This is a genomic window from Kitasatospora sp. NPDC088783 (assembly GCF_044750705.1).
Lineage (GTDB): Bacteria > Actinomycetota > Actinomycetes > Streptomycetales > Streptomycetaceae > Kitasatospora > Kitasatospora fiedleri.
This window is the reverse complement of sequence record NZ_JBIVKJ010000003.1, coordinates 639050-694805: the sequence shown is the minus strand read 5'-3', so window position 1 is coordinate 694805 and position 55756 is coordinate 639050. Positions and strand designations below refer to the sequence as shown.

Sequence of the window (55756 nt, the reverse complement as noted above, 5' to 3'; positions counted from 1 at the left end):
TGTAGGAAGGGTGGTTCGCACGTGGCGCCCCCCGTGTCGGAGCGCCGTCGGCGGTACGGTCGGGCATGCCCGTGCGGGCGGTGCCGCCGTCCGGTCGTGCGAAGCCCGGCAGGGTGAGCGGGACAGTATGCACCGAGCCGTCCCCCGAACGCTGGAATATGCCCGAAGCTCTTGCTGCGACCCGGTCGCGGAATCATTCTGGGGCGTATTCGTGTCGATGCCATGGGCAGTCCTGGTCGGTGACCTCCGCTCCGAGCGGCCGACCGGAGCGGCGGGATCAAGCGGGCCGAATACCTAGTGCGGGTGGTGGAACGGTGCAGGTACTCCAGGTACAGCTGGCGGTCCAGGCGGACCCGGCGGAGGTGTCGCGGGCCCGGCGGTGGGTCCGCGACCGGCTGCGGGCGGGCGGGATCGACCAGGACTCCCCGGTGGCCGAGACCCTGGTGCTGGTGGTCTCCGAGCTGGTCACCAACGCGGTGGTGCACACCGGCCGCCCGGCGGTGCTCAGGCTGCTGCTGCCGGCCGGCCCGGCCGCCGGGCCGGCCACCGTCCGGGTGGAGGTCGCCGACGCCAGCCGCACCGCCCCCGCGCCGCGGCACGCCGGGCCCGACCAGGAGGCCACCAACGGGCGCGGCCTGGAGCTGGTCGAACTGCTCTGCGAGCGCTGGGGCTGGTACCCGGACGGCTCCGGGAAGCGGGTGTGGTGCGAGATCGGCGGCCCGGACGCGGCGGGCTGCCCGCTGGCCGTCCAGCCGGCCGCCCCGGTGGCCTCGGCGCGCTGAACCGGGCGGCGGGGCGGGGCGATCGGGCAGGGCGGTCAGACGGTGCGCGGTGCCGTGGCGCGCGGTGCCGCAGTGCGCCGGGCGCCCGCCGGGACGGCCCCCGCGCGCCGGTCGCGCGCGGCCCGCGCCCCGGACGATCCCGTCTGAATTTCGGACAACCCATTGACGTGACGTATCCGACTGATCACTCTTGGGTGCGGCGCCCGTTGCGAGGGGACGCCGAGGGAGACCGGGCGGTGCCGACACTCAGGGGGTCGTTGGCCGTCCCCGTCCGGAACCTCGGCGAGATCGGGCCGCCCGGGCGTCACGGCTTCAGGGCCCGGACGCCGACCGGACGGCGGACCGCCGTGCCGTGCTCGGGGTGCGCACGGCGGGCCGTCGTACGGTCACGCGGCGCGCAGACGCCGCATCGTGACCGGAAATCGCTGGAAACCGGCAGTGGTCTACACCAAAACTGTGGGATGTGACCGCACCCGAACTGCACACCGCTCCCACCCCGCAGGTCAGCGCAGCGAGACCGCCCGCCATCTGGTCGGGCAACTTCCGCCTCTACTTCACCGCCCGCTCGGCCGGACTGCTCAGCGACGCGATGCTCCCGGTCGCCGTCTCGGCCGGCCTGATCGCCGCCCACCACTCGACCTCCACGGTCGGCTTCGCGATGGCCTTCCTGCTCGGCCCGTTCGCCGGACTGGTGCTGTTCGGCGGGGTGCTCGCCGACCGGTTCACCGCCCGGCGGCTGATGATCTTCGCCGACCTGCTCAACCTCACCACCCGGATCCTGCTCGCGGTGCTCTTCTTCCGCGGCTTCGACCAGCTCTGGCAGCTCTACCTGCTGCTCGCGCTGGCCGGCACCGCCGCCGCGATGTTCCAGCCCGGCGCCGCCTCCACCGTCCCGCTGGTCTCCACCGACGTGCAGGGCGCCAACGGCGTGCTGCGGATCTCCGAGGCGCTCACCACCCTGGTCGGCCCGCCGCTGGCCGGCCTGCTGGCCGCCGCCTCCACCGGCTGGGTGATGGTGATCGCCGCCGTGATGTACGCGGTCAGCGCCTCCTGCCTGCTCGCCCTGCGGCTGGGCCCCGTCCCGGCCCCGCCGCCCGGCGACAGCCTGTGGCGCAACCTGGTGGGCGGCTGGCACGAGTTCTGGTCCCGCAGCTGGATGTGGGGCGTCATCCTGATCTGGATGGTCTTCACCGTGCTCTCCTGGGGCCCGCTCGGCCCGGTGGTGGCCGGCCAGATCATCGAGCGCGAGGGCGGCACCGTCTACGGCCTGATCAACGGCATGTTCGGCGCGGGCACCGTGATCGGCGGCCTGCTGGCGATCCGGGTCAAGCCGGTCCGCCCGCTCGCGGCCGGCGCGGTCGCCCTGTTCGCCTTCGCCGCCCAGCAGTTCGCGTTCGCGGCCGGCCTGCCCTGGCCGCTGCTCGGCACCGCCCAGCTGGTCTCCGGCATCGGCATCAGCTTCTGGGGCGTCATGTGGGCCACCAGCGTGCAGACCCAGGTCCCCGGAGAGGTGCTCAACCGGATCCACGCGTACGAGGTGGCGGGCTCCGTCTGCATGTTCCCGCTCGGCTCCGCGCTGGCCGGCCCGGCCGTCAACGCCCTCGGCGCGACCCGGGTGTACCTGATCGGCGGCGTCGTCACCCTGGCCGTCGCCTCGACGCTGCTGCTCAGCCCGCCGATCCGCAACCTGCGCCGGGTCCCCGACGGCGGGGCGGTGGCCGGCGGGCACTGAACCGCCCCCGGCTGTCAGGAATTCGGGCATTCGTGGCAGCCGGACCCGTCGTCGCGGCGGGGCCGGACCGGGAGACTCGGACGGGTGAAGGAACTGGAACTCAGCACCGACCCGGCCCCCGAACCGGACGCAGGCCCCGCCCCCGCCGCGGGCCCCGAACCGGACGCGGGCCCCGCCCCCGCCGCGGGCCCCGAACCGTCCCGCCGCACCCCCCGCGTCCACTACGGCTGGATCGTGGTCGCCGTCTCGCTGGTCGTGCTGATCGGCTCGGCCGGGTTCCGCTCCACGCCCAGCCTGATGATGGACGCCCTGCACGACGAGTTCGGCTGGTCCCGCGCCACCATCTCCAGCGCGGTCTCCGTCAACCTCGCCCTCTACGGCCTCACCGCGCCGTTCGCCGCCGCCCTGATGGACCGCTTCGGCGTCCGCCTGGTGGTGGTCTGCGCGCTGCTCACCATCGCCACCGGCGCCGGACTCACCATGCTGATGACCCACCCCTGGCAGCTGGTCCTGTGCTGGGGCGTGCTGGTCGGGCTCGGCAGCGGCTCGATGGCCGGGGCCTTCGCCACCACCATCTCCGGACGCTGGTTCGAGGCCCGGCAGGGCCTGGTCACCGGCGTCCTCACCGCCGCCGGCGCGGCCGGGAACCTGGTCTTCATGCCGCTGCTCGCCGCGCTCGTCGAGCACCAGGGCTGGCGCACCGCGGTCGTGGTGGTCTCGCTGTGCGCCACCGCGGTGGCCGTCCCCGTGCTGCTGCTGATGCGCGAACGGCCCTCGGACGTCGGCCAGTTGCCCTACGGCGCGACGACCGCCCCGCCGCCCCCGGCCGTCGACGGCTCGGCGGTCGCCCGCTCGCTGCGGGTGCTGCGGCTGGCCGCCCGCGCCCGGGCGTTCTGGCTGCTCGCCGGGTCGTTCGCGATCTGCGGCGCCACCACCGTCGGCCTGGTCGGCACCCACTTCATCCCGGCCGCCCACGACCACGGCATGCCCGTCACCACCGGCGCCTCGCTGCTCGCCCTGATCGGCGTCTTCGACATCGCCGGGACGGTCGCCAGCGGCTGGTTCACCGACCGCTTCGACTCCACCCGGCTGCTGATCACCTACTACGCGCTGCGCGGGCTCTCGCTGGCCTTCCTGCCCGCCCTGTTCGGGCAGAGCCTGCGCCCGCCGATCCTGGCCTTCGTGGTCTTCTACGGCCTCGACTGGGTCGCCACCGTCCCGCCCACCGTCGCCCTCTGCCGCCGCCACTTCGGCGCGGACGCCCCGATCGTCTTCGGCTGGGTGCTGGCCGCCCACCAGGTCGGCGCCGCGGTCGTCGCGGGCCTGGCCGGACTGGCCCGGGACAGCTTCGGCGACTACGACGTCACCTGGTACGCGGCGGGCGGCCTGTGCGCGGTGGCGGTCGGCTGCTGCCTCGCGCTGCGGGGCCCCGGCCGGGCCGCCGCCGCGGGTGCCTAGGCTGGCCGCATGAGCCTGCGATTCGTGCTGGACCCCGAACCGACGCCCGCGCTGCGGGAGGAGATCACCGCGCTGTGGACGGAGGTCTCCAACGCCGGCGGCGCGGTGGGCTTCGTGCCCCCGGTCGAGGCCGCGCAGGTCCGCCCGGTCGCGGAGCGGCAGTTCGGGGCGCTGGACGCGGACCGGCTGCTGGTCGGGTACGAGCCGGGCGGCCGGGTCGCGGCGGTGCTGTTCTTCGCGGACATGCGCTTCGACCTGATGGACCACTGGCGGATGCTGAAGCGGGTCATGGTGCACCCGGAGTTCCAGGGGCGCGGCTACGGCGCGCAGCTGCTGGCGGAGGCGGAGCGGGTGGCCCGGGCGTGGGGCCTGGCCGGGCTGCGGCTGACCCTGCGCGGCGGGCACGGGCTGGAGGAGTTCTACGGGCGCGGCGGGTACGTCGAGGTGGGCCGGGTGCCGGGGGCGATCCGGGTCGCCCCCGGCGACGACCGGGACGACGTGACGATGTGGCTCGACCTGCGCACCTGAGCGGTGTGAGGTCGTGCTTCACTGGGAGGGCCATGACTCCCGCGCGCTCGGCGGCGCGACCCGGCAGCGAAGGACGAACCCGGTGAGCAGCAAGAACCACGCCACGCTCCGCTACACCTCCCTGCGGGCGAGCATCTTCCTGGCCTGCCTGCTGGTCGCGCTGATCCTGGGCCACTTCAAGGTGATCCCGGTGGTCGGGGCGATGGGCGTGCTGCTGCTGTTCGTGCTGGCCGCGGTCGCCTCCTCGGCGATCAGCTACGTGGTGCTGAGCAAGCAGCGCGACGAGATGTCCGCGCAGATCGCGGAGCGGATCGAGGCGCGCAAGTCCCGGGCGGCGGTGCGGGACTCCGCGGAGGACGCGGCGGACGACGCGGCCCGGGCGGCCGCGTCCGGGCAGGCGCAGGCCGGCTGACCGCGTTGGCGGGCGGCCCGGGCGGCGAGGGCTCGCGGCGGCGCCCGACCGGCCGGGACGTGGCCCGGCTGGCGGGGGTCTCGCAGGCGACCGTCTCGCTGGTGTTCTCCGGCAGCGCCGGGCAGCGGGTCTCGGCGGCGACCAGCGCGCGCATCCACGCCGCGGCCCGGGAGCTGGGCTACCGCCCGCAGGCCGCCGGCCGCCAACTGCGGCTGGGGCGCAGCGGGATGGTGCTGCTGGCGGTGCCGAACCTGCTGGGGCCGTTCTTCGGCCGGGTGCTGACCGGCGTGCACGAGGAGGCGGCCCGGCACGGCCTGGCGGTGGTGGTCTCCAGCGGCTGGGACGCGGCGACGCTGGCCGAGGCGGCCGCGGCCGGGCGGTTCGACGGGCTGCTGGTGTGCTCGCCGGACGACGGGCAGCTGGGCCCGCTGCCCGCGGACACCGCGGCGGTCTTCCTGGACGCCGACCCGGCCGCCCACCCGGGCCGGCCGACGCTGGAGCTGGACCTGGCGGCGGGCATGCGGGCGGCGGTCGACCACCTGGCGGGGCTGGGCCACCGGCGGATCGGCTACCTGCGCTCGGTGCACTCGGCGTACACCTTCCGGGTCCGGCAGGCGGCGTTCGCGGCGGCCTCGGCGCACCTGGAGGTGCGGGAGCTGGCGGTGAGCCTGAACGAGGGCAGCCGGGAGGCGGCCCGGGCGGCCCGGGAGCTGCTGGACGGGCCGGGGCGGCCGCGCGCGGTGGTCTGCGACGACGACGTGGTGGCGTCCGGGCTGTACCGGGCGGCGGCGGAGCTGGGGCTGCGCGTCCCGGACGACCTGTCGGTGGTCGGCATGGACAACATCCCGGTGGCGGAGCTGCTCAGCCCGCCGCTGACCACGGTCGACCTGCCGGGCGAGCAACTGGGCCGGGCCGGGCTGGCCGCCCTGACGGCCCTGCTGGACGGCGAACTGCCGCCGCCCGTGCAGCCGTTGGCGACCACGCTGGTGGTGCGCGGCTCCACCGCGGCGGCCTGAGCGAGCGGCCCGGCGGCCTGAGCGAGGGGGCGGGAGGACGGCCGGGCCGGGCGGCTACTGCTCGCCGAGGATCATCCACTTCTCCGGCACCGACACCGGCGCGAAGCCGACCTTGGCGTACACCTCGTGCGCGTCCCGGGTGGCGAGCATCAGGCGGCGCAGGCCGCGGTCGGCGAGCTCGTCGCGGACGGCGGCGGCCAGCGCGGTGCCCAGGCCCCTGCCGCGGGCCCGCGGGTCGATGTACACGTCGCACAGCCAGGCGAAGGTGGCGTGGTCGGTGACCACCCGGGCGTAGCCGACCTGGGTGCCCGAAGCGTCCTCGTAGAGGCCGAAGTTGAGCGAGTTCTCGATGGCCCGCTCCTGCTTCTCGCGGGGGCGGCCGAGCGCCCAGTAGGCGTCCTCGGAGAGCCAGCGGTGCACGGCCTCCCGGTCGAGGCGGGCGGGGTCGGTGGAGAGGCTGTGGCCGGCGGGCAGGTCGAAACTCGTCATGGGGCGCATCCAAGCAGGGCCGGGGCGGCGCGGGCGAGCGGTTTGCGGCGGCCCGGCCGGGGCGGGCGGAGCGGCTGGGGGCGGGTCGGGGGCGGGGTCGGCCCGGGTCAGGTCAGGGCGGGGACGGGGGCCGGAGCGGCGGGGCGCAGCCGGGTGCGGGCGGCGAGCAGCAGCAGGCCGCCGAGGGTGATGCCGCCCGCGGAGCACAGGGCGACGGCGTGCAGGGAGGTGTCGACCAGGGCGCCGGAGACCGCGTAGCCGGCCGCGTTGCCGGTGGCGAACAGGGTGACCAGCCAGGCGAACGCCTCGGTGACGGTGCCGGTGGGGGCGAGTTCGGCGACCAGCACGAAGGCGGCGGCCAGCAGCGGGGCCAGGCCCAGGCCGGAGACGAAGGCCAGCGCGGCCATCGGCCACGGGCCGGGCAGGAGCAGCAGCGGCAGGTAGCAGGCGGCCATGCCGAGGGCGAGCACCCAGGTGCGGGTCGCGGTGTCGGCCTTCCAGCGGGCGCCGCCGTAGGCCAGCGCGCCGAGCAGCCCGGCCAGGGCGGCCAGCGCGAGCAGGGTGCCCGCGCCGCCGGGCAGGCCGCCGGGGTGCTGTTCGGCGTACGCGATGAACAGCACGTTCTGCGCGCCGACCGCCCAGCCGGCGCCGGCCAGGCCGAGCAGCAGCAGGACCAGGCCGGGGGAGCGCAGCGGCCCGAGCAGCCCGGCGGAGGCTTCGCGCGGCGGGGCCTGCCAGGCCCGGGCGGGGGCGGAGCCGGCCACCACCAGGGCGCCGAGCAGGCCGAGCACGGCGGCGGTCCAGAGCGCGGCGGTGGGGGAGAGGGCGCCGGCGATCCCGGCCACGGCGAGCGGCCCGGCGACGTACAGCACCTGCTGGGAGGCGGAGTCGAAGGCGTAGGCGGTGTCGAGCTGTTCGGGGGCGACGACGTCCGGCCAGAGCGAGCGCAGGCAGGGTTCGAGCGGGGGCATGCAGAGCCCGGCGACCGCCGCGCCGAGCGGGGCGGCGAGGGCGGAGCCGGGGGCGAGGGCGAGCAGCGCGTAGCCGGTGCCGGCCAGGACGGCGGAGACGAGCAGGACGCGGGGCTGCCCGGTGAGGTCGACGATCCGACCGAGGACGGGCCCGCCGACGGCGGCGGCGATCGCGTACGCGGCGGTGGCCAGGCCGATCCGGCTGTACGGGGTGCCGGCCTCGCGCAGGGCGAGCGCGATGACCAGGGCGGTCATGCCGGCGGGGAGCCGGCCGAGCAGGGTGCCGAGCAGCAGCCGGGTGACGTGCGGGGCGCGGAGCAGAGCGGCGTAGCCCATGGGTGTCCTTCCGGCGGCGGGGCGTCGCCTCAAGTTATACGTATAACCGGAAGAGCGTCAAAGCTGCCGGCCGGGCTGACGGCCTGTCAGGTAAGGGTGGTTCGAGAACGACCTCAAACAAGTACTTTGAACATCTCAAAGGTTTGTTGCTAATGTGCCGGTCATGACCACCGCAGACGCCGCGCACCAGGCCGGGACGAGCACCCCGCTCGTGCCGCGCTGCCCGCGTCTGCCCGGTGCCGTGGACGGCCCGCGCCGCTGTCGCTGCGGCGGCTGTATGCGGGCGGCACGCCGCTCCTGACGCGCCCGACAGCTCAGCTGTCGGCCACCGGGTCTCCCCGCCCGGCCCCCGCGTCCGCCGTGCCGCCGCCTCCGCCCCCCACCCCGCCCCACTTCCCCCCGGAGTCGCAGACCCATGTCCACCGCGCCCGCGCCCGAGCCCACCCTGCTGGGACGCCTCCGCCGCACCCCCTTCTGGGTCCAGATCGTCAGCGGCCTCGTCCTCGGCCTGCTGCTCGGCTGGATCGCCCGCGCCGGCGACGTCAGCTGGCTGACCACCACCCTGGACACCATCGGCAAGACCTTCGTCCAGCTGCTCAAGCTGGCCGTCCCGCCGCTGGTCTTCACCGCGATCATCGTCTCGGTCGCCAACCTGCGGAACGTCACCAACGCGGCCCGCCTCGCCGCCCGCACCCTGTTCTGGTTCCTCGCCACCTCGCTGATCGCGGTCGCCGTCGGCCTCGGCCTCGGCCTGCTCACCGACCCCGGCAAGGGCGCGAACCTCTCCACCCAGGGCCTCAAGGGCGTGGAGAAGGGCGGCACCTGGATCGACTTCCTGACCGGCATCATCCCGACCAACATCGCCGACGCCTTCCTGAAGGTGAACGTCCTCCAGATCGTCTTCCTCGGCGTGGTCGTCGGCGCGGCCGTCCTCAAGCTCGGCGACAAGGCCGAGCCGGTCCGCAAGATCTCCGAGTCCGTCCTCGAACTCGTCCAGACCGCCCTGTGGTGGGTCATCCGGCTCGCTCCGCTCGGCACCCTCGGCCTGATCGGCAAGTCCGTCGCCGTCTACGGCTGGGACCTGCTCAAGCCCTTCTCCACCCTCACCATCGACGTCTACGTCGGCTGCGCGATCGTCCTGTTCGGCGTCTACTCGCTGCTGCTGCGCTTCGTCGGCGGCCTCAACCCGCTGAACTTCTTCAAGGGCGCCTGGCCCGCGATCCAGCTGGCCTTCGTCTCCCGCTCCTCGGTCGGCACCCTGCCGGTCACCCGCCGGGTCACCGAGCGCCTCGGCGTCCCGTCCGAGTACGCCTCCTTCGCGGTGCCGTTCGGCGCCACCACCAAGATGGACGGCTGCGCCGCGATCTACCCGTCGCTCGCCGCGATCTTCGTCGCCCAGGTGTACGGCATCGACCTCGGCATCAAGGACTACCTGCTGATCGCCTTCGTCTCGGTGATCGGCTCCGCGGCCACCGCCGGCCTCACCGGCGCGATCGTGATGCTCACCCTGACCCTCTCCACCCTGGGCCTCCCGCTGGAGGGCGTCGGCCTGCTGCTGGCGATCGACCCGATCCTCGACATGATGCGCACCGCCACCAACGTGGCCGGTCAGGTCGTCGTCCCGATCCTGGTCTCCGCCCGCGAGAAGACGCTCGACCTCGCCGCCTACAACACCCCCACCGGCGACCTGCTCGCCGCCGACCGCCCGGCCACCGTCCCGGCCCGGACCGTCGACGAGCCCGTCGCCGCCTGACCCGCGAACGCCCCGCGCACACGGAAGGCCCGCACCCCCTCGGGGTGCGGGCCTTCGCCCATTGGAGTGAGACCGCTTTGGGCGGGTCGGGGCGGTCGGTAGCGCGGGGGCGACGAAGGAGGGGCGATGAGCGCTCCGCCCAGCGAGCGGTCGCACGACGTCGCCGATCCGGAACGGGCCTTGAAGTACGCGATCCAGCACCACGCGGGCGACCTCGACCTGCCAGGGTCCAGCAACTGGTACATCCCCGATGTCGCGGTCGTTCCGCGCGCGCTGGCCAAGGGCGGCGGCGCGCTGCTGCCCGATCGGACGCTGCTCGTGGTCGAGGTGACGTCGGACTCGCACGGCGACACCGACCGGGTGGTGAAGCGGCGCCGGTACGCCGAGTACGGGGCGCCGCTCCACCTGCTGATCGACCGTCGGGACCGGGCGTGCACGCTGTTCTCGGAGCCGGGCGCGCTCGGGTACACCCGGGCGGTGGGGCCGCTGCCGTTCGGGGAGCCGGTCGAACTGCCGGAGCCGTTCGGGCTGCGGGTGGACACGTCCGGCTCCTGAGTGCCCACGCCGTCAGCGGCGGGCGTGGCGGATCTTGAGGCGGCCGAAGCCCGGGGTGCCGGTGATGCGCACGGTGGGGCCGGGGGTGGCGGCGGGGGTGCGCGGGGGGCGGTAGCGGACGGTCTTCCAGGCGTGCTGGAGGCCGTCGAGGTCGACGGTGGCGTCGTGCGGGACGGTGATGGTGGCGCGGCCGAAGCCGAGGCCGAGCCTGATGTCGACGACCGGGTGCTCGATCACCGCGGCGCTCAGGTCGAGGTGGACCTTGGCGAAGGCGGAGGTCACGGTCAGGGTGCGGGGCACCCGCCAGGGGCCGCGGCGGACGAGGCGGCCGTTCATGGCGCTCAGCGTGACGGCGGTGCCGGGAGCCTCGGCGGGCAGGTCGTGCAGGACGGCGTCGAGGTCGGCGCGGACGGTGGCGGTGAGGGCCGCGTGGATCCGCTGGTCGAGCTCCTCCTGGGTGATCCGCTCCTCGGCGTAGGCGAGTTGGAGGCGGTCGACGGCGGCCTCGCGGTCGGCGGCGGCGACCCGGGTCTGCGGCTGGTCCGGGAGGGAGGAGGTCACCCGGGCAGCGTAGTGGGAGTGCGGTGGGGACGGCTGGTTCCTGGACGAGTGTCCGGATATCCTGGACACCTGTCCAGGAGAGGGGAGTGGCCATGGAGGTCGCGGCGGCGGTGCTGGTGGGGGCGGTGGCCCTGTTGCACGGGTACATCCTGGTGCTGGAGATGTTCCTGTGGGAGCGGGCGCCGGGGCGGTCGCTGTCCGGGTTCGACCCGGAACTGGCCCGGCGGACGGCCCCGTTGGCGGCCAACCAGGGCCTGTACAACGGGTTCCTGGCGGCCGGCCTGGTCTGGGGCCTGCTGGCGGACGACCCGACCGGCTTCCGGGTGCGGGTCTTCTTCCTGGTCTGCGTGGTGGTGGCGGGCGGGTACGGCGGCCTGACGGCCAACCGGCGGATCCTGCTGGCCCAGGCCCTGCCGGGCGCGGTGGCGCTGGCCGCGGTGCTGGTGGCGGGGTGAGCGCGCAGGGCGACCCGCGGGCGGAACGGACCAGGGCGAAGCTGCGGGCCGCGCTGCTGGCGGAGTGCGCGGACCGCCCGCTGGCGGAGCTGGCGGTGGCGGCGGTGGCCCGCCGGGCGGGGGTCGGCCGGGCGACGTTCTACCTGCACTACCCCGACCTGTCGGCGCTGGCCGTGGACGCCTGCGCGGGAGTGGTCCGGGACGCGGTGGACGCGCTGCACGCCTGGCGGGGCGTCGCGGACCCGGCGGCCCCGCCGTCCGCGCTGGTGGAGTTCTTCGACCGGGCGGACACCCACCGCGGCCTCTACCGGGAACTGCTGGCCCCGGGCGGCGGCGGCCCGCTCGGCCCGGTGCTCCACCACGAACTGCGGGAACGCAGCCGGACGGAACGGGAGTTGGCCGGCGCACCGGACGCCCCACTGGTCGCCGCCGCGGTGGCGGGCACCTTCACCGGCGTGCTGGCGGACTGGCTGCACGGCCTGGTCGCCGAACCCCCGGCCACCGTCGCGGGGCGGGTGTGGCGGCTGCTGATCGGCCTGCACCGCACACCGCTGGGGTGACGGCGGCGTCGTCGTGCGGCGGGTGGGGACGGAGTAGGCGAGGAGGCGGGTGGGAGGCGGCGGTCGGCGGGATGGGGGAGCCCGGCGGGCCGGGCGGGTCCTGGGGCTCGGCGGGGACGGCGAGCGGGTGCCGGTGGCGGCGTCCGATGCCGCTGCCGGTCCGGCTCGTGGCGGCGTCGTGCGGCTGGCCGGGCGGGGACGGCGAAGGGGTGCCGATTCCGCTGCCGGCCCGGCGCGCGGCAGCGTCGCAGGGCGGGCAGGGCAGGGACGGCGGGCTGGTGCCGGTGGCGGCGTCCGATGCCGTCGTCGGCCTGGCTCGTGCCGTCGGCTCGGCTCTCGTTGTCGGCCCGGCCCGGCCCGTGGCGGCGTCGCACGGCGGGCCGGGCGGCGTCAGGTCTGGCGGGACCAGCGTTGGGCGAGCACGGTGCAGACCATGAGCTGGAGCTGGTGGAAGAGCATCAGCGGGAGCACGGTCAGCCCGACCGCGGAGGCCGGGAACAGGATGGTGGCCAGAGGGAGGCCGTTGGCCAGGGACTTCTTGGAGCCGCAGAACTGGATGGTGATGCCGTCCGGGCGGGAGAAGCCGAGGCGGCGGGAGGCCAGGCGGGTGAAGGCGAGGACGGTGAGGAGGAGGGCCAGGGAGATCGCGGCCAGCCAGAGCAGCTGTCCGGCGGTGACCCGGCTCCAGATGCCCTCGCGGACGCCCTCGCTGAAGGCGCTGTAGACGATCAGCAGGATCGAGCCGCGGTCCACCACCGTGGTGACCAGCCGGTGCCGGGCGATCCACGGGCCGACCCGGCGGCGCAGCAGTTGGCCGAGGGCGAACGGGACGAGCAGTTGCAGGACGATGTCGAGCACCTGGCCGCCGTCCACGGTGACGCCGGAGCCGCCGGTGAGCAGCCAGGTGGCCAGCAGCGGGGTGAGCACGATGCCGAGCAGGCTGGAGAAGGTGGCGGCGCAGATCGCGGCCGCGACGTTGCCGCCGGCGACCGAGGTGAACGCGATCGAGGACTGCACGGTGGACGGCAGCAGGGTGAGGAAGAGCACGCCGGTGAACAGCTGCGGCGGCAGCACCGCGTCCGGCAGCAGCCGGGTGGCCTCGCCGAGCAGCGGGAACAGCACGAAGGTGCAGCCGAGGATCAGCAGGTGCAGCCGCCAGTGCCGGGCTCCGGCCAGGGCCTCCTGCGGGGAGAGCCGGGCGCCGTACAGGAAGAACAGCAGGGCGACGGCGAGCGAGACCCCGTGGGTGACGGCGGTGGCGGCGGCGCCGCGGGCGGGCAGCAGGGTGGCCAGCAGGACGGTGCCGAGCAGCAGCAGGAGGTAGGTGTCGATGCCGATCCGGCCGAGTGAGCGGTCGAGGGCGCGGCGGGCGGATCGGAGGCGGTGCATGCACCGATGATCCCCCGGCGGCGGTCGGCGGCTCCGGGCGGGTCCGCTCCGGGCGGGGGCCGAAACGGGCGGGGCCGGGTCCGGGCGGGGGGCCGAAACGGGCGGGGCCGGGTCCGGGCGGGGGGCCGAAACGGGCACGGGGGAGAAATTCGGGCGGAATGGGGAAATGCGGGGGAAGGGGGAAAAGGCAGGAGGCCCGCCGGCAGCGGGCCTCCTTGGGAACTACTACTCGTACGGACCCGAGGGGCCGTGAGCGATCAATTGGGAGATCCCGTCTCAGACGGGGGTGACGTTCTCCGCCTGCGGGCCCTTGGGGCCCTGGGTGACGTCGAAGTTGACCGCCTGGTTCTCCTCCAGCGAGCGGAAACCGCTCGCGTTGATGGCGGAGTAGTGGACGAAGACGTCGGGGCCGCCGCCCTCCTGGGCGATGAAGCCGAAGCCCTTCTCGGCGTTGAACCACTTGACGGTTCCGGTCGCCATACCGTTCTCCTTGCGAGGGACGTTGTGGACACCACACCTTGTGGCGCCCGGGTCCGCTGCGCTGATCGCCCTGCCTCCGGACGAGTCCGGAGTTTTTCGCACAGTGCTTCAATCAAACTCAATTGATGCCTGATACTGCTGAAAAATTACAAAAAGCCTGCGGTTACATGCTCCGCAGGCTCCAAGTACTGCAAGGGGAATCAAACTGCAACTGAGGGGAACGGTAGCACGCGGTGGCTGCCCCGACCAGGGGTGAACAGCGGTGTCGGACGGTGTGTCGGACACCGGGTGCGAACCGTCCCAATCAGCGGGCATACCCTGCCGGGAGGGCACCAACCGCAAGGGAGCACACGGTGAGCAGTAGGGATGCCGAACGGCCGGAGACCGCGGTCAGGCCGCGGGTCGGGCATATCCAGTTCCTCAACTGTCTTCCCCTCTACTGGGGTCTCGCGCGCACGGGCAACCTGCTCGATCTCGACCTGAGCAAGGACACCCCGGAGAAGCTGAGCGACCGGCTGGTGGCCGGCGCCCTCGACATCGGCCCGATCACCTGCGTGGAGTACCTGCGCAACGCCGACCGGCTGGTGGTGCTGCCGGACATCGCGGTGGGCAGCGACGGCCCGGTGATGTCCTGCGTGATCGTCAGCAAGGTCCCGCTGGCCGAGCTGGACGGCCGCCGGGTCGCGCTCGGCTCCACCAGCCGCACCTCGGTGCGGCTGGCCCGGCTGCTGCTGGAGGAGCGCGAGGGGGTGCGCCCCGAGTACTTCTCCTGCCCGCCCGACCTGGACGCGATGCTGGCCGACGCCGACGCCGCCGTCCTGATCGGCGACCCCGCGCTGCGCGCCTCGCTGGAGCAGGCCCCCCGGCAGGGGCTGGCCGTGCACGACCTCGGCGCGATGTGGAAGGAGTGGACCGGCCTGCCGTTCGTCTTCGCGGTCTGGGCCGCCCGCCGCGAGTACGCCGAGCGGCACCCCGCGCTGACCGCCGCCGTCCACCGGGCCTTCCTGGAGTCCCGCGACCTCTCACTGGCCGAGGCCGGCAAGGTCGCCGAGCAGGCCGCCCGCTGGGAGGAGTTCGACGCCCCGCTGCTGGAGACCTACTTCTCCGAGGCGCTCGACTTCTCGCTCGGCGAGCGCCAGCTGGCCGGCATCGCCGAGTTCGCCCGCCGGGTCGCCGCCGACAGCGGCTTCGCCCCCGACGTGCCGATCCGGCTGCTGGAGGCCGCGCCCGCGGTGGCCTGAGCCGCGCCCGGGCGGTCCGGCGTCCGCGGCCCGAGCCGCGGCCGGGCGGTTCGGCGTTCCCGGCCGGCGGCCGTCCTGGGATGATCGGACGGCCGGGCCGGGCGCCGCCCCGGCGGCGTGAGGGGGACGGGCATGGAACTGCTGACGGCGGACGACCCGACGGCGATCGGCGACTACCGGCTGCTGCGCCGGCTCGGCGCCGGCGGCATGGGCCGGGTCTACCTGGGCCGGACCGCGGGCGGGCGGACCGTCGCGGTCAAGGTGGTGCGCCCCGAACTGGCCGACGACCCCGAGTTCCGGGCCAGGTTCCGCCAGGAGGTCTCCGCCGCCCGCCGGGTCGGCGGGCGCTGGACCGCCCCGGTGCTGGACGCCGACACCGAGGGCCCCCGCCCCTGGCTCGCCACCGGCTACGTGGCCGGCCCCGCGCTCGGCGAGGCCGTCCGCACGGCCGGCCCGCTCCCCGTCCCCTCGGTGCACGCGCTCGGCGTCCGGCTCGCCGAGGCCCTGGAGCAGGTGCACGCCCTCGGCCTGGTGCACCGGGACGTCAAGCCGTCCAACGTGCTGCTCACCCTGGACGGGCCCCGGCTGATCGACTTCGGGGTGACCCGCGCGCTGGACGCCGCCTCCGCCGTCACCCACAGCGGCTACGTGGTCGGCTCGCCCGGCTTCATGTCGCCCGAACAGGCCGCCGGCGCAATCACCGGACCGCCCGCCGACGTCTTCTCGCTCGGCGCCCTGCTGGCCTTCGCCGCCACCGGCACCGCCCCGTTCGGCGAGGGCGTCAGCGCCGCCGTCCTGCTCTACCGGGTGCTCCACGAGGAGCCGGAACTCGGCGGCCTGGGCGGCGAGTTGCGCGCGGTCGTGACCGCCTGCCTGGCCAAGGACCCGGCGCTGCGCCCCACCCCCGCCGCGCTGCGGGCCCGGCTCGCCCCCGCCGCCGCGGACGGCCCCGAGGGCTGGCTGCCCGGCCCGCTGGCCGCCGCGGTCGGCCGGGCCGCGGTCGAACTCCTCGACCTGGAGGGCGACAGCGGCCCGACCGGCGCGGTGGCCGTCGACCGGATGCCCACCGTGCTCGACGGCGGACGGCGCCCGACCGGACCGGCCCCGGAACCCGGGCGGGACCGGACGCGGGACCGGGGCCCGGCGGAGGAACGTACGCGGCGCCGGGCGCGGTGGGCGGTGCCGGTGGCGGTCGCGGTGCTGGCCGCCGCGGCCTACGGCGGGCTGGCCGCCGGCGGCCACCTGCCCTGGTCGTCGGCCGACCCCGGCGGCAGCCCCTCGCCGGGGCAGGACGCCGCCACCGGGACGGCGGGTGGCGGCGGCACTCCCGGCACGGGCGGCGGCGGGACGCCCCGGGCCGGCACGGGCCCGAGCGGCAGCGGCACGGCGGGCCCGAGCACCGCCGCGAGCACGAGCACGAGCACGAGCACGAGCGCGGACGCGAGCGCGAGCGGGACGGGGTCGCCGGCCCCGGGCGGCGGCGCGGCGCTGCCCGGCGCGTTCCTCGGCACCTTCAAGGGCACCATCACCACCAAGATCGTCCCGCTGCCGTCCACCTTCACCGTGACCTTCACCGCGGGTCGGGTCGGCGAGGACGTCGGGCGCACCGGCAACGCCTCCGCGTTCGACAGCACCGTCTGCCGGGGCGTGCTCACCCTGCTCTCCGCCACCGACCGCGAGGTGCTGCTCCAGGAGCGCCCGGACGGCAACGACAGCGCCTGCACCGGCGTGCCCGAGAAGCAGCGCTACACCCTGCTCGACGGCGGCGGGCTGCACCTGGCGGTCAGCGGGGCGCAGCTCGGCACCGATCCGGAGGGCGACCTGGCCAAGCAGTGACGGGCCCGCGGCGGCGCGGGAAGAGGGCTGCGGCGGCGGCGAAATGCGCTGGCGTAGGCTGGGCGGGTCCGCCCCTCAGACGCAGAAAGCAGGCCCGCCAGGTGTCCGAGCAGAACCTTTCCGCCACCCAGTTGCAGGCCGTGCTGGACCGAGCGGCCGAGGGCGGCCGGATCACCGCCGAGGAGGCGCTGGAGCTGTACCGCTCGGCCCCGCTGCACGCGCTCGGCACGGCGGCCGACGCGGTGCGCCGGCGGCGGTACGCGGGCGTCGAGCACATCGCCACGTACATCATCGAGCGGAACATCAACTACACCAACGTCTGCGTGACGGCGTGCAAGTTCTGCGCGTTCTACGTGCCGCCGAAGAGCGACAAGGGCTGGTCGCGGGACCTGGACGAGATCCTGCGCCGCTGCGCGGAGACGGTCGAGCTCGGCGGCACCCAGATCATGTTCCAGGGCGGGCACCACCCCGACTACGGCGTCGAGTACTACGAGCGGAACTTCGCCGCGATCAAGGCGGCCTTCCCGCAGCTGGTGATCCACTCGCTGGGCGCCTCCGAGGTCGAGCACATGGCGAAGCTCTCCGGCGTCACGGTCGAGGAGGCGATCACCCGGATCCACGCCGCGGGCCTGGACTCGTTCGCGGGCGCCGGCGCCGAACTGCTGCCCGAGCGGCCGCGCAAGGCGATCGCGCCGCTCAAGGAGTCCGGCGAGCGCTGGCTGGAGATCATGGAGACCGCGCACCGCCTGGGCGTCGAGTCCACCTCCACCATGCTGATGGGCACCGGCGAGACCAACGCCGAGCGGATCGAGCACCTGAGGATGATCCGCGACGTGCAGGACCGCACCGGCGGCTTCCGGGCGTTCATCCCCTACACCTACCAGCCGCAGAACAACCACCTGAAGGGCTCGACCCAGGCCACGGTCTTCGAGTACCTGCGGATGATCGCCGTCGCGCGGCTCTTCCTCGACAACGTCGCCCACATCCAGGGCTCCTGGCTCACCACCGGCAAGGAGGCCGGCCAGCTGTCGCTGCACTACGGCGCGGACGACCTCGGCTCGGTCATGCTGGAGGAGAACGTGGTCTCCGCGGCCGGCGCCAAGCACCGCTCCAACCTGCACGAGCTGATCCACCTGATCCGCACCGCCGGCCGGGTGCCCGCCCAGCGCTCCACCACCTACGAGCACCTGCGGGTCCTGGACGACCCGGCCAACGACCCGGTCGACCCGCGGGTCGCCTCGCACATCGCCTCCACCGCGATCGAGGGCGGCACCGCGCACCCCGAACTGACCATCCTGGCGACGAACTGACGCCCCCGGTCCGATGCTGACGCTGCACCGGGCGGAGCTGCTGTGCCCGGGTGACGGGGCGTCCGCCGCCGGATCGCCCGCCGCCGGATCGCCCACCGGATCGCCCGCCACCGGTGCGGTGCTGGTCGACGGTGCGGTGCTGGTCGACGGTGCGGCCGTCGCCGCGATCGGCCCGTTCGCGGAGCTGGCGGCCGGGAGCCCGGCCCGGGTCCGGGAGTGGCCCGGGGTGCTGGTGCCCGGGCTGCTCAACCGGCACGGGGCGTGGCTGCTGGAGGGCGTCTACCACCCCGACCCCCGGGAGGGGATCGGCGAGCAGCCGCTGCCGCCCGCCGACGGCCTGACGGACGGCCAGTGGGGCGGCAGCGCCCGGCGCGGGCTGCAACGGCTGCTCGGCCACGGCGTGACGGCGCTGACCGGACCGTTCGCCCGGGCCGCGGTCCGCACGGCGGTCGGCCGCTCCGGCCTGCGCACCGCCCCGGGCACCCCCGGCACCGCCACCGCCCCGGGGCCGCTCGACCCGCTCGCCGCCGGCCCGTTGGCCGCCGCCCTGCACCGGCCCCTGACGGTCGGCGGGGCGGCGGACTTCGCCGTGTTCGCGGCCCGGACGGTCGAGGAGCTGGACGGCGGCGGGGCGGTCTGCCTGGCCACCGTCCTGGACGGCCGGCTGCTCCACCGGCGGCGGTGACGCAGGCGGCAGCGACGGCGGCGGCGGCCGGACCCCGGGCGGGGCCCGGCCGGTTCGTTTCCGAAGCACCCGGGCTTTTCTGACTGGCCGTGACCTGGACGGGCCTTTGCGGTTACCATCCCGGTCAGACCTCCACCCGAGCCAGGAACAGGACGTATGCGCGCCGCGACCCCCGAACGTCTTCGGACCAGACCGGCTCGGGGCTGGTACGTCGGGGCCGTGCTGAGCGCCGTGGTCGCGCTCGCGATGTGCCTGCTGGGCTGGCGGCAGGCCGACCAGGCGGACCGGATCGACGCGCACCCGGTGCGGGTCGAGGGGACGGTCACCCAACTGCCGGGCGGCAGCGGGACGTACAGCCAGGTCGCCTACCCGGTGGACGGGCGGCGGCTGACCGCCGCGGACCTGTGGCTGCCGGCCGACGCCAAGGTCGGCGCACCGATCTGCCTGGAGCGGGCGGCGGACGACGCCTCCGCGGTGCGGGTGTGCGGGAAGACCTACCCGCAGCCGGTGGGCGTCGGGCTGGCCCAGACCAGCGTGCCGGCGGCGGTGCTGCTGTGCGCGCTGTGCCTGTGGCGGATCTGGCGCTTCCGCCGCCACCAGGCGGGCGAGGAACGGGCCAGGGCCGCCTTCACGGTGGCGTTCGCCGCCGAGGGGATGCCCGCGCTGACGCAGGGCAAGCGCTCCCGGCGCCGCCGCAAGGGGGGCCGCCGCGCCCTGCGGTGAGCCCTGGTGGCGGTCCGCGCCGCGGCAAGGTGAACAATGGGCGTGTGACCCGAGCCCATCTGGACAAGCAGCCGCAGGACGTCGCCGCCATGTTCGACGACGTCGCGGCCAAGTACGACCGCACCAACGACGTGCTCTCGCTGGGCCAGGCCCGGCTCTGGCGCCGGGCGGTGGCCGATGCGGTGGGCGCCGTCGCGGGCCAGCGCATCCTGGACCTCGGTGCGGGCACCGGCACGTCCTCGCTGCCGTTCCTGGAGGCGGGCGCCGACGTGGTGCCGTGCGACTTCTCGATCGGCATGCTGAGCGAGGGCAAGAGCCGCCACCCCGAACTCGCGCTGACCGCCGGGGACGCGACCCGGCTGCCGTTCGCCGACGAGTCCTTCGACGCGGTGACGATCTCCTTCGCGCTGCGCAACGTGCAGGACCACGAGGCGGCGGTGCGCGAGATGCTGCGGGTGACCAAGCCCGGCGGGAAGCTGGTGATCTGCGAGTTCTCCACGCCGACCTGGACGCCGCTGCGCACCGTCTACACCGAGTACCTGATGCGGGCGCTGCCGCCGGTGGCCACCAGGGTGTCCTCCAACCCGGAAGCGTACGTGTACCTCGCGGAGTCGATCCGGGCCTGGCCGGACCAGCCCGCGCTCTCCGCCGAGCTCCAGCGGGCGGGCTGGACGAAGGTGGCGTGGCGCAACCTGACCGGCGGCATCGTCGCCCTCCACCGCGGCTTCAAGGCCCCGTAGACTGCGAGGGTTCGGCACCCCGTCCGCCGGAAAGGCGCTGACGGGGCGTCGGCCCCGACTCCGTGCCCCCGACGCGCTCAGGAGAGAGCCCCGTATGACCGAGACCGCCGTCGAGTCCACCGCCGACGTCATCGTGGTCGGCGCCGGTCCGGCCGGCTCCAGCACCGCCTACTGGCTGGCCCAGGCGGGTCTGGACGTGCTGCTGCTGGAGAAGACCGAGTTCCCGCGCGAGAAGGTGTGCGGGGACGGCCTGACCCCGCGGGCCGTCAAGCAGCTGGTCGACATGGGCATCGACGTGTCCACCGAGAACGGCTGGCTCCAGAACAAGGGCCTGCGGATCATCGGCGGCGGCGTCCGGCTGGAGCTGGACTGGCCGGAGCTGGCCTCCTTCCCCGACTACGGGCTGGTGCGCAAGCGCGCCGACTTCGACGAACTGCTGGCCCGGCAGGCGCAGAAGGCCGGCGCCCGGCTGTACGAGAGCTGCAACGTCAGCGGCCCGGTCCAGGACCGCACCGGGCGGATCACCGGCGTCACCGCCAAGCTCGGGCCGGACAAGCGCGAGGTCGAGTTCCACGCGCCGCTGGTGGTGGCCGCGGACGGCAACTCGACCCGGCTGTCGCTGGCCATGGGCCTGCACCGGCTCGAGTCCCGGCCGATGGGCGTCGCCTACCGGACGTACTTCACCTCGCCCCGGCACGACGACGACTACCTGGAGTCCTGGCTGGAGCTGTGGGACACCCGCGGCGGCCAGAAGAAGCTGCTGCCCGGCTACGGCTGGATCTTCGGCATGGGCGACGGCACCTCCAACGTCGGCCTGGGCATCCTCAACTCCTCGCCCGCCTTCGGCGACCTGAACTGGCGCGAGGTGCTCAAGAGCTGGTGCGCCGGCATGCCCGAGGAGTGGGGCTACACCCCGGAGAACATGACCGAGCCGATCCGCGGCGCGGCCCTGCCGATGGCCTTCAACCGGCAGCCGCACTACACCCGCGGCCTGCTGCTGGTCGGCGACGCGGGCGGCCTGGTCAACCCGTTCAACGGCGAGGGCATCGCCTATGCGATGGAATCCGGCCAACTCGCGGCGGGCGTCATCGTCCAGGCCATGGCCCGGATCACCCCCGAGGGCCGGGAACGCGCCCTGGCCCGCTACCCCCAGCTGCTCAAGGACACCTACGGCGGCTACTACACGCTCGGCCGCGCCTTCGTGAAGCTGATCGGCAACGACCGGGTGATGCGGATCGCCGCCGAACGCGGCCTCACCCACCCCGTCCTGATGAAGTTCGTCCTCAAGCTCCTCGCCAACCTCACCGACCCGAGCGGCGGCGACGCCGCGGACCGGATCATCAACGGCCTGACCAAGGTGGCCCCGCGCGCCTGAGCAGCGGTACAGCGGTACGGCCGGAGGCGGCGGGCGGGCGTGGAAGCGCTTGCCCGCCGCCTTTCGCGTGCGGTGGTGTTCAGCCCCGGGCGTCCCGCTCGCGGAGGTCGGGCACGACGGACGCGACGGTGGTGAAGTCGTTGTCGACGTGCAGCACCGTGAGGTCGTGGTGGGCGGCGGTGGCACAGACCAGCAGGTCGATCGCCCCGGCCGAGCGGTGCAGGCCCCGTTGCGTCAGCCGGTACTGGGCGGAATCCACCCACCGCCAGGCTGACTTGGGCACTGCGGCGGTGCCGCACAGGGTGTCCAGTTCGTCGGCCAGTTCGTCGCGGTGCGCCGGACTCGTGGCGGAGTACAGGAACTCGGCGCGGGTGGGCTCGCAGACGCGCAGCGCCCCGGCGGCGATGTGCCCCTCCCAGGCGCGCAGCGCCCCCGGGGTGCGGAACAGGTGCCACAGGGCCGAGGCGTCGACCAGGTAGCCGATCAACCGAGGCCCTCCCGGCGGGCCTGCTTGGCGGCGGCGTGCATGGCCGCAGCTTGGTCGAACTCGCCCCGGGCGCCTCTGGCGGCGAGCCGCTCCGCCGCCTCCAGCCGCTTCATGCGCGCGGTGTACTCGCGGAGGGCGGTGTTGACGGTGTCCTTCTTGGTGGTGGTGCCCATCAGCTTCATCGCGGCTGCGAGGGCCTCGTCGTCGATGTCGATCTGGGTGATGCTCACTCCGCGCCTCCGGGGCTGTGGGCAATGTTGATACCCAGCATACGTCACCAACATCGGACTGGGCTGGCGCGGAGTACAGCCCCCGGGCGGGTGCAATCGGTCCGTTCCCACTCCGGGGCGACTACTTCCAGCCGCACGCTGGCGGCGGCAGCAGGCTGATCGGGAAAGGGATCTGACGCATGGTGCACCCGAAGCCACTGGACCCCTACGAGTCGCCCAGGTCGTTCTATGGTTCGGAGCTGCGCCGACTGCGCGAGGCCCGGGGGCTCTCGCAGGAGCGGCTGGGCGAGTTGGTCTTCTGCTCCGCCACGTACATCAGCCAGATCGAGAAGGCGGACCGCCGGCCGCAGGAGGACCTGTCCGAGCGCTTCGACAGCGTGCTCGAAACGGGCGGCCACTTCGCCCGGCTGTACCCGCTGGTCACCCGGACGCGCTTCGCCGAGTACTTCACGGCTGCCGCCGAGCTCCAGGCCGTGGCGCGGACGATCAACGAGTACGCCCCAGCCCTCGTGCCGGGGCTGCTCCAGACGCCGGAGTACGCGCGGGCCCTCTTTCGGTCTGCCCAGCCCTTGCGCTCAGCTGCGGAGACCGACGATCTGGTCGGCCTGCGGATGGACCGCGCACGGCTCCTGGACGGTCCGACGAGTCCGATGCTCTGGGTGGTCCTGGACGAGAGCGCGATCCGCCGGCCGATCGGCGGCGCGGCGGTGATGGCCGGGCAACTCTCCCACCTCGCGGTACTGGTGCGGGGAAGCCGGATCATCGTTCAGGTGCTCCCGTACGCCGCCGGTGCCCATGCTCTGTTGGAGGGTGCGTTGTCCCTCCTGACCTTTGCTGACGCCCCACCAGTGGCGTATCTCGAAGGCCCTCACGCCGGTCAACTGATCGACGATCCGTCCACCGTCGCCAAGTGCCTGCTGTCCTATGATTTCGTGCGGGCCGCCGCGCTGTCGCCGGAGGCGTCCCTGCCCCTGATCGAATCGGCGGCGGAGGAACACGCACATGGGCAAGAGTGACCACCCTGACTGGCCTGAGCAGTGGCGCAAGAGCAGCTACAGCGGCGGCAACAACGGAAACTGCGTCGAGGTGAACGACGCCCGCCCCGGCACCGTCCGGGACTCCAAGGACCCGGACGGCCCCCGGCTGTGCTTCGCTCCGCACGCGTGGTCGGCCTTCGTCGCGGGCGTCAGGCGTGGCGCGTTCGGCGAGGTGTGACCCGCCGGGCGGCCGGGCCGGTGGGTTCAGACGTGGACGATCTTCACCACGGGTGAGCCCGGGAGCTCCTCGGCGGCCTTGCACAGCGCCGGGATGTGCGACCGGTCGGAGGTGACGAGCAGGACCGGCGGCGCGCAGAGGGCCGCGGTGGCGACCACGAGGGCGTCGACCAGGCACTCGTGTCCGTCGAGGCCCGAGGTGTCGAGCAGGTGGGCGGCGGCGTCCATCACCGCGTCGGTGACGGGTTTCACGTCGAAGCGGGAGAGCAGGAACCGGAGCCGGTCGGCGGCGGGGCCGCTCCGGCGGACCTCCAGTGGTGTCAGGGCGGAGAGCGCGACCCGGCGGCCGGTGCGTTCGGCCACCTCGATGCGCGCCCGCATGCCCTCGTCGCCGTCGACGTGCAGCGAGAGCCCCTGGGCGTCCAGGACCAGGGTGCCCTCGTTCCTGGCCTTGACCTTGAGGCGCTTGCTCACCACTCCCGTTCCGCCTGCTCCAGCGCCTCGGCGGACACGGGGCCGAACTCCTCGCGATCGGCGGCGACCACCTCGCGGAGCTTCTGGGCGGCCAGCCACTCTTCCAGGGCTTCGGACACGACGGAGGAGAAGCCGGTCCGGCCGGTGCGCTCCTCGACTTCGTTGATCAGCGACTGGGCCAGCGACACCGACCGCTTGCTGGCGCGCTCGTGGCTCTTGCGGGCGGGGACAGTCATACCCAAACGGTAGCACCGCCGGTAGGAAAAAGTACCGCCCGAGGCTTTGCGGGATGGTCGGGACGGGCGCGAAAGCGGTTGCCCGTCGCCTTCCGGGTGCGGGAGAGTGGCGCCCTCCGAACCGTCCCGTCCGATGCCGCACGGGCCCCCGTCGACCCTTCCGGGAGCCGTGCCGTGGCCGTGGTGTCGCTCGATGTCCGTCCGCGGTTCGCGCGGGACCTGCCGCTGCTGGCGGTGGCGGTGGTGTGGGGGTCCAGCTTCCTGGTGGTGAAGCGGGTGGCCGGGCCGGAGACGGTGGTGGCGGTGCTGGTGCTGCGGTTCGGGCTGGTGCTGCCGGTGCTGGGGGCGGTGGCGTGGCGGCGGCTGCGCGGGCTGTCGGCGGCGCAGTGGGCCGGCGGGGCGCTGCTGGGGGTGGTGCTGGGGGCGGTGTTCCTGCTGGAGACGTACGGGGCGGTGCACACCTCGGCGACCAACGCGGGGTTGGTGATCAGTCTGACGATGGTGTTCACGCCGCTGGCGGAGGCGGCGCTGCGGCGCAGCGCGCCGTCGGGGGCGTTCCTGGCGGCGGCGGCCCTGTCGGTGCTGGGGGTGGCGCTGCTGACCGGGGACGGCGGGCTGCGGGCGCCGTCGGCGGGCGACCTGCTGGTGCTGGGGGCGGCGGGGGCGCGGACGGTGAACGTGCTGGCGACGGCCCGGCTGCGGGCGGTGCGCGGGGTGGACGCGCTGGCCCTGACCTGGGTCCAACTGGCCTTCGCCACGGCGGTGTTCGTGCTGGCGTCGCCGTTCGCCGGCCCGTCGCCGTTGAGCGTGGCGGGGTCCCTGGACGCGGCCCGCTGGGGCCTGCTGTTGTACCTGTCGCTGCTGTGCACGCTGTTCGCGTTCTTCGTGCAGCTGTGGGCGGTGCGGGCGACCTCGCCGTCCCGGGTGAGCCTGCTGCTGGGCACCGAGCCGCTGTGGGCGGCGCTGTGCGGGGTGCTGCTGGCGGGGGACCGGCCGGGGCCGCTCGCGCTGCTGGGGGCGGTGGCGGTGCTGGCGGGCACCGAGTGGGGGCGGCGGCGGGCGCCGGGCGTCCTTGAGAGCTTGTGAACGAAGGGTCAAGCGGCTGCCGCGCCGGGTCCACCGCCAGGGTGAGATCCACTATCACGTCCACCGGATCACTCCGAAATTTGCCTCGGCCGCCGCAGAATTGATATAGGGCGTGGCCGAACGGCGGTCGTTTCCCACCGGATCGCGACTGTATGTGGCCAATCGCCCACATCGGGTGGAGCGGTGGTGATCGATCCGCCTTCGTGGGCCTTCGTCGGGTGGCGAAGATCACAAAGATCATCGGGAACTGCGTGTCGCAGATCACAAGCGGACAGGCATAGGATGCGCTCCAACCTGGCTTTGTGAACTGCCTCACATGGAGCCGGATCCCACGAAGTGGATCATCATTTCACCGTCGGTGACCTGGTGGTTCCGATCTGCAGTCAAGGACGACTGGACGGAGGGAGCGGGGGCTATGAATGCCTACGCGCCGATCCTCGTACTCGGTGCCATCGCGGCGGCGTTCGCGGTCGGCTCCGTCGTGATGGCCTCGCTCACCGGCCCGAAGCGCTACAACCGGGCCAAGTTGGAGGCGTACGAGTGCGGTATCGAACCGACCCCGCAGCCGGTGGGCGGCGGGCGGTTCCCGATCAAGTACTACCTGACGGCGATGCTCTTCATCGTCTTCGACATCGAGATCGTCTTCCTCTACCCGTGGGCGGTCAGCTTCGACGCCCTGGGGATCTTCGGGCTGGTCGAGATGCTCCTGTTCATCGCCACCGTGTTCGTCGCCTACGCCTACGTCTGGCGCCGCGGCGGCCTGGAGTGGGACTGACCACCGGCCGCCGTTTGTGAACGGGCGGACAAGCCAACGGACTCGAAGGCATGGAGAGGGAACTGATGGGTATCGAGGAGAAGCTGCCGAGCGGCTTCCTGCTCACCAGCGTGGAGGCTGCCGCGGGCTGGGTGCGGAAGGCTTCGGTCTTCCCGGCGACCTTCGGTCTGGCCTGCTGCGCGATCGAGATGATGACCACCGGCGCGGGCCGCTACGACCTGGCCCGGTTCGGCATGGAGGTCTTCCGGGGCTCGCCCCGGCAGGCCGACCTGATGATCGTGGCGGGCCGGGTGAGCCAGAAGATGGCGCCGGTGCTGCGGCAGGTCTACGACCAGATGCCGAACCCGAAGTGGGTCATCTCGATGGGCGTGTGCGCCTCCTCGGGCGGCATGTTCAACAACTACGCGATCGTCCAGGGCGTCGACCACATCGTCCCGGTGGACATCTACCTGCCGGGCTGCCCGCCCCGCCCGGAAATGCTGCTGGACGCGATCGTCAAGCTGCACGAGAAGATCCAGCACGAGAAGCTCGGCGTGAACCGCCGCCGGGCCGAGGAGGAGGCCGAGCGCCTCGCGCTGCAGGCCGTCCCGACCAGCGAGATGCGGGGGCTGCTGCGATGAGCGACTCCGACAAGCCGGAGCAGGCGCCCGAGGTGCCGGCGACCCGGCGGGAGATCCCGGTCGAGGTGGTCGGCCGCCGGCAGGGCATGTTCGGCGCCCGCGGCACCGGCGACACCTCCGGCTTCGGCGGCCTGGACGCCCCGATCGTGCTGCCCGGCGCCAGCGAGCGCCCCTACGGCGGCTGGTTCGACGAGGTGGCCGACGAGTTCGAGGGCGCGCTGGAGGAGCAGGGCCTCGACGTCGCCGACGTGATCGGCAAGACCGTCGTCGACCGCGGCGAACTGACCTTCCACATCGAGCGCGAGCACCTGCTGAAGTCGGTGCGCATCCTGCGCGACGACCCGGCGCTCCGCTTCGAGCTGTGCCTGGGCGTCAGCGGCGTGCACTACCCGCAGGACAGGGGCCGGGAGCTGCACGCCGTCTACCACCTGCGCTCGATCACCCACACCCGGCTGATCCGGCTGGAGGTCACCGCGCCCGACGCGGACCCGCGCGTCCCGTCCGTGGTGAGCGTCTACCCGACCAACGACTGGCACGAGCGGGAGACCTACGACTTCTTCGGCCTGGTCTTCGAGGGCCACCCGGCGCTCACCCGGATCATGATGCCGGACGACTGGCTCGGCCACCCGCAGCGCAAGGACTACCCGCTCGGCGGCATCCCCGTCGAGTACAAGGGCGCCCAGATCCCGGCTCCCGACCAGCGGAGGTCGTACAGCTGATGAGCAGCACCCACTACGAAGCAGGCGCCCGGGAGACCACCGAGGGACGGGTGTTCACCGTCACCGGCGGCGACTGGGGCGAGGTCGCCGAGGCGGTGGCCGGCGCCGACGACGAGCGGATCATCGTCAACATGGGCCCGCAGCACCCGTCCACCCACGGCGTGCTGCGGCTGATCCTGGAGATCGACGGCGAGACGGTCACCGAGGCCCGCTGCGGCATCGGCTACCTGCACACCGGCATCGAGAAGAACATGGAGTTCCGCAACTGGGTGCAGGGCACCACGTTCGTGACGCGGATGGACTACCTCACCCCGCTGTACAACGAGACCGCCTACTGCCTGGCCGTGGAGAAGCTGCTCGGGATCACCGCCGACGTGCCCGAGCGGGCCACCGTGATCCGGGTGCTGATGATGGAGCTCAACCGGATCTCCTCGCACCTGGTGGCACTGGCCACCGGCGGCATGGAGATCGGCTCCACCACCCTGATGATCTACGGCTTCCGGGACCGCGAGGTCGTCCTGGACATCTTCGAGCTGGTCACCGGCCTGCGGATGAACCACGCCTACGTCCGCCCCGGCGGCCTGGCCCAGGACCTGCCGCCCGGCGCGGTCGACAAGATCCGCGAGGGCGTCAACCTGCTGCGCTCGCGGATGCACGAGTACGACAAACTGGCCACCGACAACCCGGTGTTCAAGGCCCGGCTGGTCGACGTCGGCTTCCTCGACCTGCCCGGCTGCCTGGCGCTCGGCGCCACCGGCCCGATCCTGCGGGCCACCGGGCTGCCGCACGACCTGCGCAAGTCCGACCCGTACTGCGGCTACGAGACCTACGACTTCGACGTCGCGGTGGCCGACACCGCGGACTCCTACGGGCGGTTCCTGATCCGGCTGGAGGAGATGCGGCAGTCGCTGCGGATCGTCGAGCAGTGCCTGGAGCGGCTGGCCCCCGGGCCGGTCATGGTGGCCGACAAGAAGATCGCCTGGCCGTCCCAGCTGGCCGTCGGCCCCGACGGCATGGGCAACTCGCTGGACCACATCCGGAAGATCATGGGCACCTCGATGGAGGCCCTGATCCACCACTTCAAGCTGGTCACCGAGGGCTTCAAGGTCCCGGTCGGCCAGGCCTACGCCGCGGTGGAGTCGCCCAAGGGCGAACTCGGCGTGCACGTGGTCAGCGACGGCGGCACCCGGCCCTACCGGGTGCACTTCCGCGACCCGTCGTTCACCAACCTGCAGACGATGGCCGCGATGTGCGAGGGCGGCCCGCTGGCCGACGTGATCGTGGCGGTGGCCGGGATCGACCCGGTGATGGGAGGCGTGGACCGGTGAGCAGCACAGAACTCGGCCTGCCGGCGCTGCCGGCCAAGCCCTACCCGCCGGAGGTTGAGCAGCGACTCGCCGCCGACGCCCGGGAGTTGATCGCCCGCTACCCGCAGTCCCGCTCGGCGCTGCTGCCGCTGCTGCACCTGGTGCAGGCCGAGGACGGCTGCGTCACGCCGACCGGCATCCGGTTCTGCGCCGAGCAGTTGGACCTGACCACCGCCGAGGTCACCGCGGTCGCCACCTTCTACACCATGTACCGGCGGCGCCCGGCCGGCGAGTACCACGTCGGCGTGTGCACCAACACGCTGTGCGCGGTGCTCGGCGGCGACCAGATCTTCGACGAGCTCTCCGAGCACCTCGGGATCGCCAACAACCGCACCACCGAGGACGGTTCGGTCTCGATCGAGCGGATCGAGTGCAACGCGGCCTGCGACTACGCCCCCGTGGTGATGGTCAACTGGGAGTTCTTCGACAACCAGACGCCGGAGAGCGCCAAGCAGCTGGTCGACCAGCTGCGCGCCGGGCAGGAGGTGGCGCCCACCCGCGGCGCCAAGCTCTGCTCGTTCAAGCAGACCTCCCGCATCCTGGCCGGCTTCGCCGACGAGCGCCCCGGCGCGGTCGACGAGTCCGGGGCCGGCGGCGCGCCCTCGCTGGCCGGCCTACGGCTGGCCCGGGGCGAGGCGCTGCCCGGCACCCCGGGCGCCAAGGTGGTCTCCCCGCGGCACGAAGGGACGGAAGCGTGATGACCTCCGCCGAGCCGGCCGAGAAGCTCCTCTCCCCGGTCCTCTCCGCGTCCTGGGACGACCAGCGCCCCTGGACCCTGGAGACCTACCGCCGCCACGGCGGCTACGACGGCCTGGCCGCCGCCCTCGCGATGCCCCCGGACGACGTGATCGCCCTGGTCAAGGACGCCGGCCTGCGCGGCCGCGGCGGCGCCGGCTTCCCCACCGGCATGAAGTGGCAGTTCATCCCGCAGAACGACGGCAAGCCGCACTACCTGGTGGTCAACGCCGACGAGTCCGAGCCGGGCACCTGCAAGGACATCCCGCTGCTGTTCGCCAACCCGCACGCGCTGATCGAGGGCATGGTCATCGCCTCGTACGCGATCCGCTGCGAGCACGCCTTCGTCTACCTGCGCGGCGAGGTCGTCCCGGTGCTGCGCCGCCTCCAGGCGGCCGTCGCCGAGGCGTACGAGGCCGGGTACCTCGGCAAGGACATCCAGGGCTCCGGCATCGACCTGGACATCACCGTGCACGCCGGCGCGGGCGCGTACATCTGCGGCGAGGAGACCGCGCTGCTCGACTCGCTGGAGGGCCGCCGCGGCCAGCCCCGGCTGCGCCCGCCGTTCCCGGCGATCGCCGGCCTGTACGCCTGCCCGACGGTGGTGAACAACGTCGAGTCGATCGCCTCGGTGCCGCCGATCCTGGCCCGCGGCAAGGACTGGTTCACGTCGCTGGGCACCGAGAAGTCGCCCGGCTTCACGCTGTACTCGCTCTCCGGGCACGTCACCAACCCCGGCCAGTACGAGGCGCCGCTCGGCATCACGCTGCGCCAGCTGCTGGACGTCTCCGGCGGCGTCCGGGCCGGGCACCGGATCAAGTTCTGGACCCCGGGCGGCTCCTCGACCCCCATGTTCACCGAGGAGCACCTGGACGTCCCGCTGGACTACGAGGGCGTCGGCGCGGCCGGCTCGATGCTCGGCACCAAGGCGCTCCAGGTCTTCGACGAGACCACCTGCGTGGTGCGGGCCGTCACCCGGTGGACCGAGTTCTACGCCCACGAGTCCTGCGGCAAGTGCACCCCGTGCCGCGAGGGCACCTACTGGCTGGTCCAGCTGCTCAAGCGGATCGAGGCCGGGCAGGGCGCGGCCGGCGACCTGGAGAAGCTGCTGGACATCGCCGACAACATCAACGGCAAGTCCTTCTGCGCGCTGGGCGACGGCGCGGCCAGCCCGATCGTCTCCTCGCTCCAGCACTTCCGCGCCGAGTACCAGCAGCACATCGACGAACACCGCTGCCCGTTCGACCCGGCGGCCTCCACCGTCTGGGCCGGCCGGGCCTCCGCCCACGAGTCCGCCACCGAGAGGGAGGTGCACGCGTGACGGTCACGGAGCCTTCCACCCAGACCGAGCTGGTCACGCTCACCATCGACGGCACCGAGGTCAGCGTCCCCAAGGGCACGCTGGTGATCCGCGCCGCCGAGCAGATCGGCACCCAGGTCCCGCGCTTCTGCGACCACCCGCTGCTCGACCCCGCCGGGGCGTGCCGCCAGTGCATCGTGGAGGTCGAGGGGCAGCGCAAGCCGGTCGCCTCCTGCACCATCCCGGTCGCCGAGGGCATGGTGGTGCGCACCCAGCTGTCCTCGCCGGTCGCCGAGAAGGCGCAGCGCGGCGTGATGGAACTGCTGCTGATCAACCACCCGCTGGACTGCCCGGTCTGCGACAAGGGCGGCGAGTGCCCGCTGCAGAACCAGGCGATGTCCACCGGCGACCCCGACTCCCGGTTCGAGGGCGTCAAGCGGACGTACGAGAAGCCGGTCCCGCTCTCCACCCAGGTGCTGCTGGACCGCGAGCGCTGCGTGCTGTGCGCCCGCTGCACCCGCTTCTCGCAGCAGATCGCCGGCGACCCGTTCATCGACCTGGTGGAGCGCGGCGCGCTCCAGCAGGTCGGCACCGGCGCGGACCAGCCGCTGGACTCCTACTTCTCCGGCAACACCATCCAGATCTGCCCGGTCGGCGCGCTCACCTCCGCCGCCTACCGGTTCCGCTCCCGCCCGTTCGACCTGGTCTCCTCCCCGTCGGTGTGCGAGCACTGCTCGGCGGGCTGCGGGCAGCGCACCGACCACCGGCGCGGCAAGGTGCTGCGGCGCCTGGCCGGCAACGAGCCGGAGGTCAACGAGGAGTGGAACTGCGACAAGGGCCGGTTCGCGTTCCGCTACGCCCAGCAGCGCGACCGCCTCACCACCCCGCTGGTCCGCCGCGACGGCGAACTCGTCGCCGCGTCCTGGCCGGAGGCGCTGGCCCGGGCCGCCGAGGGGCTGCGCGGGGCGCGCGCCGCGGTGCTCGCGGGCGGCCGGGTGACGGTCGAGGACGCGTACGGCTACGGCAAGTTCGCCCGCGTCGCGCTCGGCACCAACGACGTCGACTTCCGGGCCCGGCCGCACAGCGCCGAGGAGGCCGACTTCCTGGCGGCGGCGGTCGCGGGGACGGGCGTGGACCTGGACGGCGGCGGGGTGACCTACCGGCAGCTGGAGGCCGCCCCGGCGGTGCTGCTGGTCGGGCTGGAGGCCGAGGAGGAGGCGCCGATCGTCTTCCTGCGGCTGCGCAAGGCCAACCGGGCGTCCGGGCTGCGGGTGTTCTCGATCGCCTCGCACGCCTCCCGCGGCCTGGCCAAGCTGCACGGCGCGCTGCTGCCGGCCGCCCCCGGCACCGAGGTCGAGTGGCTGGCGGCGCTGGCCGGCGACGAGGTGCTCGCCGACGACGCCGGACGCTGCGCGGACGCGCTGCGCTCCCCGGGCGCCGTCGTGCTGGTCGGCGAGCGGCTCGCGCAGACCGCCGGCGGCCCGACCGCCGCGCTGCGCCTGGCGCACGCCACCGGGGCGAGGCTCGCCTGGGTGCCGCGCCGGGCCGGTGAGCGCGGCGCCGTCGAGGCGGGCGCGCTGCCCGGGCTGCTGCCCGGCGGCCGGGCCGTCGCGGTGCCCGCCGCCCGCGCCGAGGCCGCCGCCCACTGGGGCGTCGCCGAGCTGCCGGCCCGCCCCGGCCGCGACACCGGCGAGATCCTGGCCGCCGCCGCCGCGGGCGAGCTGGACGCGCTGGTGGTCGGCGGGGTCGGCCTGGAGGACCTGCCGGACCCGGCGCTGGCCGAGGCGGCGCTGGCCCGGGCGGAGTTCGTGCTCTCGCTGGAGCTGCGCCCGTCCGCGGTCACCGCGCACGCCGACGTGGTGCTGCCGGTCGCGGCGGTCGCCGAGAAGGCCGGCACCTTCCTGGACTGGGAGGGCCGGGTCCGGATGTTCGAACCCGCGCTCAAGCCCGACCAGTTGATGCGCGGCCACCTGCACGCCGACGTCCGGGTGCTGAACATGCTCGCGGACGCGCTGGACCGGCCGATCGGCCTGCCCGACGTCCGGGCGGCCCGGCTGGAGCTGGACCGCTTCACCCCGTGGCAGGGCACCCGCCCGGCCGCGCCCGCCGCGCACCCCGCCGCGCTGCCCCGCCCGGCCACCGGGCAGGCCGTGCTGGCCGGGCACCGGATGCTGCTGGACCACGGCTCGCTGCAGGACGGCGACACCCACCTGGCCGGCACCCGGCACCCGGTGGTGGCCCGGCTGTCCGCGGCCACCGCCGCCGAGGTCGGTGCGCGCGGCGCGCTGCGGGTCACCGGACCGGCCGGGTCGCTGACCCTGCCGCTGGAGATCACCGACGCGATGCCGGACCGCACGGTCTGGCTGCCGCTCAACTCGACGCCGGACGGCGGCGCGTACCGCACGCTCGGCACCACGGTCGGCCACCTGGTCACCATCGCCCCGGCGGAGGAATCATGAGCCCCCTCGCTGCCCCCCTGGCCGCCGCCGACACGCTCGGCTTCTTCGGCCGCGACCCGTGGTGGCTGGTGCTGCTGAAGGCGGTGTTCTGCTTCGCGTTCCTGGTGCTGACGGTGCTGATCGCCATCGTCTGGGAGCGCAAGGTCGTCGCCTGGATGCAGCTGCGGATCGGCCCGAACCGGCACGGCCCGTGGGGCATGCTGCAGTCGCTGGCCGACGGTGTGAAGCTGGCGCTCAAGGAAGACCTGGTGGTCAAGGGCGCCGACAAGGCGGTCTACGTGCTGGCGCCGGTGGTGGCGGCGATCCCCGCGTTCATGGCGTTCGCGGTGATCCCGTTCGGCCCGGCCGACAACCAGGTGTCGATCTTCGGCACCCGGACGCCGCTCCAGCTGACCGACCTGCCGATCGCGCTGCTGTACATCCTGGCCACCGCCTCGGTGGGCATCTACGGCATCGTGCTGGCCGGCTGGTCGTCCGGCTCGACGTACCCGCTGCTCGGCGGCATCCGCTCCTCCGCGCAGATGATCAGCTACGAGATCGCGATGGGCCTGTCCTTCGCGGCGGTGTTCATCTACTCGGGCTCGATGTCCACCTCGGAGATCGTCTCCTCGCAGCAGCCCACCTGGTTCGCGGTGCTGCTGCCGGTGTCCTTCATCGTGTACGTCATCGCGATGGTCGGCGAGACCAACCGGGCCCCGTTCGACCTCCCGGAGGCCGAGGGCGAGCTGGTCGGCGGCTTCAACACCGAGTACTCCTCGCTGAAGTTCGCGATGTTCATGCTGGCCGAGTACGTCAACATGGTCACCGTCTCGGCGGTCGCCTCCACCCTGTTCCTGGGCGGCTGGCGCGCCCCGTGGCCCGTCTCGACCTTCTGGGAGGGCGCCAACCACGGCTGGTGGCCGATGCTCTGGATCGTGCTGAAGATCCAGCTGCTGCTGTTCTTCTTCATCTGGCTGCGCGGCACCCTGCCCCGGCTGCGCTACGACCAGTTCATGAAGCTCGGCTGGAAGGTGCTCATCCCGGTCTCGCTGGTCTGGCTGGTGATGGTCGCCACCGTGCGGGCGCTGCGCAACGAGGGCTACGACTTCGCCAAGGTGGTGCTGTACGTGGGCGCGCCGCTGGCGGTGGTCCTGCTGGCCGCGCTGGTGGTCGACCTGCTGCGCAAGAAGCCCGCCGAACCGCCCGCCGCCGAGCCGGCGTTCGACCCGATGGCCGGGGGCTACCCCGTGCCGCCGCTGCCCGGGCAGGAACTGCCGCCCGTCCCGCGCCGCCGCCGCCGGACCCCGCAACTCCAGGACGCCCTCAACGGGGCCGACCATTCCGAAGGGAGCTGATCCGAGAATGTCTGACGAGTCCTCCGAGACCTCAGAGAAGTCGGTCCTCGGGCCGGCCGCCGGCTTCGGCGTGACCTTCAGGGCCATGTTCAAGAAGCGGCTCACCGAGCAGTACCCGGAGTACAAGAAGCCCACCGCTCCGCGCTTCCACGGCCGCCACCAGCTCAACCGGCACCCGGACGGACTGGAGAAGTGCGTCGGCTGCGAGCTGTGCGCCTGGGCCTGCCCGGCCGACGCCATCTACGTCGAGGGCGCCGACAACCGGGACGAGGAGCGCTACTCGCCCGGCGAGCGCTACGGCGCGGTCTACCAGATCAACTACGCCCGCTGCATCCTGTGCGGGCTGTGCATCGAGGCGTGTCCGACCCGGGCGCTGACCATGACCAACGAGTACGAGCTCGCGGACTCCTCCCGGCAGGACCTGATCTTCACCAAGGAGCAGCTGCTGGTCGGGCTGACCGAGGGCATGGTCGACGCCCCGCACGCGATCTTCCCGGGCGCCGACGAGGGCGCGTACTACCGGGGCGAGGTCACCGGCGCGGCGCCCGGCACCGTCCGGCAGGAGCGGCACGAGCGCGAGAAGGAGGAGCGGTCATGACCTCCACCGGCGAGGCCGTGCAGTTCTGGGTGCTGGCCGTGGTCGCGGTCGGCGGGGCGCTCGGCATGCTGCTGATGCGGAAGGCCGTGCACTCGGCGCTCTGCCTGGCGGCCACCATGCTCGCGCTGGCGGTCTGCTACATGGCGCAGGGCGCGGTCTTCCTCGGCGTGGTGCAGATCGTGGTCTACACCGGCGCGATCATGATGCTGTTCCTGTTCGTGGTGATGCTGGTCGGCGTCTCCTCGGCGGACTCGCTCAAGGAGCAGCTGAAGGGCCAGCGGATCGCCGCGGTGCTCTGCGGCCTGGGCTTCGGCGTGCTGCTGATCGCCGGCCTGGCCAACGCCCACCTGCGCAACTTCACCGGGCTGTCCGGGGCGAACGCCGAGGGCAACGTGCAGGGCCTGGCCCGGCTGATCTTCACCAAGTACGTCTGGGCGTTCGAGGTGACCGGCGCGCTGCTGATCACCGCGGCGGTCGGCGCGATGGTGCTGACCCACCGCGAGAAGGTCCGCGCCCCGCTGACCCAGCGCCAGCTGGCCGCCCGGCGGGTCAGGGACAACATCCAGGTGCCGCCGCTGCCCGCCCCCGGCGTGTACGCCCGGCACAACGCGGTGGACGTCCCGGCGCTGCTGCCGGACGGCACCGTCGCCGAGGACTCGGTGATGGGCACCCTGCGCGAGCGCGGCCAGATCCGCGACGTCAGCCAGGAGATGCTCCGGCGGATGGCCGAGCTGGAGGAGACCACGGCCGACTGGCTGGGCCGCCCGTCCTCCGCCCGCCCCAAGGTGTCCGGGCCGCGCCAGGCGCTGGAGACCGTGCCGACCCCGACGTCGGCCCCGACCGAGGAGGAGGCGGAGTGAACCCGGCCAACTACCTGTACCTCGCCGCGCTGCTGTTCACCATCGGCGCCTCCGGGGTGCTGCTGCGGCGCAACGCGATCGTGCTGTTCATGTGCGTGGAGCTGATGCTGAACGCCTCGAACCTGGCGCTGGTCACCTTCTCCCGGATGCACGGCAACCTGGACGGCCAGATCATCGCGTTCTTCACCATGGTGGTCGCGGCGGCCGAGGTCGTGGTCGGCCTCGCCATCATCGTCTCGATCTTCCGGACCAGGCACTCCGCTTCGGTCGACGACAGCAACCTGATGAAGCTGTAGGCGGAGGGCCCTTCACAGTGAACTCTCTCATTCCGCTGCTGATCGCGGCGCCGCTGGCCGGTGCTGCCCTGCTGCTGCTCGGCGGACGGGTCCTGGACCGGTCCGGGCACTGGATCGCGACCCTGCTGGCCGCGCTCTCCTTCGCCTTCGGACTGGCCCTGTTCGCGGACATGCTCGGCCGGGACGCCGAGCACCGCGCCGTCACCGAGCGGCTGTTCAGCTGGATCCCGGTCGACGGCTTCCAGGCCGACGTCTCCTTCCAGCTCGACCAACTCTCGGTCACCTTCGTCCTGCTGATCACCGGCGTTGGCACCCTGATCCACCTGTACTCGGTGGGCTACATGGCGCACGACGAGCGCCGCCGCCGCTTCTTCGCCTACCTGAACCTGTTCCTGGCCGCCATGCTGGTGCTGGTGCTGGCCGACAACTACCTGCTGCTGTACGTCGGTTGGGAGGGCGTCGGGCTGGCGTCCTACCTGCTGATCGGGTTCTGGCAGCACAAGCCGAGCGCCGCGACGGCCGCCAAGAAGGCGTTCATCGTCAACCGGGTCGGCGACATGGGCCTGTCCATCGCGATCATGCTGATGTTCGTCGAGTTCGGCTCGTTCGCCTTCCGGCCGGTGTTCGCCACCGCGGGCGACGCGAGCGAGGGCAAGCTCACCGCGATCGCGCTGATGCTGCTGCTGGCGGCCTGCGGCAAGTCCGCCCAGGTGCCGCTGCAGTCCTGGCTGGGCGACGCGATGGAGGGCCCGACCCCGGTCTCCGCGCTGATCCACGCGGCCACCATGGTCACCGCCGGCGTCTACCTGATCGTCCGCTCCGGGGCGATCTTCGACCTGGCGCCGGACGCCCGGACCGCCGTGGTGGTGGTCGGCACGGTGACGCTGCTGTTCGGTGCGATCGTCGGTTGCGCCAAGGACGACATCAAGAAGGCGCTGGCCGGGTCGACCATGTCGCAGATCGGCTACATGGTCATGGCCGCGGGCCTGGGCCCGATCGGCTACGCCTTCGCCATCATGCACCTGGTCACCCACGGCTTCTTCAAGGCCGGGATGTTCCTCGGCGCCGGGTCGGTCATGCACGGCATGAACGACGAGGTGAACATGCGGCACTACGGCGGCCTGCGCAAGCACATGCCGGTCACCTTCGTCACCTTCGGCCTCGGCTACCTGGCGATCATCGGCTTCCCGGGCCTGTCCGGCTTCTTCTCCAAGGACAAGATCATCGAGGCGGCGTTCGCCAGGGGCGGCACCGAGGGCTGGATCCTCGGCCTGTGCGCCCTGCTCGGCGCCGCGGTCACCGCGTTCTACATGACCCGGGTGATGGTGCTGACCTTCTTCGGCGAGAAGCGCTGGCAGCCGGACGCCGAAACCGGCGAACCGCCGCACCCGCACGAGTCCCCGAGGACCATGACCGTCCCGATGGTCGTGCTGGCCTTCGGCTCGGTCTTCGCCGGCGGCCTGTTCGCCTTCGGCAGCTCCTTCCTGCACTGGCTGGAGCCGGTCACCGGCCACGCCGAGGGCGACTCGCCGCTGTCCCCGCTCGCGGTCAGCCTGATCGCCACCGCCTGCATGCTGGCCGGCGCGGGTCTGGCCTGGCAGATGTACGGCCGCGGCCCCGTCCCGGTCACGGCCCCGATCGGCTCCCCGCTCACCCGGGCCGCCCGCCGCGACCTGCTCCAGGACGACTTCAACCACGCCGTCCTGGTCCGCCCCGGCTCGGCACTGGCCGCCACCCTGGTCTGGTTCGACAGCCGGGGCCTGGACGGCTTCGTCAACGGCCTGGCCGCCGCGATCGGCGGACTCTCCGGCCGGCTGCGCCGGATCCAGACCGGCTACGTCCGCACGTACGCGCTCTCCATGTTCGGCGGCACGCTGGTGCTGGTCGCCTCCACTCTCCTGATGAGGTCGGTCTGATGAGCTACCTCCTCTCCGCCACCTGTGCCGTCCCGGCCGCCGGAGCGGTGCTCACCGCCGCCCTCCCGGCCGGGACCAGCGAGGCCCGGCGGCGCACCACCAAGACCGTCGCGCTGGCGGTCTCCGCCGTCACCCTCGGCCTGGCCGCCGCGATCGCCGCCTCCTACGAACCCGGCGGCGCCCGCTACCAGTTGACCGAGTCCTACTCCTGGATCCGCTCCTTCGGGATCAGCTTCTCGCTGGGCGCGGACGGCATCGGCACCGCGCTGGCGCTGCTCACCGCCGTGCTGGTGCCGCTGGTGATGCTGGCCGGCTGGCACGACGCGGACCCGGCCGTCCCCGAGGGCTCGTTCGAGTCCAAGCGGCGCACCCAGGCGTTCTTCGCGCTGATCCTGGCCGTCGAGGCGATGGTGCTGGTGTCCTTCCTGGCCACCGACGTCTTCGTGTTCTACGTGTTCTTCGAAGCCATGCTGATCCCGATGTACTTCCTGATCGGCGGCTTCGGCGACCGGGCCGGCGGCCCCGACTCGGACCGCCAGCGCTCCTACGCCGCCGTCAAGTTCCTGCTGTACAACCTGCTCGGCGGCCTGGTCATGCTGGCCGCCGTGATCGGCCTGTACGTGGCGGCCGGGAACCAGGGGCAGGCGACGTTCAGCCTGACCGCGCTGACCGACGCGATCTCCTCCGGCAAGCTGGTCATCGGCCCCGACGCGCAGCGGGCGCTGTTCCTCGGCTTCTTCTTCGCCTTCGCGGTGAAGGCCCCGATGTGGCCGCTGCACACCTGGCTGCCGAACGCGATGGGCGAGTCCACCGCCGGGACGGCCGTGCTGATCACCGCGGTGGTCGACAAGGTCGGCACCTTCGCGATGCTGCGCTTCTGCCTGGGCCTGTTCCCGGACGCGTCGAAGACCTTCGCCCCGGTGATCATGGTGCTGGCGCTGATCGGCATCGTCTACGGCGCGCTGGTCGCGATCGGCCAGAAGGACATCAAGCGGCTGGTCGCCTACGCGTCCATCTCGCACTTCGGGTTCATCATCCTGGGCGTCTTCGCGATGACCAGCCAGGGCCAGTCCGGCGCGACGCTCTACATGGTCAACCACGGCATCTCCACCGCCGCGTGGATGCTGGTGGCCGGCTTCCTGATCTCCCGCCGCGGCTCCCGCCTGATCGCCGACTACGGCGGCGTGCAGAAGGTCGCCCCGGTGCTGGCCGGCACCTTCCTGATCGGCGGCCTGGCCACCCTGTCGCTGCCCGGCATGGCCCCGTTCGTCAGCGAGTTCCTGGTCCTGGTCGGCACCTTCAGCCGCTACCCGGCGCTCGGCGTCATCGCCACCTTCGGCATCGTGCTGGCCGCGCTGTACGCCCTGCTGCTGTACCAGCGCACCATGACCGGCCCGGTCAAGGCCGGCGTCGAGGGCGTCAAGGACCTCAAGGCCCGCGAACTCGCCGTCGTCGCCCCGCTGGTGGCGCTGACCCTGCTGCTGGGCGTCTACCCGAAGCCGCTCACCGACCTGGTCAACCCGTCCGTGAACGACACCCTCAGCCAGGTCCACCGCACCGACCCCGCGCCGGCCCACCCGGTCGCCGCCACCAACGGAGGTGAGCAGGAGTGAACCCCGTCCACGCGCTGGCCGCCGCCGGCGGCAACAGCCCGAGCATCCCCGCCCCGCACATCGAGTACGGCCAGCTCTCCCCGATGCTGGTGGTCTTCGGCGCCGCGGTGCTGGGCGTCCTGGTCGAGGCGTTCCTGCCCCGCCGGCTGCGCGCCACCACCCAGCTGGGCGTCTCGCTGCTCGGCCTCGGCGGCGCCTTCGCCGCCGTGGTGGTGCTCGCCGCGCAGGGCCACGCCACGACCAGGGCCGGGCTGCTGGCGATGGGCGCGGTCGCCATCGACGGCCCCGCGCTGTTCCTCCAGGGCGTGATCCTGCTGACCGCGGTGCTGACCGTGCTCACCTACGCCGAGGGCCGGCTGGAGCCGCGGATCAACGGCCACCGGGTCGACGCGTTCGCCGCCCAGGCCGCGGCCGTCCCCGGCGGCGAGCAGGAGCGCGACGCCACCCGCGAGGGCCTGCGCACCACCGAGATCTACCCGCTCACCCTGTTCGCGGTCGGCGGCATGCTGCTCTTCCCGGCCGCCAACGACCTGCTGACCATGTTCGTGGCGCTGGAGGTGCTCTCCCTCCCGCTGTACCTGATGTGCGCGCTCGCCCGCCGCCGCCGGCTGATCTCCCAGGAGGCGGCCGTCAAGTACTTCCTGCTCGGCGCGTTCGCCTCGGCGTTCTTCCTGTTCGGCACCGCCCTGCTGTACGGCTACGCGGGCTCGGTCCAGCTCGGCGAGATCGCCGACGCGGTCTCCGGCGTCGCCCCGGTCACCCCGGCGCTGGCCGTCACCACCCAGAACGACGCGCTGCTGCTGATCGGCCTGGCCATGCTGGCCGTCGGCCTGCTGTTCAAGGTCGGCGCGGTGCCCTTCCACTCCTGGACGCCGGACGTCTACCAGGGCGCCCCGACGCCCGTCACCGGGTTCATGGCGGCCGCCACCAAGACCGCCGCGTTCGGCGCCCTGCTGCGGCTGTTCTACGTCGCCTTCCCCGGCCTGCGCTGGGACTGGCGGCCGGTCATGTGGGGCGTGGCGATCCTCACCATGGTGGTCGGCGCGGTCCTCGCCGTCACCCAGCAGGACGTCAAGCGGCTGCTCGCCTACTCCTCGGTCGCGCACGCCGGGTTCATCCTCACCGGCCTGATCGCCACCGACCGGCGCGGCGTCTCGGCGGTCCTCTTCTACCTGCTGGCGTACTCCTTCGTGACGCTCGGCGCGTTCGCCGTGACCACCCTGGTGCGCGACTCCAAGGGCGAGGCCACCCACCTGTCCAGCTGGGCCGGACTGGGCCGCCGCTCGCCGCTGCTGGCCGCGGTGTTCGCGCTGTTCCTGCTGGCCTTCGCGGGCATCCCGCTGACCTCCGGCTTCACCGGCAAGTTCGCGGTCTTCCAGGCCGCGGCCGAGGGCGGGGCCACCCCGCTGGTCATCGTCGGCGTGCTCTCCTCCGCAGTCGCCGCGTTCTTCTACATCCGGGTCATCGTGCTGATGTTCTTCTCCGACCCGCAGCCCTCCGGCCCCGCCGTCGCCGTGCCCAGCCCGCTCACCGCCACCGCCATCGGCGTCGGCGTCCTGGTCACCCTCGGACTCGGCCTGCTCCCGCAGTACTTCCTCGACCTGGCCTCCAGGGCCTCGCTGTTCGTCCGCTGACCCGCCCCCGCGGCCCCGGCCCCGGCCCCCACCGGGGCGGGGGCCGGACGGCCGTTCGGGGGGTGAACGGCACGCCGGTGAAGCGTTTCGCCACTCGTCGCCACCCATAGGCTCGGCTCCTACACTGGGTGCAGGAGGTGGCCATGACTGCCGAACCGATCGACTGGACGTCCCCGCCCTCGGGAGGCTGGACCTACGACCAGGTCAAGGACCTCGATCTGCCCTTCGAGTTCGAGTTGGTGGATGGGGCGATCGTGGTTCGCGGCATGACCAATCTGTGGCACGACACCGTGCGCGACGAGCTGTACTTCGCACTCCGCAGCGCCCGGCGGGACCCGCACCAGGCTGCCGCCGAGCGTTGCGTGCTGGTCGACCCCTACAACGTGCCCAAGCCCGACGTGATCGTCTTCGACCGCACGGGGCTCGACTTCTTCACCACGGAGTGCGTCCCGGCCACCGCCGTGGCCCTCGCCGTCGAGGTGGTCTCGCACGGCTCGCGCAGCGACGACCGGTTCCGCAAGCCCGGCATGTACGCCGAGGCGGGCGTGCCGTTCTTCTGGCGGGTCGAGCGCGGCGAGGACGGCCTCCCCGTGGTCTACGAGTTCCACCTGGACGCGGAGACCGGCGTGTACGCCCCGGCACCCGGCACGGCCGTCCACCACGGCACGCTGCGCACCCTCCTGCCGTACCCCGTCGAAGTGGATCTGACCCGGATCGTCCCCCGCTGACCAGCGCCCTCCCCGCCGCCTCCCGCCACCGGTGGAGTCGGGCCCATGCCCGTGCAGTGATCCACTCCGGACCGGATACGCTGCTTCGTATGTGCATCGGCGGCGCTGAGGGACCGGCCCGCTGGATCGACCAGGGACAGGAGTGGTCAGCGTGACCGTCGTGGGGCCCTTCGGGCTGAGCGTGCAGGACCGCGATCTGACCCGGGACGTCCAGGCCGGGATGGAGGCCGTGGAGGCCGCCCTGGCCGAGGCCGTCAAGAGCGACGTGCCCTTCATCACGGTGACCGCCAGCCACCTCATCGAGGCCGGCGGCAAGCGCTTCCGCCCGCTGCTGGTGATGCTGGCCGCCCAGTTCGGCGACCCGGCGGCGCCCGGCGTGGTGCCCTCCGCGGTGGTCGTCGAACTGACCCACCTCGCCACGCTGTACCACGACGACGTGATGGACGAGGCGCCGGTGCGCCGCGGCGCCCCCAGCGCCAACAGCCGCTGGGACAACTCGGTGGCCATCCTCACCGGCGACTTCCTGTTCTCCCGCGCCTCCCAGGTGCTCTCCGACCTCGGCACCGAGGCCGTCCGCATCCAGTCCGACGCCTTCGAACGGCTGGTCACCGGCCAGATCCTGGAGACCGCCGGGCCGCGCCCCGAGGACGACCCGCTGCGCCACTACCTGGACGTGCTGTCGGGCAAGACCGGCTCGCTGATCGCCGTGGCCTGCCGCTTCGGCGCCCTGATGGCCGGCGCCGAGCGCTGGATCGTCGACCTGCTCACCCAGTACGGCGAGCGGATCGGCACCGCCTTCCAACTCGCCGACGACGTCCTCGACATCGCCAGCGACGGCCACGAGTCCGGCAAGACCCCCGGCACCGACCTGCGCGAGGGCGTCCCCACCCTGCCCGTGCTGCTGCTGCGCCAGATGCCCGTCGACCCGGACGACCCCGAGGACGTCCGGCTGCGCGAACTGCTCGACACCGACCTGGCCGCCGACGACGCCGCGCACGCCGAGGCGCTGCGCCTGCTGCGCCGCCACCCGGCGCTGGAGCGGGCCCGCCGCGAGACGCTGCGCTACGCCGAGGACGCCCGGGCGCTGCTCGACACGCTCCCCGACTGCTCGGCCAAGGCCGCCCTCCAGGAGCTGTGCGACACCGTCGCGATCCGCACCATGTAGCGGCCGCGGCCCGGCGCCCGCCCGGTTCTCGATAGGGTCGGTGCCATGTTGCGCGTGGTGATCGCCGAGGACTCCGTACTGCTCCGCGAGGGGCTGACCCGACTGCTGACGGACCGCGGGATGGAGGTCGTGGCGGGGGTCGGCGACGGCGACGCCCTGGTGCGGGCGGTCGACGCGCTGCACGCCGAGGGCGCCCTGCCCGACGTCGTGGTGGCGGACGTCCGGATGCCGCCGACGCACACCGACGAGGGCGTCCGGGCCTGCGTGGAGCTGCGCGGACGGCACCCCGCCCTGGGCGTGCTGGTGCTCTCCCAGCACGTCGAGGAGCAGTACGCGAGCGAGCTGCTGGCCGGCTCCACCCGGGGCGTGGGCTACCTGCTCAAGGACCGGGTCGCCGAGGTCCGCGAGTTCGTTGACGCGGTCGCCCGGGTCGCCGCGGGCGGCACCGCGCTGGACCCGGAGGTGGTGCAGCAGCTGCTCAGCCGCAGCCGCCAGGTCGACACCCTGGCGGCCCTGACCCCCCGCGAGCGCGAGGTGCTGGGCCTGATGGCCGAGGGCCGCACCAACGCGGCGATCGCCCGGCAGCTCGTGGTCTCCGACGGCGCGGTCGAGAAGCACGTGTCGAACATCTTCCAGAAACTGGGTTTGGGCCAGAGCCAGCAGGACCACCGGCGGGTTCTCGCCGTCCTCGCCTACCTGGAGTCCTGACCTCCCGCTGACCCGCCCGAACGGTCTGCGCGAGTTCCCCTCCAGCCGCGCCCCGCCCGCTTAGGATGCCCAGTGGTGCACCAGGCGGACGGGGCACACGGCTCACGCCCGCTGCTGGCTCCCCGACGAGGAGGTCCGCGGCAGTGACCAGTCAGGTCGATCAGTCGGAAGCAGTGGACGGTCCGGACGGCGGCGGCCCCGGCGGGGCGGCGCGGGCGGCGTCCGGGCGGACGGCGAAGCCGATCAGGCGGTTGGATCGGGTGGTCATCCGGTTCGCGGGTGACTCGGGCGACGGGATGCAGCTGACCGGGGACCGGTTCACCTCGGAGACGGCGGCGTTCGGGAACGACCTGTCGACGCTGCCGAACTTCCCGGCCGAGATCCGGGCGCCCGCCGGGACGCTGCCGGGGGTCTCCAGCTTCCAGCTGCACTTCGCGGACCACGACATCCTGACGCCGGGGGACGCGCCGGACGTGCTGGTGGCGATGAACCCGGCGGCGCTGAAGGCGAACGTGCCGGATCTGTCGCCCGGGGCGGAGATCATCGTCGACACCGACGAGTTCACCAAGCGGGCGCTGGCCAAGGTCGGCTACCCGGCGGACCCGCTGGGCGACGGCTCGCTGGCGGCGTTCCGGCTGCACCCGGTGCCGCTGACCACGCTGACCCTGGAGGCGCTCAAGGACAGCGGCCTGGCCCGCAAGGACGCCGAGCGGGCGAAGAACATGTTCGCGCTGGGCCTGCTGTCCTGGATGTACCACCGGCCCACGCACGGCACGGAGCTGTTCCTGCGGCAGAAGTTCGCGAAGAAGCCGGAGATCGCCGAGGCCAACGTGGCGGCGTTCCGGGCGGGGTGGAACTTCGGCGAGACCACCGAGGACTTCGCGGTCTCCTACGAGGTGCCGCCGGCCGAGCTGGCCCCGGGCACCTACCGCAACATCTCCGGGAACCTGGCGCTGTCCTACGGCCTGGTCGCGGCGGGGGAGTGCTCCGGGCTGCCGGTCTTCCTCGGCTCGTACCCGATCACCCCGGCCTCGGACATCCTCCACGAGCTGTCGAAGCACAAGGACTTCGGGGTGCGCACCTTCCAGGCCGAGGACGAGATCGCCGGGATCGGCGCCGCGCTGGGCGCGGCGTTCGGCGGCGCGCTGGGGGTGACCACCACCTCCGGGCCCGGGGTGGCGCTCAAGAGCGAGACGATCGGGCTGGCGGTGTCGCTGGAGCTGCCGCTGCTGGTGGTCGACATCCAGCGCGGCGGGCCGTCCACCGGCCTGCCGACCAAGACCGAGCAGGCCGACCTGCTGCAGGCGATGTTCGGCCGCAACGGCGAGGCGCCGGTGCCGATCGTGGCGCCCGCCACCCCCGCCGAGTGCTTCGGCGCGGCCCTGGACGCGGCCCGGATCGCGCTCACCTACCGCACCCCGGTGTTCCTGCTCTCGGACGGCTACCTGGCCAACGGCTCCGAGCCGTGGAAGCTCCCCGCCGTCGACGAACTCCCGGACCTGCGGGTCGAGTTCGCCACCGCGCCGAACGGCCCGGACGGCACCTTCCGCCCCTACCAGCGCGACCCGCACACGCTGGCCCGCCCCTGGGCGGTGCCCGGCACGCCCGGCCTGGAGCACCGGATCGGCGGCATCGAGAAGCAGGACGGCACCGGCGACATCTCCTACGACCCGGCCAACCACGACTTCATGGTCCGCACCCGGCAGGCCAAGGTCGACAACATCGCGGTCCCCGACGTCGAGGTCGACGACCCGGAGGGCCGGGCCCGGGTCCTGGTGCTCGGCTGGGGCTCCACCTACGGCCCGATCACCGCCGCGGTGCGCCGGGTGCGGGCCGACGGCGGCCACGTCGCCCAGGCCCACCTGCGCCACCTCAACCCCTTCCCGGCCAACCTCGGCGCGGTGCTGCGCGGCTACGAGCGGGTGATCGTCCCCGAGATGAACCTCGGCCAGCTCGCCCTGCTGCTGCGGGCCCGCTACCTCGTCGACGCCCAGTCCTACAACCAGGTCCGCGGCCTGCCGTTCAAGGCCGCCCAACTCGCCGACGTGCTGCACGCCGCCCTCGGCAGCCTCGACGCGCAGGAGAACCGATGACCGACTTCCCCGCCCTGCGCCTGGTCCCCAAGGCGGACGGGGCGCAGACCGCGAAGGACTTCAAGACCGACCAGGAGGTGCGCTGGTGCCCCGGCTGCGGCGACTACGCGATCCTCGCCGCCGTGCAGTCCTTCATGCCCGAGCTGGGCATCCGGCGCGAGAACACCGTCTTCGTCTCCGGCATCGGCTGCTCCTCGCGCTTCCCGTACTACATGAACACCTACGGGATGCACTCCATCCACGGCCGCGCCCCGGCGATCGCCACCGGCCTGGCCGCCTCCCGCCCCGACCTGTCGGTGTGGGTGGTCACCGGCGACGGCGACGCGCTCTCCATCGGCGGCAACCACCTGATCCACGCGCTGCGCCGCAACGTCAACCTGAAGATCCTGCTGTTCAACAACCGGATCTACGGCCTGACCAAGGGCCAGTACTCGCCCACCAGCGAGGTCGGCAAGATCACCAAGTCGACGCCGATGGGCTCGCTCGACGCCCCCTTCAACCCGCTCTCGCTGGCCGTCGGCGCCGAGGCCACCTTCGTGGCCCGCACCATCGACTCCGACCGCCGGCACCTGCAGTCCGTGCTGCGGGCCGCCGCGCGGCACGAGGGCACCGCGCTGGTGGAGATCTACCAGAACTGCAACATCTTCAACGACGGCGCCTTCGAGCTCCTCAAGGAGCCGGGCACCCGCGACGAGGCGCTGATCCGCCTCGAGCACGGGCAGCCGGTCCTGGTCGGCGCCGAGCGCCACGTGGTGCGCGACCCGGACGGCGAACTGCGCATCGCCCCGCGCGGCGAGGGCACCGCGATCGTCCACGACGCCCACGCGGCCGGTCCGGCCACCGCCTTCGCCCTCACCCGCCTCGCCGACGCCGACACCCTGCACCACACCCCGATCGGCGTCCTGCGCGACGTCGCCCGCCCGGTCTACGACACCCTGATGACCGAACAGCTCGCCCGCGCCGAGGCCCAGCGCGGCCGGGGCGACCTCGCCGCCCTGCTCGCGGGCCCGCACACCTGGACGGTGGGCGGGTAGCGGACCTCCCCGCCGGGGCCCGGGGAGCACCGTTCCCCCGGGCCCCGGCGCTGTCAGCACCGTCCTCACCATTCGGGGATGACACCAGCGTTCGCGGGCCGCTACCTTTCGGGTGACACGGACGGCGCGCGGGTGAGGGGCAGGCCATGGCGGAGGGTTCGCGGGAGGCCAGGGTCGGGTTGTGGAACGGCTTCGCGGCGTACGGGATGTGGGGGCTGTTCCCGCTGTTCTGGCCGCTGCTGGAGCCCGCCGGGGCGGCCGACATCCTGGCCAACCGGATGGCCTGGTCGCTGGTCGCGGTCGCGGCGATGCTGCTGGTGCGGCGGCGCTGGGCGTGGGTCCGGCCGCTGCTGCGCCAGCCCCGGCGGCTGGGCATGCTGGCGCTCGCGGCGGCCACCGTCTCGGTGAACTGGGGCGTCTACATCTGGGGCGTGAACTCCGGGCACGTGGTGGAGACCAGCCTGGGGTACTTCATCAACCCGCTGGTGACGATCGCGTTCGGCGTGCTGGTGCTGCGCGAGCGGCTGCGCCCGGCGCAGTGGACGGCGGTGGGCGTCGGCACCGTCGCGGTGCTGGTGCTGACGGTGGCGTACGGCCGGCCGCCGTGGATCGCGCTGACGCTGGCGTTCTCGTTCGCCACCTACGGGCTGCTGAAGAAGAAGGTCGGCCTGGGCGGGGCGGAGAGCCTCGCGGTGGAGAGCGCGGTGATGTTCCCGTTCGCGGTGGCGTTCCTGGTGTACCTGGAGGTGCGCGGCCAGGGCACCCTGGGCCACCACGGCTGGGGCCACACCGCGCTGCTGGTGGCGAGCGGGGTGATCACGGCGGTCCCGCTGATGTGCTTCGGCGCGGCGGCGCTGCGGGTCCCGCTGACCACGCTGGGGCTGCTCCAGTACCTGGCGCCGGTCTCGCAGTTCCTGATCGGCGTGACGGTGTTCCACGAGACGATGGAGCCGGCCCGCTGGGCCGGGTTCGCGCTGGTCTGGGTGGCGCTGGTGGTGCTCAGCTGGGACGCGCTGCGGCGACTGCACGTCGAACGGCGGCGCACCCCGGTGCCGGCCACCGCCGCGGGCTGACGGACGCCGCGGGCCGGCGGCCGGGGCCGCCGGACGCCCGGGCGGCGGCGAGGCCGCGGGCGGGCAGCAGGCCGAAGCGGGCGAGCGGGTCGACCGGTCGGCGGGCGCGTGGAGAGCGGCGGACGGGTGCGCGGGCGCCGCGCGAGCGGGCCGGGGCGGTCCGCCGTCCCCTCCTCCGGCCCGGGGCCGCGTCGAGGGCCGGGCCGGGCCCGGGGCCGGTGAAGAACGTCTCCGCGGGATCTCCTCAACCGGATGCCCGGACTGCTAACGTCCGTGCTGCGCGACCCGGCCGCCAGCTGTCCCGGCGCGCGGGAGGAACTCCTGTGGTGCACCTCGCCCGTCCCGTGCTCCGCCACGTCCCCGCCGTCCGGCGGGAGGCCGGCGGGTCGCAGAGCGGCGAGCTGCGCATCGTCCGGCACCGCGGCCTGCCCGCCGAGATCCGCTGGCACCCCGGCACGGGCGACCCGGTCGACCTGCTGCCGCCCTACCGCCTCGACCGGGTCGAGCTCCGCCACTCCCACCTGGCCCGCCTGCACGGCCTCACCGCCGGGGTGCGCCTGGTCAGCGCCGGGTGGTCCCCGCTCTTCCTGGTCCCGCCGGCCGACCTCCCGGCCCTGGCCCTGGCCGCCGCCTCCACCCGGCGCACCGGCTTCTGACGGCCGGACGGACGGGGCCGGACAGCCGGCGGCCGTCCGACCCGTGCCCGCGGGTCAGGAGTGCTTCGCCGCCTGCTGGAGTGTCTCCGGGGTGACGGCGCCCAGGTAGACCCGGCCGTCGGTGGTGATCAGGGCGTTGACGATGCGGGTCGAGACCAGGGTGCCGCCGTCGACGGGACGGCCGGTGAACTTGGCCAGGCCCTTCGCGGCCTCGGCGCCCGCGGTGCCGTGCAGCACGGCGGTCCAGCCCTCGCCGATCACCCCGCCCGCCGCGCCTCGGCCCGCGGCGTCCTGGCCGGGGGCCGGTTCGGCGGGCCGGGCGGGCAGCGCGGAGGCGAGCGGGTCGTGCGGTAGGGCGGAGGCCGGTGCCTCGACCACCTTCGCGCCCTTGGGGGCGGTGAACTCGAAGGTCCCGGCGGCCGGTTCGGCGTAGGAGAGGGTGCCGAACCGGATGTCGAACGCGGTCGCGCCGTCGGTCGTGCGGACCTGGACGGCCAGCGGCACGCCCTTCTCGGCGTCGATCGAGACCCGGATCTCGTCGATCGTCGAACCGGCCTGCTTCGGCCGGACGCTCAGCCGGTACGCGTCGTGCCCGGCGATCCGCTCGGTGCCGCTGACGGTGACGGAGGTGGTCGCGGCGGAGTGCGCCAGGAGCTGCGCGGCGACGTCCTGCGGGGTGAACGAGCCGATGCCGGCCCTGCCCGCGGCGTGCTCCCCGGCCCCGGCCCCGACAGCGCCGCCGACGCCGGTGAAGTGCAGGGCCTGCCGGGAGTCGCGGTCGTAGGCCCAGACCTGGTCGCCGTCGTGGACCAGCTCGTAGCCGGACTTCTCGCCGGAGAGGGTGAGCCGCTGCCGCGCGGGCCCGTCCGCGGCGACGGTCAGGGTGTGCGAGCCGCCGAGCAGTTCGACGGCCTTCAGCTGCGGGTCGGCGCCGCCGACGCCCGCGCCGGCGCTGCGGGCCAGGTTGCCGAGGGCGCCGGAGCCGGACGCGGCGTCGGTGAGGACGGTGGGCAGGCCGAGGTCGGCGCTGATCCGGACGGTGCCGGAGAAGGTGTCGGTGTCCGCGGCGAGCGCCTTCGCGACCAGGTCCTGGGCGCTGACCGAGGGCAGGTCGGGCGCCTCGTCGCTGGCGAGCGCGGGCACCAGGCCGATGCCGGTGGCGACGGCCGCGGCGACCGCCAGCGGCACGCCCACCCGGACGGCGGTGCGCCGCTTCGCGGGCCGGGCCGGGCGCTCGGCCCGCTCGGCCGGAGCGATCCGGAGCGGTGTGGTGTCCTGTCCTGCGTCTGCGGTGGAGTCGTGCTCCATGGCAGCCCCCTTCCGAGTGCCTGTGCGCTGTCACCGTCCATTAGAGCCCCCGGGGGCGTCCGGGGGCGTCGCCCGGCGGCAGCAGATCGCCGTACGCCTCCCGTCGTATCCGGGGCGTCGCGACCCTGAGACGCCGTCAGGGTTCTGTAGTCCCGGAGGGCTACCTCTCGCGTAGGGTCGGGCCCATGAGCCTTCAGCCCTCGTCCGCAGCCGCCACCGCCCCGACCGCGACCGCGATGCGGCGCGCGCTGCGCCGGGCCCGGGACGGGGTGGCGCTGGACGTCGCGGAGGCGGCGGTGCTGCTGCAGGCCCGCGGCGAGGACCTGGCGCAGCTGTGCGCGGTCGCCGCCCGGCTCCGGGACGCCGGGCTGGAGCAGGCCGGCCGCCCCGGCGTCATCACGTACTCGCGCAAGGTGTTCGTCCCGCTGACCAGGCTCTGCCGGGACCGCTGCCACTACTGCACCTTCGTCACCGTGCCGGGCAAGCTGCGCAAGGACGGCCACGGGCTGTACCTGTCCCCGGACGAGGTGCTGGACATCGCCCGCCGGGGCGCCGAACTCGGCTGCAAGGAAGCCCTGTTCACGCTCGGCGACCGCCCCGAGGAGCGCTGGCCGGAGGCCCGCGAGTGGCTGGACGCGCACGGCTACGACGACACCCTGGCGTACGTGCGGGCGATGGCGGTGCGGGTGCTGGAGGAGACCGGGCTGCTGCCGCACCTCAACCCCGGGGTGCTGTCCTGGACGGACTTCCAGCGGCTCAAGCCGGTCGCCCCGTCGATGGGCATGATGCTGGAGACCACCGCCGTCCGCCTCTGGTCGGAGCCCGGCGGCCCGCACCACGGCTCGCCCGACAAGGAACCGGCCGTCCGGCTGCGGGTGCTGGAGGACGCCGGGCGCAGCGCGGTGCCGTTCACCACCGGGGTGCTGATCGGCATCGGCGAGACGTACGAGGAGCGGGCCGACGCGCTGCTGGCGATCCGCAAGGTCTCCCGCGCCTACCAGGGCGTGCAGGAGGTGATCGTGCAGAACTTCCGGGCCAAGCCGGACACCGCGATGCGGGCCATGCCGGACGCCGAACTCTCCGAGCTGGCCGCGGCGGTGGCGGTGGCCCGGCTGGTGCTCGGCCCGGCCGCCCGGATCCAGGCCCCGCCGAACCTGGTGGACGCCGAGTACGCGCTGCTGATCGGCGCGGGCATCGACGACTGGGGCGGCGTCTCCCCGCTGACGCCCGACCACGTCAACCCGGAGCGCCCCTGGCCGCACGTCGAGGAGCTGGCCGAGCGCACCGCCGCCGCCGGGTTCGCGCTGCGCGAGCGGCTGACGATCCACCCCGAGTACCTCAAGCGCGGCGAGCCCTGGCTGGACCCGCGTCTGCTGCCGCACGTCCGGGCGCTGGCCGACCCGGCCACCGGCCTGGCCGTCGAGGGCGCCCGCCCGGTCGGGCTGCCCTGGCAGGAGCCGGACGAGCCGATGACCGGGGGCGGCCGCACCGACCTGTTCCGCACCGTCGACACCGAGGGCCGCACCGGCGACCGGCGCTCCGACTTCGACGACGTGTACGGCGACTGGGAGTCGCTGCGCGAACAGGCCGCGCTGCCCGCCCCCCGGCGGCTCGACGGGGACCTGCGGGCCGCGCTCTCCACGGCCGCCGACGACCCGGAGAAGCTGACCGACGACCAGGCGCTGGCGCTGTTCCACGCCGACGGCCCGGCGCTGGACGCGCTGACCCGGATCGCCGACGAGCTGCGCCGCGACACCGTCGGCGAGGACGTCACGTACTGCGTCACCCGGAACATCAACTTCACCAACGTCTGTTACACCGGCTGCCGGTTCTGCGCCTTCGCCCAGCGCCGCACCGACGCGGACGCCTACACCCTCTCGCTGGAGCAGGTCGCCGAACGGGCCGAGCAGGCCTGGGCGGTGGGCGCGACCGAGGTGTGCATGCAGGGCGGCATCCACCCGGACCTGCCGGGCACCGCCTACTTCGACATCGCGCGGGCGGTGAAGGAGCGGGTGCCGGGCATCCACGTGCACGCCTTCTCGCCGATGGAGGTGGTCAACGGGGCCACCCGCACCGGCCTGTCCGTCCGCGACTGGCTGGCCCGGGCGAAGGAGTCCGGCCTGGACTCGATCCCCGGCACGGCGGCGGAGATCCTGGACGACGAGGTCCGCTGGGTGCTCACCAAGGGCAAGCTGCCCGCCGCGACCTGGGTCGAGGTGGTCACCGCCGCGCACGAGCTGGGCCTGCGCTCGTCCTCGACCATGATGTACGGCCACGTCGACACCCCGAAGCACTGGCTGGGCCACCTGCGGCTGCTCGCCGCGATCCAGCAGCGCACCGGCGGCTTCACCGAGTTCGTCACGCTGCCGTTCGTGCACACCAACGCGCCGGTCTACCTGGCGGGCATCGCCCGGCCCGGCCCGACCGCCCGCGACAACCGGGCGGTGACCGCGATGGCCCGGCTGCTGCTGCACCCGCACCTCACCAACATCCAGACCAGCTGGGTCAAGTTGGGCGCGGAGGGCGCCGCCGAGATGCTCCGCAGCGGCGCCAACGACCTGGGCGGCACCCTGATGGAGGAGACCATCTCCCGGATGGCGGGCTCCTCCTGGGGCTCCTACAAGTCGGTGCGCGACCTGGAGGCGATCGCCGCCCTGGCCGGCCGCCCGTCCCGGCAGCGCACCACCCTGTACGGCGAGGTGCCGGCCGAGCGCCGGGCCGCCGCGCTGGCCTCCGACGGGCACCTGCCCCGGCTGCTGCCGCTGGCCGACTAGGGCCGGGCGGTCCGCGGGGCCGCGGTGGCGCGTCGGCCGGTGGCGGGCCGGGCTGGCGGTGGCGGGCCGGGCGGGCGTGGTCGGGCGGGCGGGCGAATCGATGTTCGGGGCGGGGGGCCTTTTCGCGCTGCTCTTCGAATAAGGTGCGTCTACCGCCCGTGCGCCCGCCCGTGGCCGCCGACCGAAAGGGTTCCGCCCCGTGATGCCTCTGTGGTCACGCGCCCAGCAGCAGGACTTCCGCAGCCGGGTCCGGGGCTGCCTGCTCGGCGGGGCGATCGGGGACGCGCTCGGCGGCGGCATCGAGTTCGAGCAGTTGGAGCAGATCCGCGCGGTCCACGGCGAGGCGGGCGTGACCGGCTACGTCCCCGCGTACGGGCGGCGCGGCGCGATCACCGACGACACCCAGATGACCCTGTTCACCGTCGACGGCCTGATCCGCTCCCACATCAACCGCGACGCCGGCTCCTGGCACCCGCCGTCCGACGTGCACCGCGCCTACCTGCGCTGGTACGCCACCCAACAGGACTGGGGCCCGGACGAGCGCCGCAAGGACCTGGGCTGGCTCGGCCGCGAGGAGTGGCTGTACGCCCGCCGCGCGCCCGGCCAGGCCTGCCTGTCCGGCCTGGCCGGCACCGAGAGCGGCCCGCTGCCCACCGTCGAGGAGCCGCGCAACCCGAACTCCAAGGGCTGCGGCACCGTGATGCGGGCCGCCCCGTTCGGGCTGCTCACCGCCTGGGACCCGGCGCTGGTCTTCCAACTCGCCGTCGAGTGCTCGGTGCTGACCCACGGCCACCCCACCGGCTACCTGTCCGCCGGGGCGTTCGCGGTGGTCGTCCACGCGGTGGCCCGCGGCGGCACCCTGGAGGAGGGCGTCCACCTGGCGCTGGCCCTGCTCTCCGAGCGCACCGGCCACGAGGAGACCACCGCCGCGCTGCGCGCCGCCCTGGACGCGGTGCGGGCCGGGGCGCCGTCCCCCGAGCGGGTCGAGGCGCTCGGCGAGGGCTGGGTCGCCGAGGAGGCGCTCGCCATCGGCCTGTACTGCGCGCTGGTCGCCGAGGACGTCCGCAGCGGCCTGCTGCTGGCCGTCAACCACTCCGGCGACAGCGACTCCACCGGCTCGATCTGCGGCAACCTGCTGGGCGCCCTGCACGGCGAGACCGCCCTCCCGCCGGACCTGCTGGCCGAGGTCGAGGGCCGCGGCACCGTCCTGGAACTCGCCGACGACCTGGTGCTGGAGCTGCTGCACGGCCCCGAACTGCACGGCACCGACGCCTGGTCGCTCCGCTACCCGGCCGCCGACGCCTGACCCGGGGCCGCCGACCGCCCGGGCCGCCGACCGCCCGGGGCCGGTCGCGAAGGCGCCCGGACGCGAAGGTGCCCGCCGCGCGGGAAGCGGCGGGCACCCCGTACCGGTCGGAGGATCAGACCTCGCCGAAGCGGCCCGCACCGGCCGCCGCGGCGAACGCCGCCCAGGACTCGCCGGAGAAGCGCAGCTGCGGGCCCTGCGGGTCCTTGGAGTCCCGGACCGCGACGGAAGCCGAACCCGGCAGGGCGATCTCCACGCAGGCACCGTTGCCCCCGCTGTAGCTGCTCTTGCGCCAGGTCAGGCTCTCGGTGGCCTTGCTCATTTCATGAACTCCTCTGCGATGGTGGCGATCATCGACCGGCTCTCCGCGACGCTCAGCGCCGCGGCCCTCAGGTGGTCGTACAGATTGGTATAGCGGCGGACGTCGGCGTCCTTCTCCAGGTAGAGATCGCTCGTCACTCCTTCGAAGTAGACGACCGTGGAATCCGCCGACTCGGGGAACTCCAGCAGGGAGAATGTCCCGGTCATGCCGGGGTGGGAGCCGTGGCTGAAGGGGATCACCTGGAGGTTGATGTTCGCCCGCTCGCCCAGTTCGACGAGCTGGTACAACTGCTCGGCCATGACCCGCTTCCCACCGACCTGGCGGCGCAGCACGGCCTCGTCTATCACGACCCACAGGCTGCCCAACTGGTCCTCGCCGTGGATGCGGTGCTGCCGCTTGAGCCGGACGTCCACCCGGCGGCGGATCGCGGTCGGGTCGGTGTCCGGCTGCGTCCCGGCCACCACCGCCTCGGCGTACTCGCGGGTCTGCAGCAGCCCCGGCACGAACGAGGACTCGTACGCCCGGATCGAGGACGCCTCCGCCTCCAGCCCGATGTACACGCTGTACGGGATGTCCCCGAACTCGTGCCACCAGCCGCGCTGGCGCGACTCCTTGGCCATCTCCATCAGCCCGGCGCGGACCCGCTCGTCCTCGACCTCGTAGACGTCGCACAGGTCGCGCACGTCGCGCTGGCTGATCGAGCGGCGGCCGTTCTCCAGTCGGCTGATCTTCGACTGGGAGACCATCAGGCGGCCGGCCACCTCTTCGGCGGTCATCCCCCTGAGCTCGCGCAGACGCCGCAGTTCGGCGCCGAGCCTACGGCGGCGAACCGTCGGATTCACGCTGGCGGACACATTGACCTCCGGCCCCACTTCTGGCAACAGTGCGGTAATTGGTACCAACCCCCTGACGCTGAGCAGCATGCCACTTCACCTACGGTCCATGCCCGGGAATCGCAGTACCGCAGTAGAACAGATCATCTGAAAATAGCTCAATATGGAACCGGGCCCTTGCGCTCGGCGCGTCCACCCGCTAAAGGGAAACCCGTGCGCCGCACGGCTCCTGACGCGGCGTCGGAGCGCGGCGCGGGCGGCGGTGCGGCGGAACGACAGAGGGCGGGGGGGGGCCGGGGGGCCCCCCCCCCCCCCCCCCCCCCCCCCCCCCCCCCCCCAAACCCCGCCGGCCCCCCCCCCCCCCGCCCCCCCGGGGGCCCCCCCCCCCCCGGGGGGGGCGGCCCCCCCCCCACATG

55 protein-coding genes are annotated in these 55756 nt (G+C 73.5%); 43 read left to right on the top strand and 12 right to left on the bottom strand.

Annotation, left to right across the window (positions count from 1 at the left end; translation table 11 throughout):
* The first annotated feature begins 314 nt into the window (after nt 1-314).
* The 6 genes from ACIP60_RS11665 (at nt 315) to ACIP60_RS11640 (ending at nt 5928) form a co-directional block, all read left to right on the top strand.
* Entirely contained in the window at nt 315-782 is a 468-nt protein-coding gene (locus ACIP60_RS11665; RefSeq protein ID WP_400682437.1) for an ATP-binding protein, read from the top strand.
* A 463-nt stretch (nt 783-1245) separates the two neighbouring features.
* A complete protein-coding gene (locus tag ACIP60_RS11660; RefSeq protein ID WP_400682436.1) occupies nt 1246-2514 on the top strand; it encodes an MFS transporter in 1269 nt (422 codons plus the stop codon).
* 93 nt (nt 2515-2607) lie between these two features.
* Nucleotides 2608-3972, top strand: a complete 1365-nt coding sequence (locus ACIP60_RS11655) for an MFS transporter (RefSeq protein ID WP_400682701.1) — start codon at nt 2608-2610, stop codon at nt 3970-3972.
* A 9-nt stretch (nt 3973-3981) separates the two neighbouring features.
* Nucleotides 3982-4500: a GNAT family N-acetyltransferase gene (locus ACIP60_RS11650; RefSeq protein WP_400682435.1), complete on the top strand. Its 519-nt coding sequence runs from the start codon at nt 3982-3984 to the stop codon at nt 4498-4500.
* An 82-nt stretch (nt 4501-4582) separates the two neighbouring features.
* On the top strand, nt 4583-4912 hold the full coding sequence (locus tag ACIP60_RS11645) for a DUF4229 domain-containing protein (protein ID WP_400682433.1): 330 nt from the start codon (nt 4583-4585) through the stop codon (nt 4910-4912).
* A gap of 5 nt (nt 4913-4917) precedes the next feature.
* Nucleotides 4918-5928, top strand: a complete 1011-nt coding sequence (locus ACIP60_RS11640; protein WP_400682432.1) for a LacI family DNA-binding transcriptional regulator — start codon at nt 4918-4920, stop codon at nt 5926-5928.
* 54 nt (nt 5929-5982) lie between these two features.
* On the opposite strand, the gene ACIP60_RS11635 is transcribed toward ACIP60_RS11640, so the two are convergent.
* Together ACIP60_RS11635 and ACIP60_RS11630 are read right to left on the bottom strand one after the other, a co-directional pair.
* Nucleotides 5983-6417, bottom strand: coding sequence for a GNAT family N-acetyltransferase (locus ACIP60_RS11635; protein WP_400682430.1), 435 nt, complete (start codon nt 6415-6417; stop codon nt 5983-5985).
* A gap of 107 nt (nt 6418-6524) precedes the next feature.
* Nucleotides 6525-7724 (bottom strand): MFS transporter, encoded by a 1200-nt coding sequence (locus ACIP60_RS11630; protein ID WP_400682428.1) that lies wholly within the window; start codon nt 7722-7724, stop codon nt 6525-6527.
* A 415-nt stretch (nt 7725-8139) separates the two neighbouring features.
* On the opposite strand from ACIP60_RS11630, the gene ACIP60_RS11625 reads away from it, so the two are divergent.
* Nucleotides 8140-9477, top strand: coding sequence for a dicarboxylate/amino acid:cation symporter (locus ACIP60_RS11625; RefSeq protein WP_400682427.1), 1338 nt, complete (start codon nt 8140-8142; stop codon nt 9475-9477).
* 126 nt (nt 9478-9603) lie between these two features.
* The gene (locus ACIP60_RS11620) at nt 9604-10032 is read left to right on the top strand and encodes a Uma2 family endonuclease (protein WP_400682425.1); all 429 of its coding nucleotides are present in this window, start codon (nt 9604-9606) and stop codon (nt 10030-10032) included.
* A gap of 12 nt (nt 10033-10044) precedes the next feature.
* Here the strand turns inward: ACIP60_RS11620 and ACIP60_RS11615 are convergent, their stop codons facing one another.
* Nucleotides 10045-10593, bottom strand: a complete 549-nt coding sequence (locus ACIP60_RS11615; protein WP_400682423.1) for a DUF1707 domain-containing protein — start codon at nt 10591-10593, stop codon at nt 10045-10047.
* 92 nt (nt 10594-10685) lie between these two features.
* Between ACIP60_RS11615 and ACIP60_RS11610 the strand changes: the two genes are divergently transcribed.
* Together ACIP60_RS11610 and ACIP60_RS11605 are read left to right on the top strand one after the other, a co-directional pair.
* On the top strand, nt 10686-11048 hold the full coding sequence (locus tag ACIP60_RS11610; RefSeq protein WP_100836746.1) for a DUF1304 domain-containing protein: 363 nt from the start codon (nt 10686-10688) through the stop codon (nt 11046-11048).
* Nucleotides 11045-11608: a TetR family transcriptional regulator gene (locus ACIP60_RS11605; RefSeq protein ID WP_282202278.1), complete on the top strand. Its 564-nt coding sequence runs from the start codon at nt 11045-11047 to the stop codon at nt 11606-11608. The genes ACIP60_RS11610 and ACIP60_RS11605 overlap by 4 nt, the downstream gene beginning before the upstream one ends.
* A gap of 390 nt (nt 11609-11998) precedes the next feature.
* Here the strand turns inward: ACIP60_RS11605 and ACIP60_RS11600 are convergent, their stop codons facing one another.
* Nucleotides 11999-12997 (bottom strand): bile acid:sodium symporter family protein, encoded by a 999-nt coding sequence (locus ACIP60_RS11600; RefSeq protein WP_400682421.1) that lies wholly within the window; start codon nt 12995-12997, stop codon nt 11999-12001.
* 276 nt (nt 12998-13273) lie between these two features.
* Nucleotides 13274-13477 carry a cold-shock protein gene (locus tag ACIP60_RS11595; RefSeq protein ID WP_100836743.1) on the bottom strand — a complete coding sequence of 68 codons (204 nt, stop codon included), beginning with the start codon at nt 13475-13477 and terminating at the stop codon, nt 13274-13276.
* A gap of 353 nt (nt 13478-13830) precedes the next feature.
* Between ACIP60_RS11595 and ACIP60_RS11590 the strand changes: the two genes are divergently transcribed.
* The 7 genes from ACIP60_RS11590 (at nt 13831) to ACIP60_RS11560 (ending at nt 21387) form a co-directional block, all read left to right on the top strand.
* Nucleotides 13831-14718: a menaquinone biosynthetic enzyme MqnA/MqnD family protein gene (locus tag ACIP60_RS11590; protein WP_100836742.1), complete on the top strand. Its 888-nt coding sequence runs from the start codon at nt 13831-13833 to the stop codon at nt 14716-14718.
* A gap of 132 nt (nt 14719-14850) precedes the next feature.
* Nucleotides 14851-16554 (top strand): serine/threonine-protein kinase, encoded by a 1704-nt coding sequence (locus ACIP60_RS11585; protein WP_400682419.1) that lies wholly within the window; start codon nt 14851-14853, stop codon nt 16552-16554.
* A gap of 101 nt (nt 16555-16655) precedes the next feature.
* Entirely contained in the window at nt 16656-17864 is a 1209-nt protein-coding gene (gene mqnC / locus ACIP60_RS11580; RefSeq protein WP_100836740.1) for a cyclic dehypoxanthinyl futalosine synthase, read from the top strand.
* A 13-nt stretch (nt 17865-17877) separates the two neighbouring features.
* Nucleotides 17878-18549: a hypothetical protein gene (locus tag ACIP60_RS11575; RefSeq protein ID WP_400682417.1), complete on the top strand. Its 672-nt coding sequence runs from the start codon at nt 17878-17880 to the stop codon at nt 18547-18549.
* Between the two features lie 156 nt (nt 18550-18705).
* Nucleotides 18706-19272: a hypothetical protein gene (locus tag ACIP60_RS11570; protein ID WP_146616505.1), complete on the top strand. Its 567-nt coding sequence runs from the start codon at nt 18706-18708 to the stop codon at nt 19270-19272.
* Nucleotides 19273-19316: 44 nt separating this feature from the next.
* Entirely contained in the window at nt 19317-20012 is a 696-nt protein-coding gene (locus ACIP60_RS11565; protein ID WP_400682416.1) for a demethylmenaquinone methyltransferase, read from the top strand.
* A 94-nt stretch (nt 20013-20106) separates the two neighbouring features.
* Entirely contained in the window at nt 20107-21387 is a 1281-nt protein-coding gene (locus ACIP60_RS11560) for a geranylgeranyl reductase family protein (protein ID WP_400682414.1), read from the top strand.
* 79 nt (nt 21388-21466) lie between these two features.
* On the opposite strand, the gene ACIP60_RS11555 is transcribed toward ACIP60_RS11560, so the two are convergent.
* Together ACIP60_RS11555 and ACIP60_RS11550 are read right to left on the bottom strand one after the other, a co-directional pair.
* On the bottom strand, nt 21467-21874 hold the full coding sequence (locus ACIP60_RS11555; RefSeq protein WP_400682413.1) for a PIN domain-containing protein: 408 nt from the start codon (nt 21872-21874) through the stop codon (nt 21467-21469).
* Entirely contained in the window at nt 21871-22104 is a 234-nt protein-coding gene (locus tag ACIP60_RS11550; protein ID WP_400682412.1) for a type II toxin-antitoxin system VapB family antitoxin, read from the bottom strand. Before ACIP60_RS11550 ends, ACIP60_RS11555 begins: the two co-directional genes overlap by 4 nt.
* 179 nt (nt 22105-22283) lie before the next feature.
* Here ACIP60_RS11550 and ACIP60_RS11545 point away from each other — a divergent pair, with 179 nt between their 5' ends.
* Complete coding sequence (locus tag ACIP60_RS11545) at nt 22284-23120, top strand: Scr1 family TA system antitoxin-like transcriptional regulator (RefSeq protein ID WP_400682411.1); 837 nt, start codon at nt 22284-22286, stop codon at nt 23118-23120.
* Nucleotides 23107-23319 carry a DUF397 domain-containing protein gene (locus ACIP60_RS11540; protein ID WP_400682410.1) on the top strand — a complete coding sequence of 71 codons (213 nt, stop codon included), beginning with the start codon at nt 23107-23109 and terminating at the stop codon, nt 23317-23319. The genes ACIP60_RS11545 and ACIP60_RS11540 overlap by 14 nt, the downstream gene beginning before the upstream one ends.
* A gap of 26 nt (nt 23320-23345) precedes the next feature.
* Here the strand turns inward: ACIP60_RS11540 and ACIP60_RS11535 are convergent, their stop codons facing one another.
* Together ACIP60_RS11535 and ACIP60_RS11530 are read right to left on the bottom strand one after the other, a co-directional pair.
* Nucleotides 23346-23792, bottom strand: coding sequence for a DNA-binding protein (locus ACIP60_RS11535; RefSeq protein ID WP_400682409.1), 447 nt, complete (start codon nt 23790-23792; stop codon nt 23346-23348).
* Nucleotides 23789-24028 (bottom strand): hypothetical protein, encoded by a 240-nt coding sequence (locus ACIP60_RS11530; protein WP_400682407.1) that lies wholly within the window; start codon nt 24026-24028, stop codon nt 23789-23791. The genes ACIP60_RS11535 and ACIP60_RS11530 overlap by 4 nt, the downstream gene beginning before the upstream one ends.
* Nucleotides 24029-24202: 174 nt before the next feature.
* On the opposite strand from ACIP60_RS11530, the gene ACIP60_RS11525 reads away from it, so the two are divergent.
* From ACIP60_RS11525 to ACIP60_RS11420, 22 genes are all read left to right on the top strand, one after another.
* Nucleotides 24203-25114, top strand: coding sequence for a DMT family transporter (locus tag ACIP60_RS11525; protein WP_400682405.1), 912 nt, complete (start codon nt 24203-24205; stop codon nt 25112-25114).
* A 415-nt stretch (nt 25115-25529) separates the two neighbouring features.
* A complete protein-coding gene (locus ACIP60_RS11520) occupies nt 25530-25889 on the top strand; it encodes an NADH-quinone oxidoreductase subunit A (protein WP_014137597.1) in 360 nt (119 codons plus the stop codon).
* Nucleotides 25890-25954: 65 nt separating this feature from the next.
* The gene (locus ACIP60_RS11515) at nt 25955-26509 is read left to right on the top strand and encodes an NADH-quinone oxidoreductase subunit B family protein (RefSeq protein WP_030459087.1); all 555 of its coding nucleotides are present in this window, start codon (nt 25955-25957) and stop codon (nt 26507-26509) included.
* Nucleotides 26506-27228 (top strand): NADH-quinone oxidoreductase subunit C, encoded by a 723-nt coding sequence (locus tag ACIP60_RS11510; RefSeq protein WP_400682404.1) that lies wholly within the window; start codon nt 26506-26508, stop codon nt 27226-27228. Before ACIP60_RS11515 ends, ACIP60_RS11510 begins: the two co-directional genes overlap by 4 nt.
* Nucleotides 27228-28556 (top strand): NADH-quinone oxidoreductase subunit D, encoded by a 1329-nt coding sequence (locus ACIP60_RS11505; RefSeq protein ID WP_100836730.1) that lies wholly within the window; start codon nt 27228-27230, stop codon nt 28554-28556. Before ACIP60_RS11510 ends, ACIP60_RS11505 begins: the two co-directional genes overlap by 1 nt.
* Nucleotides 28553-29293 (top strand): NADH-quinone oxidoreductase subunit NuoE, encoded by a 741-nt coding sequence (gene nuoE, locus ACIP60_RS11500; RefSeq protein WP_400682402.1) that lies wholly within the window; start codon nt 28553-28555, stop codon nt 29291-29293. Before ACIP60_RS11505 ends, nuoE begins: the two co-directional genes overlap by 4 nt.
* The gene (nuoF, locus tag ACIP60_RS11495) at nt 29293-30651 is read left to right on the top strand and encodes an NADH-quinone oxidoreductase subunit NuoF (protein WP_400682400.1); all 1359 of its coding nucleotides are present in this window, start codon (nt 29293-29295) and stop codon (nt 30649-30651) included. Before nuoE ends, nuoF begins: the two co-directional genes overlap by 1 nt.
* Nucleotides 30648-33089 carry an NADH-quinone oxidoreductase subunit G gene (locus tag ACIP60_RS11490; protein WP_400682398.1) on the top strand — a complete coding sequence of 814 codons (2442 nt, stop codon included), beginning with the start codon at nt 30648-30650 and terminating at the stop codon, nt 33087-33089. Before nuoF ends, ACIP60_RS11490 begins: the two co-directional genes overlap by 4 nt.
* Nucleotides 33086-34423: an NADH-quinone oxidoreductase subunit NuoH gene (gene nuoH, locus ACIP60_RS11485; protein ID WP_400682397.1), complete on the top strand. Its 1338-nt coding sequence runs from the start codon at nt 33086-33088 to the stop codon at nt 34421-34423. Before ACIP60_RS11490 ends, nuoH begins: the two co-directional genes overlap by 4 nt.
* Nucleotides 34424-34430: 7 nt before the next feature.
* A complete protein-coding gene (nuoI, locus tag ACIP60_RS11480; protein WP_100836726.1) occupies nt 34431-35021 on the top strand; it encodes an NADH-quinone oxidoreductase subunit NuoI in 591 nt (196 codons plus the stop codon).
* Nucleotides 35018-35881, top strand: a complete 864-nt coding sequence (locus ACIP60_RS11475) for an NADH-quinone oxidoreductase subunit J (RefSeq protein WP_400682395.1) — start codon at nt 35018-35020, stop codon at nt 35879-35881. Before nuoI ends, ACIP60_RS11475 begins: the two co-directional genes overlap by 4 nt.
* Nucleotides 35878-36177 carry an NADH-quinone oxidoreductase subunit NuoK gene (nuoK, locus tag ACIP60_RS11470; protein WP_100836724.1) on the top strand — a complete coding sequence of 100 codons (300 nt, stop codon included), beginning with the start codon at nt 35878-35880 and terminating at the stop codon, nt 36175-36177. The genes ACIP60_RS11475 and nuoK overlap by 4 nt, the downstream gene beginning before the upstream one ends.
* A gap of 17 nt (nt 36178-36194) precedes the next feature.
* Nucleotides 36195-38093 carry an NADH-quinone oxidoreductase subunit L gene (gene nuoL / locus ACIP60_RS11465; RefSeq protein ID WP_400682393.1) on the top strand — a complete coding sequence of 633 codons (1899 nt, stop codon included), beginning with the start codon at nt 36195-36197 and terminating at the stop codon, nt 38091-38093.
* Nucleotides 38093-39706 carry an NADH-quinone oxidoreductase subunit M gene (locus ACIP60_RS11460; protein WP_400682391.1) on the top strand — a complete coding sequence of 538 codons (1614 nt, stop codon included), beginning with the start codon at nt 38093-38095 and terminating at the stop codon, nt 39704-39706. Before nuoL ends, ACIP60_RS11460 begins: the two co-directional genes overlap by 1 nt.
* Nucleotides 39703-41340 (top strand): NADH-quinone oxidoreductase subunit NuoN, encoded by a 1638-nt coding sequence (gene nuoN, locus ACIP60_RS11455; RefSeq protein WP_400682389.1) that lies wholly within the window; start codon nt 39703-39705, stop codon nt 41338-41340. The genes ACIP60_RS11460 and nuoN overlap by 4 nt, the downstream gene beginning before the upstream one ends.
* 143 nt (nt 41341-41483) lie before the next feature.
* Nucleotides 41484-42068 (top strand): Uma2 family endonuclease, encoded by a 585-nt coding sequence (locus ACIP60_RS11450; protein ID WP_111554723.1) that lies wholly within the window; start codon nt 41484-41486, stop codon nt 42066-42068.
* A gap of 151 nt (nt 42069-42219) precedes the next feature.
* On the top strand, nt 42220-43233 hold the full coding sequence (locus ACIP60_RS11445) for a polyprenyl synthetase family protein (protein ID WP_111554722.1): 1014 nt from the start codon (nt 42220-42222) through the stop codon (nt 43231-43233).
* 45 nt (nt 43234-43278) lie between these two features.
* Complete coding sequence (locus ACIP60_RS11440) at nt 43279-43941, top strand: LuxR C-terminal-related transcriptional regulator (protein ID WP_400682387.1); 663 nt, start codon at nt 43279-43281, stop codon at nt 43939-43941.
* 296 nt (nt 43942-44237) lie between these two features.
* Nucleotides 44238-46034: a 2-oxoacid:acceptor oxidoreductase subunit alpha gene (locus ACIP60_RS11435; protein WP_400682385.1), complete on the top strand. Its 1797-nt coding sequence runs from the start codon at nt 44238-44240 to the stop codon at nt 46032-46034.
* On the top strand, nt 46031-47068 hold the full coding sequence (locus ACIP60_RS11430) for a 2-oxoacid:ferredoxin oxidoreductase subunit beta (protein WP_400682383.1): 1038 nt from the start codon (nt 46031-46033) through the stop codon (nt 47066-47068). Before ACIP60_RS11435 ends, ACIP60_RS11430 begins: the two co-directional genes overlap by 4 nt.
* Before the next feature lie 146 nt (nt 47069-47214).
* Nucleotides 47215-48141, top strand: coding sequence for an EamA family transporter RarD (gene rarD / locus ACIP60_RS11425; RefSeq protein WP_400682381.1), 927 nt, complete (start codon nt 47215-47217; stop codon nt 48139-48141).
* 326 nt (nt 48142-48467) lie between these two features.
* Entirely contained in the window at nt 48468-48797 is a 330-nt protein-coding gene (locus tag ACIP60_RS11420) for a hypothetical protein (protein ID WP_400682380.1), read from the top strand.
* Between the two features lie 54 nt (nt 48798-48851).
* On the opposite strand, the gene ACIP60_RS11415 is transcribed toward ACIP60_RS11420, so the two are convergent.
* A complete protein-coding gene (locus ACIP60_RS11415) occupies nt 48852-50105 on the bottom strand; it encodes an outer membrane lipoprotein carrier protein LolA (protein WP_400682378.1) in 1254 nt (417 codons plus the stop codon).
* A 185-nt stretch (nt 50106-50290) separates the two neighbouring features.
* Here ACIP60_RS11415 and ACIP60_RS11410 point away from each other — a divergent pair, with 185 nt between their 5' ends.
* Both ACIP60_RS11410 and ACIP60_RS11405 read left to right on the top strand, forming a co-directional pair.
* Nucleotides 50291-52879, top strand: a complete 2589-nt coding sequence (locus ACIP60_RS11410; protein WP_400682376.1) for a bifunctional FO biosynthesis protein CofGH — start codon at nt 50291-50293, stop codon at nt 52877-52879.
* A gap of 202 nt (nt 52880-53081) precedes the next feature.
* Nucleotides 53082-54185, top strand: coding sequence for an ADP-ribosylglycohydrolase family protein (locus ACIP60_RS11405; protein WP_400682375.1), 1104 nt, complete (start codon nt 53082-53084; stop codon nt 54183-54185).
* Between the two features lie 115 nt (nt 54186-54300).
* Here the strand turns inward: ACIP60_RS11405 and ACIP60_RS11400 are convergent, their stop codons facing one another.
* The gene (locus ACIP60_RS11400) at nt 54301-54507 is read right to left on the bottom strand and encodes a DUF397 domain-containing protein (RefSeq protein WP_400682374.1); all 207 of its coding nucleotides are present in this window, start codon (nt 54505-54507) and stop codon (nt 54301-54303) included.
* On the bottom strand, nt 54504-55361 hold the full coding sequence (locus tag ACIP60_RS11395; protein WP_100838530.1) for a helix-turn-helix transcriptional regulator: 858 nt from the start codon (nt 55359-55361) through the stop codon (nt 54504-54506). The genes ACIP60_RS11400 and ACIP60_RS11395 overlap by 4 nt, the downstream gene beginning before the upstream one ends.
* Nucleotides 55362-55756 lie beyond the last annotated feature (395 nt).

Bases quoted from the DNA above. Each gene is read 5' to 3' on its own strand.
- ACIP60_RS11650 (WP_400682435.1), top strand. From the start codon at position 3,982: ATGAGCCTGCGATTCGTGCTGGACCCCGAACCGACGCCCGCGCTGCGG.
- ACIP60_RS11635 (WP_400682430.1), bottom strand. From the start codon at position 6,417: ATGACGAGTTTCGACCTGCCCGCCGGCCACAGCCTCTCCACCGACCCC.
- ACIP60_RS11630 (WP_400682428.1), bottom strand. From the start codon at position 7,724: ATGGGCTACGCCGCTCTGCTCCGCGCCCCGCACGTCACCCGGCTGCTG.
- ACIP60_RS11625 (WP_400682427.1), top strand. From the start codon at position 8,140: ATGTCCACCGCGCCCGCGCCCGAGCCCACCCTGCTGGGACGCCTCCGC.
- ACIP60_RS11620 (WP_400682425.1), top strand. From the start codon at position 9,604: ATGAGCGCTCCGCCCAGCGAGCGGTCGCACGACGTCGCCGATCCGGAA.
- ACIP60_RS11610 (WP_100836746.1), top strand. From the start codon at position 10,686: ATGGAGGTCGCGGCGGCGGTGCTGGTGGGGGCGGTGGCCCTGTTGCAC.
- ACIP60_RS11600 (WP_400682421.1), bottom strand. From the start codon at position 12,997: ATGCACCGCCTCCGATCCGCCCGCCGCGCCCTCGACCGCTCACTCGGC.
- ACIP60_RS11595 (WP_100836743.1), bottom strand. From the start codon at position 13,477: ATGGCGACCGGAACCGTCAAGTGGTTCAACGCCGAGAAGGGCTTCGGC.
- ACIP60_RS11585 (WP_400682419.1), top strand. From the start codon at position 14,851: ATGGAACTGCTGACGGCGGACGACCCGACGGCGATCGGCGACTACCGG.
- ACIP60_RS11575 (WP_400682417.1), top strand. From the start codon at position 17,878: ATGCTGACGCTGCACCGGGCGGAGCTGCTGTGCCCGGGTGACGGGGCG.
- ACIP60_RS11570 (WP_146616505.1), top strand. From the start codon at position 18,706: ATGCGCGCCGCGACCCCCGAACGTCTTCGGACCAGACCGGCTCGGGGC.
- ACIP60_RS11560 (WP_400682414.1), top strand. From the start codon at position 20,107: ATGACCGAGACCGCCGTCGAGTCCACCGCCGACGTCATCGTGGTCGGC.
- ACIP60_RS11545 (WP_400682411.1), top strand. From the start codon at position 22,284: ATGGTGCACCCGAAGCCACTGGACCCCTACGAGTCGCCCAGGTCGTTC.
- ACIP60_RS11540 (WP_400682410.1), top strand. From the start codon at position 23,107: ATGGGCAAGAGTGACCACCCTGACTGGCCTGAGCAGTGGCGCAAGAGC.
- ACIP60_RS11530 (WP_400682407.1), bottom strand. From the start codon at position 24,028: ATGACTGTCCCCGCCCGCAAGAGCCACGAGCGCGCCAGCAAGCGGTCG.
- ACIP60_RS11520 (WP_014137597.1), top strand. From the start codon at position 25,530: ATGAATGCCTACGCGCCGATCCTCGTACTCGGTGCCATCGCGGCGGCG.
- ACIP60_RS11515 (WP_030459087.1), top strand. From the start codon at position 25,955: ATGGGTATCGAGGAGAAGCTGCCGAGCGGCTTCCTGCTCACCAGCGTG.
- ACIP60_RS11510 (WP_400682404.1), top strand. From the start codon at position 26,506: ATGAGCGACTCCGACAAGCCGGAGCAGGCGCCCGAGGTGCCGGCGACC.
- ACIP60_RS11505 (WP_100836730.1), top strand. From the start codon at position 27,228: ATGAGCAGCACCCACTACGAAGCAGGCGCCCGGGAGACCACCGAGGGA.
- nuoF (WP_400682400.1), top strand. From the start codon at position 29,293: ATGACCTCCGCCGAGCCGGCCGAGAAGCTCCTCTCCCCGGTCCTCTCC.
- nuoH (WP_400682397.1), top strand. From the start codon at position 33,086: ATGAGCCCCCTCGCTGCCCCCCTGGCCGCCGCCGACACGCTCGGCTTC.
- nuoI (WP_100836726.1), top strand. From the start codon at position 34,431: ATGTCTGACGAGTCCTCCGAGACCTCAGAGAAGTCGGTCCTCGGGCCG.
- ACIP60_RS11475 (WP_400682395.1), top strand. From the start codon at position 35,018: ATGACCTCCACCGGCGAGGCCGTGCAGTTCTGGGTGCTGGCCGTGGTC.
- ACIP60_RS11460 (WP_400682391.1), top strand. From the start codon at position 38,093: ATGAGCTACCTCCTCTCCGCCACCTGTGCCGTCCCGGCCGCCGGAGCG.
- ACIP60_RS11450 (WP_111554723.1), top strand. From the start codon at position 41,484: ATGACTGCCGAACCGATCGACTGGACGTCCCCGCCCTCGGGAGGCTGG.
- ACIP60_RS11440 (WP_400682387.1), top strand. From the start codon at position 43,279: ATGTTGCGCGTGGTGATCGCCGAGGACTCCGTACTGCTCCGCGAGGGG.
- ACIP60_RS11435 (WP_400682385.1), top strand. From the start codon at position 44,238: ATGCAGCTGACCGGGGACCGGTTCACCTCGGAGACGGCGGCGTTCGGG.
- ACIP60_RS11430 (WP_400682383.1), top strand. From the start codon at position 46,031: ATGACCGACTTCCCCGCCCTGCGCCTGGTCCCCAAGGCGGACGGGGCG.
- rarD (WP_400682381.1), top strand. From the start codon at position 47,215: ATGGCGGAGGGTTCGCGGGAGGCCAGGGTCGGGTTGTGGAACGGCTTC.
- ACIP60_RS11415 (WP_400682378.1), bottom strand. From the start codon at position 50,105: ATGGAGCACGACTCCACCGCAGACGCAGGACAGGACACCACACCGCTC.
- ACIP60_RS11410 (WP_400682376.1), top strand. From the start codon at position 50,291: ATGAGCCTTCAGCCCTCGTCCGCAGCCGCCACCGCCCCGACCGCGACC.
- ACIP60_RS11405 (WP_400682375.1), top strand. From the start codon at position 53,082: ATGCCTCTGTGGTCACGCGCCCAGCAGCAGGACTTCCGCAGCCGGGTC.
- ACIP60_RS11400 (WP_400682374.1), bottom strand. From the start codon at position 54,507: ATGAGCAAGGCCACCGAGAGCCTGACCTGGCGCAAGAGCAGCTACAGC.